Source organism: Melghirimyces algeriensis (genome assembly GCF_900182565.1).
GTDB classification, from domain to species: Bacteria; Bacillota; Bacilli; order Thermoactinomycetales; family DSM-45169; genus Melghirimyces; species Melghirimyces algeriensis.
On record NZ_FXTI01000008.1, the window covers coordinates 115,344 to 163,568 of the forward strand.

The following is a 48,225-nucleotide window of genomic DNA, read 5'->3' on the forward strand; positions in this document are numbered from 1 at the left end:
TTCAATGTCTGTTCCCGTTCGTCGTGTCCACCGCCCAAACCGGCACCCCGCTGACGACCCACCGCGTCAATCTCATCAATGAAGATGATGCAGGGAGCATTTTTCTTGGCTTGCTCAAACAGGTCGCGAACACGGGAAGCCCCGACTCCGACAAACATTTCCACAAAATCGGAGCCACTGATACTGAAAAAGGGTACACCGGCTTCACCAGCCACTGCCCGTGCCAGAAGGGTTTTACCGGTACCGGGTGGTCCAACGAGCAGTACACCTTTGGGAATGCGGGCGCCAACGGTGGAGAATTTCCGGGGGTCTTTCAGGAAATCAACCACTTCAACAAGTTCTTCCTTTTCTTCATCGGCTCCCGCTACATCGTTAAAGTTTACCTTTTTCTTTTCCTCGTTGTACATTTTGGCCTTGCTCTTGCCAAAATTCATGACCCGGTTTCCGCCGCCTTGCGCCTGATTGAGCAAGACGAAAAAGAGGAGAAGGATGATGACAAAGGGTACAATCGATGTCAGCAGGGTAATCCAGAAGGAATCACCCTTCGCTTTCTCGTAGTTTGTCTTTACACCTGCTTTTTCAAGATCCTTAACAAGTGTACTGCCTTCACCATAAGGTCCACTGGTGGTAAAGGTCTTGTCCGTCCCCTTGTACTTTCCTTCGATATAGTACGTATTTCCTTCCGGGCGAACAGTTACTTTTTCAATCTTTCCTTGTTCCATCTTTTGCTGGAACTCGGTATATGAAATCGCTTCCGTCTCCGTTCCGGGATTCATTAATACATTGCCGATCCCGAATGCGACAAGGATGAGTATTATATACAATCCGGCATTCCGGAAGATGCTTTTCATCCTTGACCTCCTCTCAAAAATCCACTTTCATCATTTTACCACAGGCGAATGCAGGTAACAACTTATGGATCTTCTCTGTATATTTCTTCTTTCAAAACACCGATATAAGGCAGGTTGCGATATTTTTCCGCATAGTCCAGTCCGTATCCGACCACAAATTCGTCAGGAACCTCAAAACCACAATAGTCCGGCTTTAAACCTGTGGTGCGCCGTCCAGGCTTATCCAACAGTGTAACCACCCGGACGGACGCTGCATTCCTGCGACGCAAAAGATCCAGAAGGTAGCTAAGGGTTAAACCGCTGTCAATGATGTCTTCGACGACAATCACATGGCGCCCTTCCACACTGGTATCCAGATCCTTGATAATGCGAACCACACCGGAGGATTCCGTCGATGTCCCATAACTGGAAACAGCCATATAGTCCATTTCCACATGGGTTTGGATCGCCCGGACCAGGTCACTCATAAACGGGGCAGCGCCCTTTAACACACAGATACACAAAGGATGCAGATCTTGGTAGTCCTTTGTCAACTGTTCTCCCAGATCTTTCACTTTTCTTTGAATATCAGACTCGGACAGCAACACTTCTCGGATGTCTTCGTGCATGGTACCCTCCTGAAAAAACAGATTATGTATTCTTTGGCGAAGGCTCCCCTGTCACTCTCCCACGCTCTTGCATCTCTTTGTCCCACTTCCATTCCAGATACAAAAACCGACGCGTCTGATCCGTCACCCCGGCAATGTCTGACCGACATACCCCTGGAATCCAGATCACTTGCTCCCCGGATAACACCAGAGGAATTCCTGCACGCAAACGCCGGGGGATTTTGGCATCAATCAGTACATCCTTTACCTTTTTGCTCCCTCCAAGACCCAGGGGAGTGATTCGTTCACCCGGTTTTCTGGAGCGTGCCACAAGGGGCAAATCCAGCCGGTCACAATCAAAGACCGCCCGGTGGTCAGCGGGATCCAGAGACATCCGATCATCCACCCAGACCCGAATCCACCCAACTGGGAAAGAAACGTTTCCGGGAATGGGGAGAATCACCGGAGCGCAGTGTGTGTTTTCCGTTGACTCCATTGTATCAGAGAGCTTCACAATCCGAAGTTTCCAGTACTCCCGCTCCGCCCGGTATCCTCCGAACAGCGGGACCTGAGCCGAAGGGTCCGCTTGTGTCGCCAGGTTCAGGATTCTTTCCACACTATTTAAGGTAATCTCTTCATGATCCTCATCGCAAACAAGATAATTTAATATTAGTTTAATCATTCTTCTTTGTAAAGCGATGTCCCGTTTCAACAGAGAGGAAACATCCAATACCATCTCCCGCTCATTGCGGTGGATAAGGGTTGCTTCCAATTCCTTTTCCACCATTTTCATCCAAAAATGTTCTTCATCTTGGACGATTTGGGACAGTTGAAACAGTCTATGTTGAACACGGGGATTATACGCTTTCAGTTGTGGAATCAAATCCAACCGAATACGGTTGCGGGTGTATCGCCGGTCACGATTGCTCCGGTCTTGTCGAGGGGTCAAACCTTGCATTTTGCAATAATCTTCCACCTCAGTACGCCAGATTTCCCAAAGGGGGCGGATCAGCCGAAGGCCCTTCCATTCCCGGCAGATTGGAATTCCTGCCAATCCGGAGGGACCTGTCCCCCGAATCAGCCGCATCAATACCGTTTCCACTTGGTCATCTGCATGATGCGCAAGAGCCAGATGATTGGCTCCAAACTGGGAGGCAACACGGTGAAACGCCTGATAGCGAAGGGTTCGAGCCAACGCCTGAAGGTTTCCTTTGTCTTCTGAATGCATGGCTTTTACATCCATGGATACCACATGGCAGGGGATCTTCCAATCTTGACAGCATGTTTGAACATACTCCGCATCCGCATCACTTTCTTCTCCCCGCAACTGGTGGTTGACATGAACCGCGGATAAATCCAAGCGATAGGTTGTGGAAAGTGATGTTAACGCATGAAGGAGGGCAATTGAGTCAGGACCGCCGGAAACAGCCACCGTTACTTTCTCTCCCCCCGAAAGCAACTGATGTTTCTCAATGGTTTGTTTCACACGTTCCAGCATCATAGCCCTCCTGTCCACAGTATCCCTCAAGCAGAAAATCCGGGGAAGGCTCTCCCCCGGTGATTCACTCCGTCTCTGGCAAAAACGTGTCTCAGCCATTGATTGCAGTAAATCTTAGAGTCATTGTAGCGATTTTCCACACTGGAATCAATTTGAATCACGCCATAAACCACAACCGTCACAAACCCGCCACATGATTTCGTTCCAGCCGGGAAATTCCAGGAAACCGAATGGTGGACCATTCCGGGACATATTCTTCTACCCTGGCAACCACCACCGTCATATCATCGTTAATTTCCCCATCGTGATGCCGAATCACCCGTTCCAACAAACAATCGGCAAATCCCTGAGGATCTTTGGTAGCAATCTCTCCGATCATCCGTTTCATACACGCTTCCTTGTTGTTGGCATGGCGGGGGGCATCAAATATTCCATCCGTTACCATCACAACCAGATCCCCCGGTTGAAGCTGGAAATCGACCGACTCAATATCAATATCCCGTAAAATTCCGAGAGGGGGATTGCCGGCAGAAATCATCATCACTTCATCTCCACGCTTGACAAACCCCGGTGTTGAGCCGATTTTCATAAACCGGGATTGAGCGGAATTCAAGTCGATAATGGCCAAGTCAATGGTGGCAAACATCTCATCTGTCGAGCGCAGACTGAGGATGGAGTTAACCGTTTCCACCGCTTTTTCCTCATGAATTCCGGATTGAAGCAGTCGTTTCAGCAAATGCAATGCAGCGCTGGATTCCTGCTGGGCTCTGGCTCCGTTTCCCATTCCATCACTGATTGCCACAGCATATTTCCCCGTTCCCACGTTCATATAGCAGTAACTGTCCCCGGACAACCAGTGTCCACCTTTCGCCGCACCCGCTGATCCCGTTTTCACTTCAAAGCGTTGGGCGGAACCGAGTGTCACCATTGCACCATCCAAACGTCCTTGCACCACTTTTCGTTGGACAGTGATCGGTTCTCCTAGGATTTCCGTCAACAGGGGAGCGACCAGTTTGCGGCATTCATCCAACGCGTCACTGTGTGGCATTGATACTTCAATCTCCACTTTCCCCTCCTCCAAATTAATCACTTCCACCTGCTGAATGGACAGACCCAAATCCTCCAATGCCAGATGGATCTGTTCTTCCTGGGCAGCCATCACCTGTGTTTCATTCTTGATCTCTTTCGCAAGTTCCTCCATCACCTGGGAAACTCCATCCAATTGCTCGGAAACCAAGTGACGCGTCTTTTTCAATCGCTCTCTCCAGATCATATCCTGCTCATACGATTTGTATCCTTCCCGGATCATTTGAAACACTTTTTCTGATTTCACACAATGTTGTGACCAAGACCGCGGAACAGAAAGCGGCTTGTCCCCCTCATTCATCTCTACCAGCGCCATCAAATCCGTCATCCCGTTATAGGTGGAAACAACGTTTTTTTCCCAGCATTGCCGATACAGGTGACAGGATCGGCAAGACTGTTCCATCACTCCATCAATGAATCGATTCATGTAATGTTCATCCCGCTGTTGATTTCGAGTAGCATCCTCACGAAAACTGTTTGCCATTTCCGTAAACAGCTCGGTGAATTGTTCCACCTTGGCTGCCGTCACATCCCGCAACCGGCGAATATACTCCTGGTGCGCTGACTCATTCTCCGCTGTACCGGGAATAAACCGGGAAATCACCTTGAATAACCCACCCGGAGTAAGCAAAAATAACAGGATCGCCATCACAGACTCCTGAAGAGAAATCCATATTTCCGTCGCCCCTTGACCGTACAGGGACAGAATGGAACTGCCCAGCACAAACCCAATCGCCACTCCCCATTTTCGGGCTTCTTTAAACAATCCTGCCAACAATCCCGCAAACGCCAACAGACTGGTCTGGATCATCGCCTGGGGCTCAGCCATGCTCAGGACCATTCCGGTTACAACCCCTACCGAAGCGCCTAACATCCCCCCTCCAACAAGGGCCAAAATCAGAATCAAATAGCGGGAGACCACATGTACCAGTGACATTTCTCCGATGGACCATCCGAACGTCCCGGTCACCACCGAACCAGCAAGGATGACCAGGCAGAGAATCTCCTCATGGCGCAGTGTATATCTTTGGCGCCGCACGGTAAACAGCGGGACAGACTGAACGAAAATAAAGGTCAGAATAAAGCTTAATAACACATCCACTCCAGCCATCATCGCAGAATAGGTGGTCCAGCCTTCCAGATAAAGGCGAAACAGGTGGGCCCCGGAGGCGGCAATGAGGACGATAAACGGAGAAAAATTGAGATGACCTTTGCCTCCCAAATGAAAAAGCTTTTGAACCACCAGCAACCATACCAGTAGGCCGGAAATCCATGCAGCATGCGTGATGGTCAGTGTGGAAGCACCCAAAATCAACGCGATCATGGCCAAGGGCCACTGCCTTTTGCAAAGATGAAATACCACCCCCATATAAGCAACCGCAAACGGGGAGATGACATCCAGGATCATAGCCCGTCCAAGCAAAAATCCCATCACCATCACCGGCAGATTCCATGTTGTCAAAAGCCGGTTTTTCCAATGACGCCAATCCCTTTGCCCTTCCGTCCATCTTTGAAATAAACGGGGAAAATAGGTCCCTATATCTGTCAACCAAGTGGATCGCATCGAAAATCACCTCTCTGTAGGTTTCCGGGCTGTGGGCTCGTCCCGGCATCTCAGACATCTCAGAGTTCATTATAGAGGGCTTGGCCAAGAAAGTTTGTCATAATTGCTGAATCCAACAAAAATTTTTCCGACATTTTTTCGTTTGCAAAAAAAGCGAAAACAGTTAGTATGAAAAAAAGAAATTAAGGCGATGAATCGGGGATCATACGTTCTCCTTTCACTGTCGAAACATCGTGCCTTCATCCTGGCTTTTTCTGTCGATTTCCCCCGTTTTCCGGATTCTCTCGACAAAACTGTTAAAAATCAGTCATTGCCTGACGCCGGGATCGGACAAAAAAACCACCGGTATTTTTGTCCGATGGTTTTTCAATGCATATGATTTATTTTTTCCGCGGGGAATCCAAGGGAAACATCCCGGCATCGTGGAGGAACTTCGGGATAAAAGAGCGGTTGGTCTGCATACGGATCATTTTGTGCAATGTCCGGAGGGCATAGACCTGTTGCCGTCGCTTCAGTTGTCCCTTGTCAATCGCTGTGGCAAACTCATCCACATCCAGCAAGTGGTAACTTCCATCTGGATAGACAATCAGGTCCAAAAGGAGATCCACCATCACATAACGAAGGCGACCCACTTGGCGCATTTCCATGACATCACAATAGTAGTAGAGGAATTCCCCGGAGTGATGAAACACTTTGGAGATCGTGTAACCCTTTTTCACAAAGTAATAGGTGAGAAAAATCCGCTTTCCATCAGGGTTGGGATACTGTGTTGCAAAACAATGCCGTCCATGCCAGTCCCGAACTTTCTCCGTATACGACTTATTAATGGTGGTAAACTTAATCTTTTTTATCGTAACGTCCACAATACCACTCCTACACCTGAATCGCGCTCCCGAAGTCCCGGAACTTTCATAGGATTCCCCGGTGTGCCGTCGGTAAGTACCGTGGAGGGGCCACGTTCAATCTCCGGTAAAAAGAAAAAAAGGCGAATTTAATCCCCTGAACGTTCCGATTCAAGGGACTTTACCTCGCCTTCGTCTGGTAGCGGCGGAGGGTCTCGAACCCCCAACCTCACGGGTATGAACCGTACGCTCTAACCAGTTGAGCTACGCCGCCACATCACAAGGGGAGGAATCCGGTCAGTAAACAAGTTCCTCAAGGAACCCAATCCCTCACCCTAACTATTGATTGGTTGCGGGGGCAGGACTTGAACCTGCGACCTTCGGGTTATGAGCCCGACGAGCTGCCGACTGCTCCACCCCGCGTCATTTTGAGGGAAATCCAGATTTTGGGTGCGAATTTCCAAATCCCTCACCCTAACTATTGATTTGGTTGCGGGGGCAGGATTTGAACCTGCGACCTTCGGGTTATGAGCCCGACGAGCTGCCGACTGCTCCACCCCGCGTCAGTCACAAGGATTATTATACACAGGTAACTGTGAATCTGTCAAGGTATTTTTATTTTTTTTTGCGACAGATACTGGAGAACATAATGAATAAGATTATTTGGTGCATAGTATTTCCGATCTACCAACCATGCATTCCGTCGTTTGCATTCAAGCTGAATCCAATACCAAAACGTTTTTTTCTCTCTTTTTTTGTATCTTGAAATCGGCTTTTTTTGTAATAAAATGGACAATGACTATTTGAAAAAAAGGAAGCTCATGTTATGAAACTGAAAAAACTGACACCCGTTCAATTGCTGGTCCTGATTTATTTTGTGGCAGCGATCATCTCCAGTATCCTCCTTTATCTTCCGATCTCCCATCAACCGGGTGTCCATATCACCTATTTGGACGCCCTCTTTACCGCAGTCAGTGCCATCAGTGTAACCGGGCTGACGGTGGTCAACACCGCTGACACATTTAGCCCGATCGGAATTGTTTTTCTGATGGTAATGATCCAGTTTGGGGGAATCGGGTTTATGACCCTGGGGACGTTCCTCTGGATGGCGACGGGACAACGCATTGGAATCCAACGACGGAAAATGATTATGTTAGACCAGAACCGTTCCAATCTGGCGGGACTGGTTCGGCTGATGCGGGATATCCTGCTCCTTTCCTTGCTGATTGAAGCGGTCGGTGCCCTGATGTTGGGGGTTTATTTTTATATTGCCTACCCATATGGGTTGAATGCCTTTGCCTATGGCCTGTTTAGTTCGCTTTCCGCCTTTACCAATGCCGGTTTTGATATTTTTGGAAATTCCCTGATGGACTTTTCAAAGGATTATTACGTCCAGATGGTCAATATGGTATTGATTGTGGCGGGAGGAATTGGATTTCCGGTACTGACTGAATTGAAAGACTGGTACTTCAGCAGCAATCGCAGAAACTTCCGTTTTTCGCTGTTTACCAAAATTACGGTGACCACCTATTTTGTATTATTGGTAGGAGGGGCCGTCATTCTGGGCATCCTGGAAAGCCAGCATTTCTATGCCGACAAAAGTTGGCATCAGGGATTTTTCTATTCCCTGTTCAATTCCATCACGACCCGAAGCGCTGGGTTAGCCACCATGGATATCAATGATTATACCACTCCAACCCAGCTCTTTTTATCGTTCATGATGGTGATTGGTGCCAGTCCATCCAGTGTGGGGGGAGGACTCCGCACCACCACACTCGCCGTGGTGGCCCTTGCCATCTACAGCTATGGGCGGGGATATCGGCATATTCGTGTCTTCCGCCGGGAATTGCTGGAAGAAGATGTGCGCAAAGCTTCCGTGGTCTTTGCCACAGCCGTGATGTTGGTATCGTTTGCCGTCATTCTGCTCTCATTGGAACAGCCCCAGAATAGACTGATGGAAACCATTTTTGAAGCTTCCTCTGCCTTTGGAACCACCGGGCTGTCCATGGGCATCACACCGGATCTGACATCTGCCGGAAAGTTCACCATTATGCTTATGATGTTTATTGGAAGGGTCGGGATTTTGTCATTACTCTTCCTCCTGCGCAAACAATCCCCACCGGATTCCTATCACTTCCCACGAGAGCAAATTATCATCGGTTAATCAAACAAGCCGTCCGCCTTTACAAGGCGAACGGCTTGTACATTATTCCAATTCTTTTAGCTGTAGCATCTCTTCACCCGGCTTTTTGTAGCCCATATTTCTGGCCAGTTCAAACAGCACCTGTTCGTCCCTTAGGCGATTGAGATCTTGTTTCAGCTTTTTCCGCTCTTTTTGCAATTGTACCAGCTGCTTCTTTTTCTCCAGAAGAGCCTCTTCCTTGGTGTGAATGGCCTTCGCTTGGACAAACAGTTGGTTTCCGCTCCAAATCAAAAGAAGCACCATGACAACCAACCAAATCCATCGCCGGCAACGCACGCCGAAAGGAAGGAGGCTGCGGGAAGATCGTTCTTGACCCGATTGGGACGGTTGGGACGGACGAAAGGAGACAATCTTCTTCATTGAACCTCGATTCACCATTCCCATCATCCTTTTTCTCTGGTTTGTATGACGATTTTCAAACGGGACAATTCCTTACGGAAACCAATTCCGGATCCGACGCAGGATGTTGACCACCGGTCGAAACAGGCGACCTCCCACGCGTTTCAACCACCGCCCTGCGGGAGCCAGCATCCACAGGGGCAGACGCAGAATCAAACGCAACAAAGAAAGGATTCGGGACAGAATGTTCATCAGCAGATTCCAGATTGCCAGGATTGGCATCCAGATCATCATCTGAAGGACCCTTAGAAACAATTGAAGCGTCCGTTCAACCATGCCCATTCCCCATTCGATGCCACGGCTGACCTTTGCGCTAAGCCATCGGTGATAAATCGCCCATCCCGCCAAAATCGCCACAAAAATATAAAAACGGAGTTCTCCCCAGTTACTCCACATTAAAAGCGAAAATACAAGGCCCGCTGCAACCGTCCAGTAAAGGAGATCCACCAGGGAAACCACCCAACCCTTAAACCGAAACCGACGGGAGAGTATCCGGTATAGATCCAGGATCATTCCCATCAAGCAACCGGAACTCAGCATCAAACCCATCGTGATCCACTGGGTATAAAATGTCACCGGAACAACCTGCCAAAAAGACCTTTGGCTTTCTCAGTGTGGGATGATCCGTCATCCAGGTAACTCATCTCATCAAATTCACCCTGAATGGCTACTCTTCCCTGTTCCAGGTCTAAGGTTTGGATGTGCAGGTTTGTTCCCCGGACTCCCAGGTAACCGCATTCAGTCTGCAACAGGAATTCCTCGCTATCAAAACTTTCCACTCCAATCACCCCGGTAATATCCAAGGTGTTTCGATCCACCATCACCACCTCATGCTTAGCCGTTCCGGACAGAACCAATTCCTCCGTCATTGTACGTCCCCCCCCTTTGGTACATGTTATGACAGGGGACAAGGTTTAGAACTGTCCGGAAAGACCCTGTTGCAAATCCTGAGTTAAGACCCGGTATCATTGGTTTCATCCGCTTTTGTTTGTTCCAGCACCGTGTACAACTCGCCCGCTTCTGACTTCCGGGTGGTTTCCTTGAGGGACTCCACCCGGACACATAGGGTCCGGTTTCCAAAACGAATGGAAATCGTATCCCCCACAGCTACTGCTGTTCCGGCCTTTGAGGGGCGACCGTTAATCTGAACCCGACCCTGATCACACACTTCTTTGGCCAGTGTGCGACGTTTGACAAGCCGGGAAGCTTTTAAGAATTTATCCAGACGCATCGTTTACTTAACCGCCTCTTTCAACTTGCTTCCCGCTTTAAATGCGGGAACCGTAGATTCCGGAATTTCAATGACTGCACCTGTCTGTGGATTGCGACCACTGCGACTGGAACGCTTGCGGGTTTCAAAGGTGCCAAAACCGATCAGTTGAACCTTATCCCCTGAACTGAGGGCATTGGTCACTTCATCCAGAAATCCATTGATCACTTTCTCCACATCTTTCTTGGACAGATCACTTTTTTGGGCAATATTGTTGATTAGATCCTGTTTATTCATATAAACCCTCCTTCACAAAACCGTTGTTGGATATACTTTCTGGGCGAATTCATAAAATCCTTCTGCTATTCCATGATTTCCCCGCTACTTTTCTGATGGCTCTCCCCGTTTGACGTGGTTCCACCAACGCTCCAACTGTTCCCGCTCAAATGTTTCCAGCGGTTGGCCCAACTTTAGAGCTTCTTTTTCCATCGCCTGAAATCTCCGAAAAAATTTGCGGCAGGTTCCCAAAAGCGCCTGTTCCGGGTCTACATTATAGTAACGGGAGAGAGCAACAGCGGTAAAAAAGAGATCTCCCACTTCCTCTTCTTTTTCTTCTGAAGAAGCGGCGGCAAACAATTCATTCAGCTCCTCCTTCAACTGATGGTGGATCTCTTCTGGATTCCGCCAGCCAAAACCAGCTCTCGCCGCTTTTTTTTGCAGCTTCATTGCGCGCAGAAGCGCGGGGAAGGAATCCGGAATCCCCTCCAACATGGAACGGTTCTTTCCTTCCTCACTGGCTCGTTCCCGTTGTTTGATTTGTTCCCATTTTTCCTTGACTTCACTGGCATCTTCAGCTGAATCGTCAGCAAATACGTGCGGATGACGCCGAACCATCTTATCCGCCAGATTTCGCACCACATCCCGAATGGTAAAATCCCCTGTTTCAGAAGCGATTTGCGCATGAAGCAGAACCTGTAGCAACACATCTCCCAATTCATCCATCATACCTTCTCTGTCCTCTTGGGCAACCGCTTCCAGAAACTCATACGCTTCCTCCAGCAGATAAGGACGCAGGCTTTCATGGGTTTGTTTCCGATCCCAGGGACATCCACCTGGTGCCCGGAGCCTGGAAATAATCCCTTTCAGTGTTCCAAACTGACGGTGGAGTACTTCCGGATGGTTACTGGGAGGAACATAAACGGTACTCAGATTTCCAAACGCATCCTTTCGATCCAACTCAAAAAGCGGAATCTGAATCACCTGTTCCTGTCCGGCCACCCCTGCTGCCGTAACGATCGTAACCGGATAATCGTCCGGATACCACTCCATCAGGGATAATTTCACCTCAGATGCCACCATTCGGTCATACACCTGGGTAATCAACTGATGAACCTGTGGATTGAGCTGATCCTCTTTCAGATCTGTTCCATCAAGAAGCAAAAATCCATCGACCGGGTCTACACTCAAGCAGGCAAACACCGGATCCAAAAAGCTGGAGCCCCCTTGGATATCCACCGTCACTCCCTGGCTGGCTCCCTCTTGAAGCAGGATTTCCACTGTTTTCTCCGCCACCATGGGATGACCGGGAACCGCATATACCGGATGATGTCCTTCCTTTACCCGGTTGAGCAACTGATCTGCAATTTCCCGATATACAGCGGAAAATTGAGAGTGCCTTTCATAGATACCATCAAAAGAACGATAACGGATTCCTTCTTCCGCGATCCAGGAAACAACGGGATGTTCCTCGGTCCGAAACCACAGATCGTCTGACTCTCTTAACAGCCGGTATACTCCGAGGGAAAGGCTGTTCTCGTCACCGTACCCCAATCCGACTACTGTGATTTTTTTCCCCATCACCGGACACACTCCTTTTTGAAAATTCCACCAGTTGGGCGGTTGCCACCCGGCAAGGTCGGTTTCGTCATATCGTTATAGTGGTGAAGGGGAGATTTCCGTTTCCGCATCTCTTTCCTCCAGCAAGGAAGTGGAATGGGTCCGCTTCACCCCCTACGGCCCCAACCAGCGGACAAAATATCCGCTAAACGGTTGGGACCTCCATGGGTTCCGCTGGTCGGTCGGAAAAGGATGCTCCAACAGATATCCCCCTCTTATTCTCTCTCATTTTAATAAACGGAGTCTCTCCAGAATTGGAATCAAACGGGTTCCCACTTTCGGAACCCGCTCCAGCTCCTGACGCTGGATCACTTTCATAAGAAGAAGTGCACTGCTGTATACAATGCCTCCCATCAGAACTCCACTGATGGAAGCAACACTCATGGACAAACGGAGTCCCCAATCCTGCACCAGCCAGAGGACTCCCTGTACGGTCAACCAGACCGCCCCTCCCATCAGGAATACAGCACCGGCAAGAGGAAGTTTGGCGGAACCGAGACGAAAAAGAGAACCCATCCGCCGGCGAAGAGCCATTAAGTTGAGGGCCGCTGCCGCTCCATATCCGACAACAGTAGCGATGGCCGCTCCTTGGATGCCTAACGGAGGCACCAACAACCCGTTCCCAACCAATTTGACGGCAACACCTACCAATAGGTTGAATGCCGGGAGCACCACCTGTCCCAACCCCTGGAGAATCCCGGAAGAGGTTAATGCCAATGTGGAAAAGAGCGTCGTCATCGCCAAAATCGCCAAGGCATCCGACCCAGCCGCATCCCGATACAGCATCACATTCGTAGGTTGCGCAATCAGGAATAGACCAACGGAAGCCGGAAAGCCCATCAACAACGTCAAACGCAACGCCAACACGGAACGTTCCGCCGTTGTCCGTTCATCTCTGCGTACCTGGGCCTCTGCAATAGCCGGCACAATCGACAGAGATAAGGCTGTGGCAAAAAACGAAGCAAATTGGATCAGGGGCTGACCCCGATCATACACGCCTTTTCCTTCCACAGCTGCTTCCTGCGTGTAACCTCCCACTTCCAGGAGATTCGCCACCGTAAAGGAGTCGGCAAGAGAAAAAAGCGGTAAGACCAACGCTCCAAGAGAGATGGGAATCGACAAAACCACTAATTGCCGAACCAATATCCCAAGGGGTTTTGGTTCTGCGGATTGAAGAGGCACACCCGCCTTTTGTACAGATAATTCTTGTTTACGAATGCGTCTCCAATAAAAGAGCAAAACAAAAAGACCTGCCACCGCACCGGTAAAAGCTCCGAACACTGCACCGGCACCTGCATAAATTACCCCAGCACCCGTCGTCATAAACCACCATGCCAATACCAAAATGGTAATGACACGAATTCCCTGCTCCATCACCTGTGAAACGGCTGTAGGAGTCATATTTTGATAACCCTGAAAATAACCGCGAATCGCCGACATCACAGGGACCACCAACAGAGCGAAGGAAACGGAACGGATCGGCAAGGTCAGCAGTTGCCGACTTCCCATCCAGGATGCCAATACAGGAGCACATCCATACAGAATGACAAACAAAAGAATTCCTGCAGCGGACAGAATTCCCGCCGCAATCCGAAACACTCTCCGAGCCCCCAGCTCATTTCCTTGGGCTAACTGTTCTGAAACCAGTTTGGAAACCGCAATGGGAAAGCCGGCAGTAGCAATGGTAAGCAGGGTGCTGTACAAAGGATACACCTGTTGGTAAACGAACATTCCTGTATTACCGGTGATGTTCTGGTAGGGGATTTTATATACCGCTCCCAACAATTTTGTGATAAAAGCGGCCACCCCCAAGATGGCGGCTCCTTTCATAAATGACTGTTTCCCCGGCGAGACCATGTCGATCCCCTTTCCTTTTATAACACATGATAGCCAGCGTCAGACGAGGGAGGGGTGCTTTTTACCCTCTCGCAAGTCTGACAATTTTGGGTAGAATTACTTTAGCTCGTTGAAAACTGAAGATATAGGGTTATTACAGGAAATCGGTCTGTCGTGTAAAATCTTCAACCATCCGGCTCTCCGAAGTTGCAAAACCAAGCTAAAGTAGGAGTGCAAGGTTTTCACCGTGGGGCCCACGGGTTAACTGGTCGTTGGACTGGTGTTCACAGGAATGCGTTTACACATGGGGGAGCGGTCAAAATACATCATCCAGTATACACGTCCCGCAACAAATTGTATATTTGGGACGAAAGAAAGCAGGCATTTTGCCTGCTTTCTTTTCCCATCGGGAAGAATCGCTTTTCTTGAAAATCAATGCTCCATCTGTTTTCCCAGAAAGGCAGCGGCAGTACTGGCCATCTTCATCTCCAGCTCTCCCATTTTCCTGTCTTCCTCCTTGGAAAGGAGAATGACCGCCCCGACAGGGTCACCTCCGGCATTAATCGGAACAATGATATAGGATTCATAGGACTCCGGCATGTCACGAATCAATTCCACCCGTGCAGGAGATATCTCCTGATACGGCTTCCGTTGTTCCATACAGTTTTCTACAATTTCGCCCACCGGTTTATCCTGATATTCTTTTTTTGACGCTCCGGCGACGGAAATGACCGAATCCCGATCACAGATCAGGGTGATATGTTGAAGGCTTTCAAAAATGGCATCTGCATAGTCCTTAGAAAAATCGCTTAACTCCCCGATCGGAGAATATTTTTTCAGTATGACTTCTCCATCACGATCCACAAAAATCTCCAACGGGTCCCCTTCCCGAATGCGAAGCGTGCGTCGAATCTCTTTGGGAATGACAACCCGTCCAAGATCATCAATACGACGTACAATACCGGTTGCTTTCATGGATATGGCAGCCTCACTTTCACGATAATTTTTCCGAATCAGGCCGATTCTCTTTCTCTTCCCTGTGTTTACCATGAGGTACGCTCCTAGTATTCATCCTTTTCCAGTTTATTATTCGATTCCCTGAACCAATAAAAAAATGACAGGATTTTACACCCTGTCAATAAACTGTTTATTTATCTTTTTCTTCCTTCTTATCCTTGTCCAATCCAGGAATATCCAGTTTCTTGACCTTAACCTCTTCCTTGATAAACTCCTGATACAGATTCTGAACCTCTTGACGTTTCATTTGTTCCTTCACCTTGTCAAAAGGTTGCTTTTTGCGTTCATTCACCTTCATCACATGGTATCCAAACTGGGTTTTAACTGGATCACTGATCTTGTTTAAATCCAGCTTCTTGGCCGCTTTTCCAAATTCGGGAGCCCATTGATCCGGTGTTCCCTCCACTTTGCCATCTTTGTCCTTGGAACCGGGATCATCGGAATATTTTTCGGCAACCTTGGAGAACGTTTCTCCATCCTCCAGCTTCTTCTTTACTTTCTCCGCCAATTTTTTCGCTTCTTTATCCGAACGCTTCTTCTTTTTACCTTCCGGATCCTCTTGCGTGGAGATCAATACATGCTGAAGCTTGATGGTGTAAAAGTCATCCGACTTCTTATACTTCTCTCTCAGATCTTTCTCCTTCACTTGCTCTTCAAAGTAAGCCGAAACCTTATTGTTGTCAATCAGGAAACTTCTCAGATGCGCCTTGGTCACTCCATTTTCCTTCAAGACGCTTTCCATATCCTTTTTCTTCTTTTTGTCCTCATTCTGCGCACTCATCTGTTTAATCTGTTTCTCTATCTGTTTCAGGGATTTATCTGCTTCTTTTTCAAATTCTTCTTTATCCTTCACCCGCTTGACGATCATCTTTTCCGCTATATATTGCTTGGCAATCTCCTTTTTGGCTTCCGGGGTATTCACCAGAGCTGCCATTTGCGGTTGGAAAAAGCGGAAAATATTCAGATAAAGGTTAAGTTCCCCTTCGGTTACTTTGCCACCTTTATACTCGGCCACCACTTTCTTACTGTCTGTAGGAAGCGGCTTGGATTGTCCCATGGAGTCCGTCGCATCCTGTTCATTTTTCTCGTCTTCGCCGGAACCGCAACCGGCAATCACCATAGAAACTGCCAGAAGGACACTGAGTGCCATCAGCAGTCGCTTATTCATTGGCCGCATTTTGAACTGCTCCTTTCGTTTTGGGAACCGACTCATATTGTATCAAAAACTCTTCGACCATTTCCAGTCCTTTCCCTGCCGGAACCCCCTTTAACCGAAACGTCACCCCGATCCGTTCCCCTGAGGACAGGCGAATCCGGCCAGGAAAATTTTGTGCGATCCGGAACAATCGCTGACCATCCACCACTTGGTTTTGGTCCGGGTGAAAGCGAAGATGGATCTCAAGACCTTCCTGTTTAATCTCTTCAATTCCGTAGTGAATGGCATAGGCCCGAAAGCGTGCCAGACGAAGCAGATTTCGCACAGGTTGAGGTAGGTCACCAAAGCGATCTTCAATTTCCTCTTCCAAATCCTGCGCTTCTTCCAAGGTTCGAACCGCACGGATTTTTTTATAAATCTCGATTTTCTGTTTCTCATCCTGGATGGTTTCCGCAGGAATATAGGCATCTGTATTCAGCTCGATGACAGGGTCCGGTCGGGCTTCCTCTTTTGTTTCTCCCTGCTGTTCAGCAATCGCTTCTTTCAGCATTTGCGTATACAATTCAAAACCAACCGAAGCGATGTGACCATGTTGTTCTGCTCCAAGGAGATTGCCCGCTCCCCGGATGGCCAAATCCCTCATGGCAATTTTAAAACCGGACCCCAATTCTGTAAACTCTTTAATCGCCTGAAGACGTTTTTCCGCCGCCTCAGATAACACTTTATCCCGTTGGTATGTGAAATAGGCATAAGCGATACGATTGGAACGACCCACCCGCCCCCGAAGCTGATACAATTGTGAAAGACCCATCCTATCTGCGTTATAAATAATCAGGGTGTTCACATTGGGAATATCCACTCCGGTTTCTATAATGGTGGTGCTTACCAGGACATCATACTCTCCATCCAAAAAGTCCAGCATCACTTTCTCCAGCTCTGTCTCCGCCATCTTTCCATGAGCGACAGCAATTCGGGCATCCGGTACCATCATGCGAATTTGCTCAGCCATTTTATCAATATTATAAACCTGGTTGTACAGAAAGTAGACTTGCCCCCCGCGCGCCATCTCCCTTTCAATGGCTTCCCGCACCAGGGCTGCGGAATACTCCAGCACATACGTTTGAACCGGAAAGCGGTTTTCCGGAGGTGTCTCAATGACGGATAGATCCCGGACTCCCATCATGGACATGTGAAGTGTACGGGGAATAGGCGTAGCCGTCAATGTCAGGACATCTACATTGCTTTTCATCTGTTTGATCTTTTCTTTGTGCTTCACACCAAAGCGCTGTTCCTCATCAACAATCAACAAACCGAGGTCTTTAAATTGCACATCCTTGGAAAGCAGGCGATGGGTTCCAATCACAATATCAACGGTTCCTTCCTTGACCCCTTTGATCGCTTCCCGTTGTTCCTTGCGGGTACGGAAACGGGAAAGGACCCGGATTTCCACTGGAAAGTCCGCAAAACGCTCCCGGAACGTTTCATAATGTTGCTGGGCCAAAATGGTAGTAGGGACCAAAACCGCCACTTGCTTCCCATCCATTGTCGCTTTAAAAGCGGCCCGAATGGCCACCTCTGTCTTTCCATAACCGACATCCCCGCACAAGAGACGGTCCATCGGCTGTACTTTTTCCATATCTTTTTTAATTTCTTCAATCGAACGGACTTGGTCGGGTGTCTCTTCATAGGGAAAGAAGGCCTCAAACTCCCGCTGATAAGGAGTATCTTTGGAAAAAGAATATCCTTGGGCCGCCTGACGCTTGGCATACAGATCAATCAAGTCCGAGGCAATATCTTCCACAGAAGAGCGGACTTTGTTTTTGACTTTGCTCCATTCGTTTCCGCCGAGACTGTAAACTTTGGGCTTTTTCTCCTCACTGCCCAAGTATTTTTGAATTTGGTCAATTTGCTCAATTGGAACATAGAGCTTGTCATTTCCGGCATACTGAACCAACAGATAATCCTTATGGGTTCCCCCCACTTCCAATGTCTCCGTGCCGGTATATCTGCCAATTCCATGATTGACATGAACGACATAATCACCGGGCTTCAGTTCCTGATAATCTTTGATCTTTTCGGCATGGTCCATTTTTGCGGTACGCCGAACCCGTCGCCGTTTCTGGGTAAAGACCTCACCTTCTGTTACAACCGCCAAACGGGTGCCGCCCATTTCAAAGCCACCAGCTAAGGAAGAAATCTGAATCACCGGTCTGCCAGGTGGTAAAGGGCTCTCTTTTTTTGCCCGAACCACATCCATTCCATAATCATTCAAGACACGTTCCAGCCGTTCTGCCCGTTCCTCTGTACTGGCCAGAAACAGAACCCGATAGTCGGACTTGGTCCAACGTTCCCATTCCGATTTCATCACATGCATTTGCCCATGGAATTGCTGCATTCCACGGCAGATGAACTGAACAATATTCTGGGGCTGTCCACCAGGCGTTTGTCGCATAAACAAGGATAGATAAATCCTTTGATGATCCAGTCGGGAAAATAATTCATCATAAGAGTAGGACAGCTTCAATTGAGGAAGATACTCCCCCTGACTGAGAAGAGCGGTCTGCCATTCCCCTTCCTCACTTTCCATCTGCCGGGCGGATTCCTGGATTCTCGCCGGTTCGTCCACCACCCAAACCGTGTCGTCCGGCAGGTAATCCAAGATACTTTGGCAATCGGAATACATTCGGGTGATATATTTGTAAATTCCGGTAAAATAGGAACCGGATTTCAATTGGTCCACTTCCCATGAGATTTTTTCCATTAATTTTTTACGCGTATCGGGATCTTTCACCTGGGTCAAACGCTCTTCCAGAAGTTTTGCCACTTCATTTCCCGCTTGAACCATGATTTCCGATTCTGCAAAAAGCTCTCTGGCCGGTGGAATCTCTACCTCTTTCATCTTGTCCTGAGACCTTTGATCCGAGACGGAAAAGGAACGAATGGAGTCCACTTCTTCATCAAACCATTCAATACGGACAGGATTCTGAAAAGTGACAGGATAGATATCCAGAATCCCGCCCCGCAGGCTAAACTCGCCGGGCTTTTCCACCATATCCACCCGCTCATATCCCACCTTGACCAAATGCTGAATCAAGGGTTCCATGGGATACTCTTGTCCAAATTTCAATGTTCGGTGATTTCCCGCGATGACATGGGCTGGAGGCAACAGTTTTCGCAAGCCGGCAAAAGGAACGACAAAAACGCCTTTAAATCCTTTGGAAAGGCGGGAAAGGGCATAAATACGATCGCCCAACGTTTCGTGTCCATCCAGGGCAATTTCTGTCGCCACCAATTCGTTGGCAGGATAGAGCATCACCCGATCTTTGGGCAACAATTCATACAAATCTTCCACTGCCTTTTGTGCCTGGTTAAGATTGTGGGTGACCACCAAAACCGAACGATCTGTCTCCTGATGCAATGATGCCACATATGTCATGCGAGCCGATCCTGTCAATCCAGCAACCAATTGTTCCTTTAAACCACGCTGAAGCGAAGCCACAGTTGACTGAAACTCATTATCCCTGCGAAATAATTGGATCAGGGTTTCCAAACGTCTCATCCTCCCCTCCGCGGAGACCAGATTCACTCCGGCACCCCATTCGGAAACATTATTCTTTGCTTATTCAAATAGTTGGGATGGATTTTTCCCCACCACTTTGTATCAATAACGAAAACGGTGTAGGGCATACAAAAAGAAGCCTCAGCTTGACAGCTAAGGCTGTATCCGTTTATCCCGCCAAACCGTCACTGCCCAAAGACGGGTGTCAAGCTTTTCGCTCCCATCCTAAAATAAGCAGCCTTTCTTATTGAAACGGACGGGACAACAGGGACAGCTCCGGATTTCTGTTCAACATCTCCTGGCACGTTTCACAAACCACTCGAACGGTTGTTTGACCGCTCGGATCATAGGATATTATATCTTTCCGTTCCTTTGGGGTCAACCAATGAAATCCCAATTGCAATTCTGTAACTTCTTCATTATCAATTGTCCCAATCATGGTATCACAATACCGGCAGAGATATTTTACAGCCATTTTATGCCTCCTGCCATGAAGATATTCCCCTATAGTATCTCCATTGGCAGGTTGCTTCCATACATCCCGCTGGGTTATCGATTAAATTGATTCATCACTTCCTCAAAAGGATGCTCCATCCAGGCTTTCACGGCTTCCACAGAACTTTCAAGAGCATCTGCAATCAAAGGTTCTTCTTCGTCCGTAAATCGGGACAGAACATAGTCGGGAACCGTCATCGGCGGAGTCGGCCGCCCAATCCCCAGTTTTATCCGTTTCCATTGATTGGTACCAAGGTGATCAATGATGGATTGAACCCCCCGGTGCCCTCCGGAACTCCCTTTCAACCTGAGACGAACCCGGCCAGGAGGAAGATCCAGATCATCGTAGATCACCAAAAGTTGATCCAGACCGCATTTTAACCAATCCATCGCGGGACGGACGGATTCCCCGGACAGATTCATATAAGTTTCCGGTTTCATTAAAACAACCTTTTCTCCCCGGATGTGCCCTTCTCCTACCTGAGCGTTCCATTTCTCCTTTTGTATAGGAATTCCCCATTCCTCACCCAACTGATCCAGTACCCAGAATCCGATATTATGCCTGGTATGGGCATATTTAAGCCCTGGATTGCCCAGGCCGACGATCACTTTCATTTCAGTCCTCCTCGTAAACACAGGGAAAGCGCAACGGAACCGTTGCGCCCTCCTCCTTTGATCAACCAGGACTTATGATTCAGTCCCATCTATTTCATCGGGGGATTCATCCTGTTTCTCTGCGGGTTCATCCTGACCTTCATTCGCTTCCTCTCCTTCTTCAACAGCGGTTTCTTCCCTTGTTGGCGGAAGCACCGAGGCCACTGTTTCTTCAGGATCGGACAGAAGCTCCATCCGATCAGGAATATTCAGCTGATGAACCATCATGGAATCACCAATATCAAGATGGCTGATATCTCCTTCAATCCGATCCGGAATTTCACCGGGAAGGCAACGGATCTGTACGGTTCGCAGCTGCTCATTTAAAATGCCGCCTTCTTTTACCCCCTTGGGCTCTCCGTTCAGTTCAATCGTAACCTCAGCATCGACGGGTTCATTCATTTGAATTTCTTTAAAATCAATGTGGAGAATTCTGTCCTTGATCCGGTCCTTCTGCAATTCCTTAATCATGACCTTGCGGGATTTTCCATCGGGAAACTGAAGCTCATACACTGCGGATGTGCCTTCCTGATGCAACACCCGTATCATTTCGCTGCTTTCCAAATGAATTAACTCGTTACCCATTTCTTTCCCATAAACGACAGCCGGAACACGACCCTTGCGCCGCAAGCCGGTAAGAATGGAGCGCGGTCGTTTTTCTCGCTTTTCGACTGCTAATTTGGTCATGAACGGTTCCTCCTTCGCATGATAGAAGTACACATAAGACCCAGAAATGGACATTCAATAGTCTATGCATTCCCTATTCACACAAAGGTTAAACATAACCGCTTTTGATCAATCAAACAATTTACTTACAGACCGTTCATTATGGACACGGATAATTGCCTCCCCAATCAGGGAAGCCACCGACAAGACACGGATTTTATCCAGCTTTTTTTCTTCAGAAAGCGGGAGGGTATTGGTAACAATCATCTCCTTGATGCTGGAATCCCGAATTCGGTCAATCGCCGGCCCGGAAAAGACCGGATGGGTACAGCAAGCATATACTTCCTTGGCCCCGTAATCCAACAGAGCATTGGCAGCCAACGTAATGGTGCCCGCCGTATCAATAATATCATCAATGATGATACACCGTTTTCCTTTCACTTTCCCCACGATATTCATCACTTCAGCCACATTGGGTTCCGGGCGACGTTTATCGATAATCGCGATCGGGCTTTCCAAGCGCTCTGCCAGTTTCCGTGACCGAATTACTCCGCCGTGATCCGGGGAAACCACCACCACATCACTCAGTTTCTTTTTTTGGAAATAATCGCCCAAAATAGGTACACCCAGAAGGTGATCGACTGGAATATCAAAGAAGCCCTGGATCTGGGTGGCATGAAGATCCATGGTGATCACCCGGTCTGCTCCTGCTGTCTCAATCAGGTTTGCCACCAGTTTGGCCGTAATCGGATCCCTGGCTCTCGTTTTTCTGTCTTGCCGTGCATACCCATAATAGGGGATGACCACATTGATCGTACGGGCAGAAGCCCGTTTCAATGCATCCACCATCACCAATAGCTCCATCAAATTCTGATTGACGGGATGACAGGTGGACTGAATCACATACACGTCCGAACCCCGAACACTCTCATTGAGCCGGACATGAATCTCACCGTCGCTAAATCTGCCGACAACGGCGTCTCCCAAGGGAACCCCGATATGCTCCGCGATTTCTTGGGCCAATTGTGGATTGGAATTACAACTGAAAACATGCAATCTCCTTTGTGTTTCCGTGGTCATCTTCCCTAAACCCTCCAGATTTTATTAAATGATCTCATTAAAGAAGACAATTCCTCTTGTGTCTGTCACAAGCTCAATCTTTCTTTCGAAGCTTATCGGCATAATCCGGTTTATTGGTCTGCCGTTGGCGGGCGATCGCCAAGGAATTTTCTGGTACATCCTCCGTTACGGTAGAGCCGGCTGCCACATAAGCTCCTTTTCCGATGGTCACTGGTGCCACCATGTTCACATTGCACCCGACAAAAGCTCCATCTTCAATCACCGTCTGATGCTTTTTCTGTCCATCATAGTTTACCGTTACCGCACCACAGCCGATATTGACATTCTGTCCCACTTCGGAATCCCCAATGTAACCCAGATGTGAGACTTTACTCCCTTGTCCCAAAGTAGATTTTTTCACATCGACAAAGCAACCCACCTTGCTGTTTTCTCCAAGGGAAGAACCGGGGCGTACATAGGCGTAGGGACCCACTTTGGCAGTACGGCTCACTGTGCTGCCCTCCAGAACGGAATACCGAATCTCTGCCCCATCTTCTACATGCATATCTGTCAGATCGGCAGATGGCCCGATCATACAATCCGCTCCAATCCGGGTCGTCCCTTTCAATATGGTCCCCGGATAAATGATGGTATCCATTCCGATTTCAACATCGGCTTCAATATAAGTGTGATCCGGATCAATCAAGGTAACCCCATTCATCATGTGCCGATGTAAAATGCGACGGCGCATTTCCCTTTCCGCTTCAGCCAGTTGAACCCGGTTATTGATACCCTGGGCCTCACATGGGTCATCCACAATCTTGGCACCGATTCGATTACCTTCCGACTTCAGAATGGAAAGGACATCTGGCAGGTAATATTCCCCCTGGGCATTATCATTGTTCACCCTTGTAAGCGCCTTCCACAAAAGCCGATTGTCAAAACAAAATGTCCCGGTGTTCACTTCACGGATGGTACGTTCTTCCTCAGAAGCATCCTTATGTTCCACCACCCGATCAACGGTTCCATCTTCATTTCGGATCACCCGTCCGTATCCTGTCGGATCGGAAAGTACAGCCGTCAAAACTGTGGCAGCGGCATCAGACTCTTTGTGAGTTCTGACGAGTTCTTCCAACGTCTCTTTTGTAAAGAGAGGATGGTCCCCGTTCAGTACAAGCGTCACCCCATCCTGGTCAGACAGGATGTCCTGCGCCTGCATCACCGCATGTGCCGTTCCCAGTTGCTCTTCCTGCCGGGCGAAGGTGACCCGTTCACTCAGATGATTTTCTACAGCTTCTGCGTTATGCCCGACAATGACCACTCTTTTTTCTGTCCCCATCTCAATCAAAGGATCGATGATATAATCGATCACCGCTTTTCCGCAGACCGGGTGCAACACTTTGTGCACCTTTGATTTCATGCGCGTTCCTTTTCCCGCAGCCAACACGACGGCATACAATTTTTCCATCTGAGAGAAGCCCCCTCGTCATTCCTTGCAAAACTCCACATCTGACTATATCCCAAAGGATGGATCAATGCAAGATTGGCAAAGTGAAAGACTGAAATTCCATAAAAGGGATGATTTGGAATGAATTCAAGAGAAAAAGGGCCTTTAACGGGCCCTTCTGTTGCATTTCATGTGGGACGTTCTTCGATTGCCATCCGCTTCATTCTGAGGGCTGTTTTTATGATACATTCCCTCCAACCGCTGAATTTATCTCCTCTTCTCCGGATCGATGATACTCCTCCAAAACAGCCATCTCAATCTTTTCCCTGGAGTCAGGAGATATGGGATGGGCAATATCCCGAAACTCCCCATCCGGTCTCCGTTTACTGGGCATGGCAACAAACATCCCATTGTTTCCGTCAATCACACGGATATCATGAACTACAAATTCCCCATCGATCGTAATTGAAGCGATCGCCCGCATTCTGCCTTCACGACAAACCCGGCGCAGTCGAACGTCCGTCACTTCCAAACTTTTCACCACCCATTTCCAGAGATGATGTATTTCAACATATTCCACAAGGATGGTGAATTTCCTTCAAGGTTCCTGCCATAAATTTGGATTTTTTCATGGTTTAACCGATGACTGCCACCGCTTCGATTTCAATCAAAACATCTTTGGGCAGGCGGGATACTTCCACACAGGAACGGGCAGGTTGATACGCATCAAAGAACTCCGCGTAGACTTGGTTTACGGTTTGAAAGTCGTTCATATCTTTGATAAATACCGTTGTTTTAATCACCTGGTCCAATCCGCTTCCTGCTGCTTCCAATACTTCTTTCAAATTATTGAGCACCTGCCGCGCCTGCTCTTCAATCCCGCCTTCAACCAAATAACCATCCGGGTTCAATGGAATCTGACCGGAAGTATAAACAAACGAACCTTGTCGAACAGCTTGGGAATAGGGACCAATCGCTTGAGGCGCTTTATCGGTTTGCACTTTATCCATTTTGGAAACCTCCCCGATCCAATATGTTTCCCGGTACCACTTGGATCTTCCTTTTTTCTGCATCTACCTCGGTCACCGTTGTCAGAGAAATATAATGTTGCACAAGCCGATCTTCAACCAACGCGTCTGCCATCACCCCGACACCAACGACCTCAGCACGAAATTCATGAAGCAGATCCACCATCCCGCGAATGGTTCCTCCGGCTTTCATAAAATCATCGATAATCAGGGCTCTTGCCCCTTCTTTCAGACTGCGACGGGACAGGGAGAGGCTACCCAGACGTTTGCTTGAGCCAGAAACCGTGTTGATGGTCACCACGGAGCCTTCCGTAATCCGACTGTCACGTCTGACAATGGCCACCGGCACTCCAAGATGTGAAGCAGTGGCATAAGCGAGTGGAATTCCCTTGGTTTCCACCGTTACAACAGCATCCACCCCATCGTTGGAAAAAACGGATGCCAGCGTGTGCCCCATCTTTCTGACAATCGTTGTATCTCCCAACAGGTCCGATAAATACAGGTATCCACCTGGCAGAATGCGACCAGGGTCCGCCAATTGCTGACAAAGATGATGGATCAAATGCTGGGTAGCCAAACGGTTCATCCCTGGAATATAGCGAACACCCCCGGCAGCACCGGGGACGGTTTCCAGCTTCCCCCATCCTTCATTTTGAAATACATCATGGATAATGGCGAGATCCTCACTGACAGAGGATTTGGCCGCTTGATACCGCTCTGAAAAAAAACCGAGGGAGAACAAACGATGAGGATGTTGTATAAATTCCCATGTCATCTGAACCAGACGTGAACTGCGTTTCCACTTCTTCATAATACCCTCCGGCAAATCCGAATGTTATTAAAAAAATATAGCATTTTGTACGGATTTAATCAAGAGAAGGCTCTTCCAACCCTCCAAGCATCCGGACGGTATACACCTGACGACAAAAGCCGCGCAGTCCATTCATCACTCTTTTTGCCGTGTTTTCATGTTCCACCAATCCAAAAACGGTCGGACCACTGCCAGACATCAATACACCCGGAGCACCAAACGCTTTCATTCTCTCTTTCAGGTGTCGAACCTTGGGATATTGTTTCAGGGTAACACTTTCCAGGACATTGGAAAGTTCCTGGCAGATTCCCGAAAAGTCCCGCTTCTCCAAGGCTTCCTGCATGTTGTTTAACTGCGGACGGCTTGTCACTTGATCCAATCGAAATGCATTAAATACTTCCGCTGTAGAAATTCCGTGAGGCGGTTTTACCAAAACCACCCAACATGGCGGTGGAGAAGGCAACGGAGTCAGTTTTTCCCCTCTTCCCCGCGCAATCGCCGTCCCCCCATACACACAGAAAGGAACATCTGAACCCAGTTTCAGTCCCAGCTCTGCCAGTTCTTCCACTGTCAGGCCCAAATCCCACATCCGGTTCAGACCCTTCAGCGTCGCAGCAGCATCGCTGCTCCCTCCTGCCAATCCTGCCGCTACAGGAATCTCTTTGTTGATCTTAATATGGACCCCTTTTTTTATATTGAAGCGTTCTTTGATTAAAGCGGCCGCCCGATAAGCAAGGTTTCGGCTGTCAAAGGGAACAAACCCCGACGTACTCTCTAAACCGATTCCTTCTCTCTTCTCCGTTAAATCAATCCGATCAGCCAAGTCAATGGTTGTCATCACCATTTCCAATTCATGATATCCGTCATCCCGTTTATGTAAGACATCCAACGTTAAATTGATCTTCGCCGGAGCTTTTACAGAGATATCCATCTATTTCGCCCCCCTTTCTGTCTCCGATTCAGACTGTATCAAGTCTCAGAAAGAAGCGAAAAGCTGGCTTTTTTATTGTAACACTTGCCACTGTGCCGTGAAAGCAAATAAAACGGACGGGGAAATCTCCCCGCCCATTGTCCCCTGCAGTTGGCTGATATTATCCCATTTCTTCCAATGGAATCACTTCGAAACGTTTCAAAGGGTTATCGGTCTGCCATACGCTCTTCGGCGAGCTGAATCGCCCGCTTCACCATATTCCCTGCATCACGGGCCTTGATTCCGCCCCAACCTTCGCGTTGAACCACGTCATAAAAACCCAGTTCCTTGGCCAACTCGACCTTTAAATCCTCCGACATGACACCCCGTCGTGCCAATTGATCCATCCCCTTTACTCACCAACCACAGGGGTCTTTCTTAGTATGAGCCAAACTGTGGGTTACAGACCAAGCAATGACTTCCTGCTCTCCTCAGAGTTCATCAAAGCCGTTTTCATCGGAGACTTTCGTGTACTGACGGGACTTTCCTTCAAAAAAGTCCTGTTTTCCCCGGTTGACATCCTGATAGGCAATAATCCAGCGCATTGGATTTTTCTTGTACCCTTCAAAAGGCGGTTCTGCTCCAAGTTCACGGGCCCGTTTATTGGCCATAAACCGGATGTAATCCCGAAGCTGCTCCGGCTCAATCCCATCAAAATGATTACCGAGAATATAGTGTCCCCACCGGGTCTCTAACTCTGCTGCTTTGTGAAAAGCATCTGTAACAAACTGCCGGTTTTTTTCCGTATTTAACTCCGGATACTCCATCAGCAACTCCCGGTAGATTTGGACAAAAAGTCGAACATGGAGTTGTTCATCCCGGTTGATGTAGTTAATCATCGTTGAAGTGGCCACCATTTTCTGATTCCGGGCAAGGTTATAGAAAAACGCAAATCCAGAATAGAAGTTGAGACCTTCCAAAATAACATCATAAACTATGGAATGAAGGAATGTTTCAGGGGTGGGATTATCCACAAAGGCTTCGTACCCCTTCACAATAAACTCATTTCGTTCCCGAAGAACGGAATCGTGTTTCCAGTACTCAAAGATCTCATCCTGTTCCCCCTTGGGAACAAGGGAAGACAGAACATAAGAGTAGGACTGGTTGTGTACCACTTCCTGAAAAGCCAGCACAGCCATCAGCGCGGACAGGCTGGAATCTGTAAGATAGTCGGACACTTTGGACGAATAATCCGTTTGAATGGAATCCAGAAACGCCAACAGGCCGATAATTCGCTTAAAAGCAAATTGTTCTTCTTCGGAAAGCTTCGGCCATTGCTTGATATCATCCGCCATATTGATCTCAAAAGGCGTCCAAAAGTTTGCCAGCATATTTTTATACAGGGGATAGGCCCATGGGAAACGGCAGTCATCCCAATTCAGCACATTGGAGGAACGGCCGTTGATAATCCCTGTGCTGGCATTTGGTGCAGTAATATCATACAGTTTCCGTTTATTCATCGTATTCATCGGTTCCCCGTTACGAAAAACTTACAAAACCCTACAAAGAGAGTTCATGTTTTCTTCCTGTTTCATCGTGTCCCGCTTCGGCACTTAACTCCCTACAACGGTTTGTTTAACACTCCACAGGCGTAAATTCCCGTGTAACCCACGGTACATATTAGCGTTGTCTTGTTGATGACGTTACGCTCATGAACGCTTTGCTTGGTTCTCGCACTGGAAACCCCTCACGGTTCTACCCGATGATTACGCCACTTTCGCAACGTATGGGCATGACATCCAGGCATAAAAACTATTCGCTTTCCGTAACGGTTTTCCCCTCCTTTCTATCTTAGACTATCAATAGCAAAGAGACTTTTTTACATACTTTTGTCAACTGTTACTAGCCCTCCTTAACTGGAGCAACTGTCACAATCCACATACTCCGAAGAAGTGGAGCGCATATAATATGTGGTTTTCAACCTGAGTTTCCAGGCAGAAAGATGCAGATCCAAAAGGTCTCTGGCCTTGATATCATGTCGTACGTAGAGGTTTAAGGACTGGGATTGATCCAGATGCGTTTGACGGGCCGCCGCCTGCTTCAGAGTCCATTGTTGGTCAATGTCATAGGCCGATTTATAATACCACACGGTCTCAGGCGACAGATCCGGAGCGGTAACGGGAATTTTATAGTTTTTCTTCTCTTCACTGAATTCCTTGGCAAAAACCGGATCAACTGAAGCGGTACTTCCAGCAATCACGGATGTGCTTCCATTGGGAGCCACCGCCATCAGCCACCCGTTTCTCATCCCATACTTCTGAACTTCCTGGGCGAGTTCCTTCCATTCCTGGCTTTGGTATCCCCGACGTTCAAAATAGGTTCCACTTTGCCATTCACTTTCTTGGAACAGGGGATAGGCTCCTTTTTCCCGCGCCAACTCCATCGATGCCTGAATCGTGAGAAATGCGATCTCGCTGTATAATTCATCCGCATAGCGAACTGCTTCTTCCGACTCCCATTGAATCTTTTGTTTGGCAAGAAGATGATGCCATCCAAACGTCCCCAACCCAATTCCGCGATATTTTTGGTTGGTCATCTGGGCTTGTGGCACTTCTATCGTATTCAGATCAATCACATTATCCAACATCCGCACCTGAACGGGAATCAGCCGATGTAACACACCCTCCGGAACCGCCTTGCCAAGATTGATGGAAGAAAGGTTACATACCACAAAATCACCAGGCTGTTTGGTAATCACAATTTTTCCATCTTCTGTCCGTTCCTCTATCACGGTAGTGGGACTCATATTCTGCATAATCTCCGTGCACAGATTGGAGGAGTAAATCATCCCGGCGTGTTTATTCGGATTCATCCGATTAACCTCATCACGGTAAAACATATAGGGAGTCCCTGTTTCCAGCTGGGAAATCATAATCCGCTTCATGATTTCAATCGCTGGCATACATACTTTGTCAATTTCCGGATGCTGAACACATGCCTCATATTTCTCACGGAAAGAACCGTTTCCTTTTTCTTCATCGTAAAAGTCCTCCAAGGACCATCCCATCACTCGGCGCACCTCGTGAGGATCGAACAAATACCAGTCTTCCCGTTTTTCCACCGCTTCCATAAAGCGATCGGGGATACAGACCCCTGTAAAAATATCGTGCGTTCGGAGCCGTTCATCTCCGTTGTTCAGTTTTGCATCGAGGAAGGACAGAATATCTTTGTGCCAGATATCCAGATAAACCGCGATCGAACCTTTACGTTGACCCAACTGGTCCACACTGACAGCCGTATTGTTCAACTGTTTCATCCAAGGGAGGACACCGGAACTGATGCCTTTGTATCCTTTGATATCACTGCCTCGTGCCCGGATTTTTCCCAGATAGACTCCCAGACCTCCTCCGCCTTTGGACAGGGTCGCCACATCGGTGTTACTGTCGTAAATTCCCCGCAGGCTGTCATCCACCGTGTCAATAAAGCAAGAGGAGAGTTGTCCAATCGCTTTTCCGGCATTGGACAAGGTAGGAGTCGCCACCGTCATATACAGGTTGGAAAGGGCCCAATAAGCTTCTTTTACCCATAGCATCCGATGTTCCCTTTTTTCTTCAGACATCAGCGTCATGGCAATGACTAAAAAGCGCTCCTGGGGAAGCTCAAACAGCTCTCCGTTGTGATTGCGGGCCAGATACCGATCTGCCAACGTCCGCAATCCGGCATATGTAAACAGATGATCACGCTCAGGATCAATCAGATTGCCTAATGATTCAATCTCCTCTTTGCTATAGGCATCCAGCAACAGAGAAGAGTAAACTCCCTGTTCCGTCAATGTTTGAATCAGCTCGTAAAAGGAGCCGTATCTCTGCTCCAGGGGATAAGAACGATGATGGGCCGCTTCTCTGTACAGGAGGCAAAGATAGATCCGGGATGCGACAAAAGTCCAGTCGGGCTCTTCTCCAGAAATATTCTCAAGAGCGTCCAGGATCATCCGATTGGCGATTCGCTCCACGCTTTCCCCTTCTCGAAGCGAACGAAGTTGCTTTTGAATGTACTCTTTTGAATGAATTCGAGGGAATTCTCCCGTCACCTGATATAAGAACTGCTCCAGAGAATCCTTATCACTGGAAATATCCATTTGCCGTTCAAACAAATCCATCGTCATTCTTTTTCGCCGCCTTTTCTTCAAGAATTTCCCTTCCTGATCTTCATTTAAATCAGAAAGGAACAGATCCATCCATAAAAAAACCTCCGTTTCCCAGGGTGGAGAAAAGCTTCAATAGGATCAGAACATCCATCAGCAAACGAATTCATGTGGCGCTCTCATCCCGTCCCCCAGGGACCGGAAACATTATGGATTTGACAGGCAGGTTTGCTGGCTCATGCTTCCTTGACTGGTTTTTCCTCTTTCTAAGCCCAGCCATTTATCACAATACTTCTAGGATGCGTCTGGTCATTTTGTCGGTCCCGCAAAAATGGTTTGCTTCCCTTTTTTCCGACCCAACCAGTATAAGCGAAACTGTGCGAAACGGTCCAACCTTACGTAGACTGCGTCAGATGGTCTGGTTGGTGCTTTAAAAGAGAATCGCTCGGTTACTCTCAAGTGATCAGACATTCTCCAAAAGAGCCCGCTATGCGCAATGGCCATTCGGTGAGGGAATCGCTCCCGTTTTTCACCGGATTAACTTTTTCATTGTAAAGGCACCTGAAATCCTTAAAATACAATATATTGTGTTTGGATAAGCAGTTCACTTCAAGATGTATGTTACTATCATACAAGGCAACCGGTTTTTTTGCAAATAAAAAATCCGATCCACAAGGGGTCGGATCCAAGGCAATCGGGATCACTCCCGTTATTTATTGAACATCTCTTACATATTTGACGGGAACTTGTCCCTCATCTTGGTACACAGTTAATTCAACGGTCTCCGTCAGTATATCAGCATAGCTGTAAGAGACCCGTTCAAAGGAGTGCTGGTCTTCATCCAGTTTGACGATGAATACGGAGGGGTAGGTTTCCTCCAGAACTCCGTTTCGCTCAATGGTTTTGCGACGTCCGCTGTTGGCTTTTAACCGGATTTTCTTTCCGATGTAGCCATCCAAGGTACGTTTTATTTCAGACAACGCATTTCTACCCATTTCACTCGACCACCTCACTCGTTGACTATTGTAACACAGTGAGGTTATTTTGTCAAAAGTGCATTATAGCAAGGGTACAAGCTTTGTGTCAACGGTTTTTAACGAAATGACAATATCGATAAAAAATCGACAGGATTCTCCAAATGTAATATTCCACTTATTTCGTAAACCGATCCGCTACAGCACTCGCTGCATATGCATCCGGTTTAATTTTGGCCGTGTATCCGACCGCAGTCACCCAACCCACCACTTCCTGAATCAGCTTTCGGGTTTCTCCCTGACGTCCCACATCCAAATGTATTTCTACTGGCAGCTCCAAAGAAGCCCCAAGGAAGCCTTTCTCCTTCAGTCGCTCCATCAGGTTCAAGCTGTATTCTGTCTCCTTATAGATCCGATACCGAAGGTCCATAAGCGGGCGACTTCGCTTTTTGGAATAATAAAATAGAGCACCTTTGCCTACCCGATGCAGAATGATTGCCGTGACAAACAGTGTTCCCTTATGACTGGTTTGGGAATCCGTCCCAATCACCATTTTGTATACTGCGTTACGGTCGTTTTCAATATACGCATAAATCTCGGATATCATCCGGTCAAGACTTATGCGCCCTTTTCGTGGATGGTAGAATTGCAACCTCATTCCCCTCCGAGGTTTCCGGACATCCTTCCCGGGTTGTTTTCTATACTATATGAGATCCCGCATCACTTCATCCAAATGGTTGGTCAACTGAGCAAACTCCTCTATGGACAAGGTTTCTCCCCGACGCTTGGGATCGATTCCAGCTTCTCCAATCCAGCGAACAAGGTCTTCTTTTCTCTTTCCTGCGAAGAGCCCGGCTGCCAAAGCATTTGCTAATGTTTTCCTCCTTTGGCCAAAGGCAGCACGAACCACCCTAAAAAACAATCGTTCATTTTGAACGGATACAGCCGGTTGCTGACGAACGTTTAAACGAATCACCGCAGAATCCACCTGGGGACGGGGAACAAAGACGTTGGCCGGTACACGTGATACCCACTCTGCTTCCGTATAATACTGAGTCGTGACGGTGAGAGAACCATATGCTTTTCCCACCGGTTTCGCGGTTAATCGTTCGGCCACTTCTTTCTGGATCATCACCACGATCCGACTGAGGGGGAGTTTGTCTTCCAACAGCCGCATTAAAATTGGAGAAGTGACATAATACGGGAGATTGGCAACAACATTCACAGAAGAACAATCATGAAACTTCTCATGAATCAGTTGGACCAGATCTAGTTCCAAGGCATCCCCATGTATAATATCCACATGAGCGTCATCCGCAAAGAGTTCTTTAAGGACGGGGATCAGTCGGCTGTCCATCTCGATGGCAACCACTTTTTTCGCTTCCTTTGCCAACCTTTCCGTCAGAGCACCGATGCCTGGTCCAATTTCAATCACTCCGACCTCTGGACCCAATTCGGCAGCATGGAGCATCCTGTCCAGTACATGTTGATCTGTCAAAAAATGCTGACCCAGACTTTTTTTCAGCCGGATTCCGTTCTCCGCCAGTAACTGCCGGGTTCTTCCTGTAATCCACCCTTCAGTCATCGGTGTCATCCTTTCTCATTCTTAACAACACTTCTTCAAATTCTTCCTCTGTGATGCGAAGAAGGTGAAGTCTTCGGAAAAATTGCTTGGCATTGGCATATCCAATTCCCAATATGTTTGCCGCTTCTTCCCTTCTGAACCGTGAACCTGGTCCTCCTGCCATCCCTGCGTCCAGATAACGTTCCCAAGTGACCCCGTCTTCAAAAGAGGCTCCTTCTTCCCACCGTGCATTCTGCAACGCTGAAACAATCTCCTTCGGAGAAACATGTTCGACACCTAGTCCTCTTTTCCCCACGGCTTTATCCCTGGGAACAAATGCATGTTTACAACCGGGAACGGCCCGTGAGAGAATTCGTCGAATCCGCTCACCCGCTCCGTCAGGGTCCGTAAGGATAATCACCCCCCGTGACTGCTGGGCCCGCTTCACCTGAGCGATGACCTCCGGACCCACAGCTGATCCTCTTGTTTCTATTGTATCAGCTTGAACCGCTCTGCGGAGTGCTTCCGTATCCTTTTGACCCTCTACCACAACCACTTCTTTCACGCTTTTCTTTTCGATGATGTCCACCCTTTTCCATAACAAAATGGGTGAGGAACAGATCCGGCGGTGCTTGACAAAATACCAATGGAGCATCACACCGACCGCCGGATTCATGAAACCCTCACCGTCCTGTCCTGCCCAAACTGCCTAGGACCATTGATGCGGCAAATTGGAGAAAAAGGGGGGTCTTCGCCATCCTACCCAGCGTATTCTCTACCCCATACATGCCTCATCAAATCCTGCACAAGCTACCTTTTTATTTTATCACAAGGGATATCCCCTTCATGCCATCCCGATCCGGAACAGGCGACAGGCGTTCTCATATGTACGTTGTGCAATTTCTTCCAATGAAACCCCGCGCAGTTCCGCGATGGCTTCTGCCACCAGCCGGACATATCCCGATTCATTGCGTTTTCCCCGATAGGGATGCGGAGCTAAATAGGGGCAATCGGTCTCCACCAATAAGCGGTCCAAAGGAACGCGTTTGGCAATCTCTTTTGGAAGCTGGGCGTTTTTAAAGGTGACCGGTCCACCCAATCCAATCATAAAGTTCATTTTTAAACACTGTTCTGCGGTATCCCAATCCCCACCGAAACAGTGCATCACTCCACCAATTTCTTCCGCCTTTTCTTCCCGAAGAATACGGATCACATCCTGATCCGCTTTTCGGTTATGAATGATAATCGGCATATTTAACTCGCGTGCCAAACGGATTTGCTGGCGAAAGAGATTCTCCTGAATCCTTTTGGGAGATTTGTCCCAATGATAATCTAATCCCATCTCTCCAATGGCAACCACCTTGGGGTGATCTGCCAAAGATTCAATCCAGTCCAAATCCTCAGGCTGACAATCAATCGCATCAACGGGATGCCAACCCACGGCGGCATAGATCCAATCATACGTTTCCGCCAACTCCAATGTGGCTGTAATCGTCTCCCGGTTGAAACCAACATTGAGAATGCGACTGACCCCCATTTCCTCATGGGCGCGTTGAATCACTTCGGCCCGGTCCTTCGCAAATTGTTCATCATTTAAATGAGCATGGCTGTCAAATAACATATTTCCCCTCCTGTATCCTCTGTAAAATAGGTTGTGACCATGTTTGATTCAGGAGACCGGACTCACGCGTTTTATTCAAACAAAATCTTAAATTCGTTCAGGGGAAGAAGATTGACATCCGCCCGGCCCACGACCTCCGAGATCGGTATGGGACCGATCTCCCTGCTGTCTGTACTGTTCCCCCGATTATCTCCCAATACAAACAAGTGTCCTTCTGGCACAACCTTTTCCTGCATGGTTTTCTTCGTCAGAGTCCCTTGGTAGGATTTTTTATTCGTATACGATTCTTTCAGCAGTTTGCCGTTTCGAAACACTTTGCCTTCTTTTAAAGCGATCCGATCCCCTGGCTTTCCGATCACCCGCTTGATAAAATCTCGGTTTTCAGCGGTGTGAAAAACAATAATATCCCCATAATCCGGTTCGGAAATATCATAAATCAACCGATTGACAATTAAAAGCTCTTTGCCTTTAAATGTTGGATACATCGAGCTTCCATGGACTTCATAGGGAGCAAAAAGAAACGTTTTAATGATGAGGATAATGGATGCTGCAACCAGAATGGATACCATCCATTCACTGATAACACGCTTCACTTGTTTCCTCAATCAAACCCCTCCAAACCATCTTTTTTCATGACACATTTCTCCTCCCCAGCGTCCAATCCCTGCCACCTATGAGTTCTGTCCAAAAATAACAAGGCCCCCTGTGATGGGGGCGGATATGGCCATCATTTTACGCGTGTTCCATTGGGAATCTCTCCGGATACAGTGGAAAGAACCAACCGTTTCCCCTCGTTGGCCGCCAGGATCATTCCCTGGGACAACTCTCCACGCAGCTTGATCGGCTTTAGATTGGCAACCAACAATACCTTTTTCCCCAACAGATCCTGAGGGAGATAATGCTTGGCAATCCCGGAGACCACCTGCCGTTTTTCAAATCCGAGATCCAAACGAAGCTTTAAGAGACGGTCCGCTCCTTTCACTTTTTCCGCTTCCAGAATCTCAGCCACTCGAAGATCCACTTTGGAGAAGTCATCGATGGCAATCTCTTCTTCAAGATCCTTTGCCGATTCTTCTTCCTGTGGCTGTTTTTCCTGATCGGCAGATTCCACGGGCGTCCCACCCATCATAGAAACAATCGCTTTCGCCTCCTCTTCCACATCCAGGCGGGGAAACAGCGGCTTCCCTTTTTGGATGGAAGTGCCTGCGGGATAGGAACCGAAATGGTATAAACTGTCCCAGGAAGTGGCTTCTCCCTCAGAAAGGCCCAAACATTTCCACATACGGGCCGGGGTTTCCACCAAAAACGGCTGAATGAGAATGCTGACCATGCGCAGACTTTCCACAACATGATACAGTACGGAACCCAACCGATCTTTTTGATCGGGATTTTTGGCCAACTCCCAAGGCATCGTCTCTTCCAGATAACGATTGGTTCCGCGTACCAGTTCCCAAATGGAACCTAGCGCCACAGAAAATTGCAGCTGATCCATGGCTTTCTCCACCTTTTGCACAGTGGAGTGAGCCAATTGTTTCAATTTCTCATCCGCTTCAATCGTCTGATCCAAGCGCTCTGGCACCACACCTTCGGCATATTTTTTCACCATCGTCAGTGTCCGGTGCAACAGGTTCCCCAGATCATTGGCCAAGTCTGCATTAGCCCGCTCAATAAATCCTTCCGGGGTAAACACTCCATCATAGCCGAAGGGTACTTCTCTCAACAGATAGTAGCGAAGTACATCCAACCCGTAACGCTCAATTAGGGGGACAGGGTCTACCACATTCCCTTTGGATTTGGACATTTTCCCACCTTTCACTTGAAAAAAGCCATGACCAAACACCTTTTTGGGAAGTGGCAAATCCAATGCCATCAATATAATCGGCCAAATCACCGTATGGAAACGGACGATATCTTTTCCCACCAAATGAACATCGGCAGGCCAGTATGTTTGGTATTTGGAGTCATCCTCTGTTCCATAACCGAGAGCGGAAATATAGTTGGTTAAAGCATCGATCCAGACATACATCACATGTTTTGGATTTCCCGGAACCGGAATCCCCCAGTCAAAGGTGGTACGGGATACGGCCAGGTCCTCCAATCCCGGTTTAATGAAGTTCTCGATCATTTCGTTTTTCCGGGACTCCGGCTGGATAAAATCAGGATTTTCTTCATAAACCTTCAACAGACGGTCCGCATATTTCCCCAGACGGAAAAAGTAGGACTCCTCACGTACTTTTTCCACTGAACGGGCGCAATCCGGACAATTCCCCTCGGATAACTGACGCTCCGTCCAAAATGTCTCGCACGGGGTACAATACCACCCTTCATACTCATCCAGATAGATATCCCCTTGATCAAGCAGTCGCTGAAATAGCTTTTGCGCAACTTTTTTATGCCGATCCTGTGTCGTTCGGATAAAATCATCATAGGAAATATCGAGCTTTTTCCATAACTCCTGAATGCCTTGAACGACTCCATCCACAAACGGCTGTGGTTCGGTTCCTTCTTCCTTGGCCCGACGCTCAATCTTTTGCCCATGCTCATCCGTTCCGGTCAAATACATTACATTATATCCCTGCAAACGTTTAAAACGGGCCATTGCGTCTCCCGCTACGGTTGTATAGGCATGGCCAATATGCAATTTGTCATTGGGATAATAAATCGGCGTTGTAATGTAGAAGGAAGGTTTGGTCATGAATCATCGCTCCTCATCTGAAAACTAAAAAAACCTTCACCCAATCATGGGGCGAAAGGTTCTCCTCACGCGGTACCACCCAATTTCAGTGTCTCTTAAAAGACACCCTCTTTCAACATCATACTCGCCCGTTAACGCCGGTATACGCCCTTCCCTACACACCTATGAAGGCTTCAGGACGGGTTCTCGGAGGCCATGTTCACCCTTTGCGCCCATACCGGCTTTCACCTGCCCCGGCTCTCTGTCATGGGCTCGCCAGGTTACTCTTCCCCGTCATCAAATCACGAGGGATTTTCTTTTCATTCATTATAGACAAAACGCTTTGTTTTGATCAAGGAAATGAAAGAAATCCAACCATATCGCTCATCCACCGGAACGGACACGATCATAGCGGGTGGTAAAAGGGGATTCCTCCTTTATGATCTTACCCTCTGCCACCCAACGGTCCAATTCCTGTTTTAAACGGTCCACATCCCAATCCAAGCCACATTCCCGTTTTATACAACCAACCATATCCAAGAGATCGGTATCAAAAAGAGGCAGGCGCTGATCGATGAGCTGAAGAACACGTTCATCTCTTTCTGCCTTAAATCGTTTCAACTCATCAAACGGATTGGAAACATGGGGGCTGTGTGTATAAGAGGCACGAATCCGGACAAGGACGGTTCGCCCGAATATTGCCGAGGAAATAAATGTATCGCCTGAGCGAAGGTAGGGAAGACGTTTTCCCTCTTCCGCAGTTAAATCGGTTTCCTCCCGCAAAGTGGCAATATCCGTTCCACGAACCGTTCGAAAGACACATTTGGTATTTAACTGGGCGGTAATCGTTTCATCCAACAAGGTGGGGCGCTGGGTAGCCAAAATCAGAAAGGAGCCGTATTTTCTTCCTTCCTGAGCGATCTCCTTTAAAATCCGTTTAGGCGGGGACTCCACTCCTTTGGGAGCAAAATTGTGGGCTTCATCCGTCACCGTGATAAAAGGAGGGAAAAATGTCCCTTCTTCCCCATTCATCCGTGCATCCTGATAATCTCTTCGTTTCCGGTATAAAGCTCCTATCACATAAGTGGAAAAAACCTGCAACACCCAGGAGGCTCCCTGAACAACTACCAGACGACCTTGTTCCAATCCCTGTTCAATCGGAACAATGTCCTGTTGAAATAATCCCGCCTTGTCCAAGCGGCTCAGCCTCCATTGAACCCCTTTGACAGAGGCGAGCGGAAGGGTTCCATACTGCTGATGCAGATCCATCAAGTCCTTAATCCGCTGTACATCTGTCGGTGTGAGATCCTCCTCTTTGAGTCGTCGCTTCAGTCCCTGCGCTCCCTCTTCAATCGCCTGAGCCACATTGTTCAATCGGTCGCTGAAAGACGGATAGGAGTCCCGCCGTCGATGCAACGATTGAATGACATTGACCATTGATTCCGAGAGGTTTCCCCCAGCCGCTCCAATCAAGTCGATCACATCCCTTGTGGACAGATCGGAAAAGCGAATTCCCACCTCCTTTCCCACCTGAACGGATAACCATCGATCCTCAAAAGAAATGGCCTCTTGCGCCAACTCCTGATTTTTCTGTCCAAACTGCATCTCAAAATGGGGATCAAACACCAGGGTGGGAATGGAAAGCTTCATCAATTCCTCAAGCATCACGCGTAGACCGAACGATTTTCCCGAACCGGACCCCCCAAAAACCCCAATATGAGGATATTGATGCATGGCCTGAATATCAAAAAGAAAAGGCACACCCCGTTGCGGAAGGATTTCCCCTTCCTCCAACAAATGCAATCGTTCCTTGAGATCCGTATCCACCGACTCCCCCAGGGACTCCGTTCCCCGAATTTCTCCCAGGATCAATCCTTCTTCCGGGGTGGTCTTCACCAACAGATGCCGAACCTCTTCAAACTGTGGACAACGGACTTCGCATCCCGTTCTGACCGGATGCGGAGCTTCGGAAAACAAGCGCATCTTGGCGACATTCACTTCGTCCGATCCAATATCATAACCAATCTGCTCCAACGATCGAATCACTTCCGTATCCACCATCGATTTGTCCAGACCCATGGGGATCAAACGGTTGTATGAAAGGGTCTCCACCACTTCTCCCTTCGGATTTCCAAGAACGGAGTCTTCAATCACTAAAATCTCGTTTATTCGAAATTTCCGATCTTTGGATGCTACATACACTTCCTGTTGTGTGGTCACACCCACTATTTGCATATCAAATCTCCTCCACTCTGGACTGATGTTACAACACCCGGTCGCTTCGTTTGGGAACCAACAGACGATGACGCAGATCCGGGTCAATATGTTGTTCCACCAAAGCCGCCACCATCGAGTCTGTCACTCGAACCTCCCGATCCACAATATCCAACCACAGAGGAATCCCCCTCCCCTGAACGGGAGTTAGGCTGTATATGAGACGAATCAGTTCTTCCTTTGCTTCGGACTGACTCTCCAATCCATCTACACCGACCGGTTGTGGATTCCGGGAAGGACATAGCACCGCCTTCCACAGGCCTGTTCCAACCGGGTCCATCTGTGACGAAAAGTAAACTTCCCCTGGTTTCATCGTTCCAAACAGAATATCTCTGTCCGAGTAGTGATCCCGTTCGGGAAACAGACTCCGTGCCAACCCCTTGGTTCCGATCTCTTCGGAAACCCCTGCTAAAAGGACATTTGACTGTTCTGCTTCCTGAACCAACCGTTCCCAAGCCTGAGCTTGATCAATTCGAAAGTGAAGGAGTGATCCATCCATTAACACCACGCGAGGCTTCCAACGGCGGACCGCTTCCAGAGCCACCTGAATCTCCAACCCAGCGAGGATTCGCCCCCGATTTTTCGCTTCCCGTGCCAACACTCCATCTTCAGAATCCATTTCCCTGTCCAAAAGCGGGGTATAGAGATCCGCAGCCCAATGTTCTTCTCCCTGTGTACTTTTAGCCAAAGCCTGAAAAATGGAAAGAATATGTGGATCTGCACCCGGAGTGGAGTTTACCGATCCATCCACTCCCACCAAGCAACGCCCATTCAGCCATTCCTTCATTTCTTCCCCTTTCCATTTCTGGAGAGGAAGAATCGATCCGATGGATTCCAACCGCTTGCGAATACTGGATGTATGAAACACCTCATTGGAATAAGCATTTCTGAGATCCCGATTCGCTTCTTCCAGCTTTTGTTTTAACTCTTCCGATACGGGAAGCAATGCATCTCCCTCCCTTCTGTCTCAATCAGACAACCATTTCTTTCTAAGTGTACAAGAAAAAAATCCTTCCGGCACCCCGATTCGAAAAGAGAGCCATGATTGGTCTGGAATCCTTGGATTTGTTTTCTCAGACGAAGTGATGTTAAAAAATCTCCTTATGTTTATACAAACAGTGTTATTGACTGTTATGGGAATCGTTGGTATGATGTTTTTAAGCTGTCATTGTCGAAATTTGACGGCTTGGAGACCAAGACTAAAAAACAGATAAAAAAATTGAGAGGGGATATTCGCAATGCTCAAATCTACCGGAATTGTTCGCAAAGTTGATGAATTGGGTCGTGTGGTCATTCCGATTGAACTTCGTCGCACCCTGGGAATTGGAGAAAAGGACGCTCTTGAAATTTATGTCGACGGGGAACGAATTGTGCTGAAAAAGTACGAACCTGCTTGCATCTTCACCGGCGAAGTGGATGAAACTGTACGTTACAAAAGCAAAGTCGTCAGCAAAAAATGCATTGAAGAAATGTATCAACTGTTGAAGGAAGAAGAAGGCGTCAAGGCTTAAGACTTTGGAATGCAGGCAGTTATAAACACATATAAATTGGCCTAACTTTCAAATATTATCTGTATTTATGCCTCAAGGACCTCTTTGACAGAGGTCCTTTTCGTCATGGAAGCTTTTTAAGAGCGGTATATTTTATCACATCTCATTTCGATGATAATCATTGTAAACCTCCCGTTTGGGAAGGTCACGCTCTTCTGCTGTAATCCTAATCGCTTCTTTTTTCGTTTTTCCACGATTTATATGCCAATTCACATGCTCACTCAATGTAAGGGATTCCCACCAGGATTCCACTGACTCGCTTTCCTCTTTTTCATGTAAAGAAGCTCCTTCCACCACCACTGTCAGCTCCCCTTTGAGCGCATCCTTTTCAATCTGTTGAATACACTCAGACACCGTTCCTCTCAGCCATTCTTCATGTTTTTTCGTCATCTCTCTGGCAATCGATATCCTTCGATCCCCCATGACGTGTAAAACATCCTTTAACATGGCACGGATTCGATGAGGTGCCTCATAACAGACCAACGTGGCAGGAGTCTTTTCCCACTGTTTTAACGCTTTGATCCGTTTCTTTTGATTTCGGGGGAGAAAGCCAAGAAACAGAAAAGGCTGCACAGGGAAGCCTGAAACCACCACGGCACTCAGTGCTGCATTGGGTCCAGGTACAGGGATCACGGGAATTTCCATATGGATCGCTTCTTTGATCAGCTCCTCTCCCGGATCAGAAATTCCTGGCATCCCTGCATCACTTACCAAGGCAATGTGTTCTCCCTTTTGCAACCTTTCTATCAAACTGGGGAGGCGGGAAAATCGATTATGCTCATGATAGCTGATCACGGACACCGAGATCTCCAAATGAGAAAGCAACTTTCGCGTATGCCGGGTGTCCTCACAAGCCACCAAATCCACTGATCCCAGTATTTCCTTTGCACGCTCACTGATATCTCCTAAATTTCCAATGGGTGTCCCCACAATGTATAAAACCCCTTCATTGCATTCAAAACTCTTTTGACGTTTCATCCGCCTTTCTCCTTCCGATTAACGCCATTTTTCGTTTTCGATCCATTTGCTTAATTTCCCGTTCCCTGGAAAGTGCCTGGGATTTATTGAGTCCTTCCTCGGTCCATCTCAGGACAAACGGTCCGCGCCCTCTCGTATATTTGGCTCCAGTCCCATCCTGATGTTGCTTCATTCTCCTGGAAAGGTTGTTTGTAATCCCTGTATACAGCGTTCCGTCACTGCATTCCAAAATATATACGGTATAATTGTTGTTTTCCATCTTTCCCATCCAATCCGTCCGCTTAACGGTTTTAAACTGAAAAATAAAGTGCCGGATCTCCGGCACTTTATTTTTCCTCCTGGGATGTTTTACTCAAAAACGAGAGACAAAACAGACAGTCTTCATTGCTGCGCAAATTGCCATAGTGCACATTGCAGATGTGGAAACCTTCATGATAGAGTCGAGCCAGGTTGTCATGTCCTTCTCCAGCTTTATCACCGGGGTCCGGATCATCCGATTGTTCTCTGGAGTTTTGTTGCTCCAGCAGTTGCTCCTTCAGCGCTTCATTTTCCAAAACCAGACGGGTATTCTCTTCCAGCATCTGTACGATTTGCTCTTTCAGTCCACCTAATTCTTTATACAATTCCCCGATTTTATCATCGATCTGGGTCATCCGGGATAAAATGGCCTGTTTGTCCAAGCCCCCCACCTCAAATCACCCGCTGTCTCTTCAGGATCACCCAAGGCTTTCCCGTAGGTTTAGACCTGGGCCTTGACAACTTCCGCCGGATGCTCCACGGTCTGCCCTGATTCGGACAGTTCCACCTGTACCCGACGTTCCAAAAGATTGAGTACCACCACTCGACCATCCCCTTCGGGTGTGATCACTTTGGTACCCACATCCGGCATTTTTTTCTTGGCCTCTACATAGGTGTCATTTTCATATTTTAAACAACACATCAGTCTGCCACAAAGGCCTGAGATCTTCGCCGGATTGAGAGAAAGGTTCTGATCTTTCGCCATTTTGATGGAAACCGGTTCAAAATCACCGAGAAAGGATGAACAACAAAGGACACGACCACAAGGTCCAATGCCTCCCAACATCTTGGCCTCATCCCGAACCCCAATCTGGCGAAGCTCAATCCGGGTTCGAAATACGGAGGCCAGATCACGGACAAGTTCTCGAAAATCCACCCGGCCGTCAGCGGTAAAATAGAAGATGACCTTGTTCCGGTCAAAGGTGTATTCCCCATCCACCAATCTCATTTCCAGTTCATGGGATTTTATTTTTTCCTGACAAGTGGCCAGTGCCTCTTGTGCTAACCGCTGATTTTCCTTCACCTGCTTCACATCTTCAGATGTGGCGATCCGGATCACCTGTTTCAAGGGAAGAACCACTTCATCTTCCGTGACATAACGAATCCCGGTGACAACCGTTCCAAACTCAACTCCCCGAACCGTTTCCACAATAACCGGGTCATTTTTCCTGATTTCGAGGTTCCCGGGATCAAAATAGTATATTTTACCCGCTTGCCTGAAACGGACTCCTACGACTGACATCATGATTGAATCCCCCTTGCATGGCCAGTACCATTTGTTCCAGCACCGCCTGGGGTTGAACGGAACCAGCCAAAGCCTTCCGAGCCTGGATCACTTTATCCATCGCACTCATCAGGTTGGCCAAGGTCCACTGAGACGCCTGGCGCCGGAGGGAATCCTTCCATCCGGAAAAAACGTATTCTTCCTTGGTTGCCAATTTATAATGAAGAAGATCCCTCAGCCACAAAAGAGACAGATCCAATAACTGTTCTATCTCCTCCTGTTTTGACTCTCTTACCATCCATTTGGTTTGGATCTCAACCAAGGGGTCCGATTTTCCGGAAGCGATCTCCCCATTCCATTCTACCATTCGTTCACAAAGCGGGGCAAACTCGTCACATTCAGCCAACTGACGAGCCTCATCCACATTGGTGGCAAGATGGGAAACAATCCGGCTGATGTTTGGGTCCAATCCTTCTTGAATCAAGGTTTCTTCTATCCGGGTGGGATGAAGGGGAGAAAAATGTAAAATCTGACAGCGGGACCGAATGGTCGGCAATAGAGCGTGAGCCGTTTCCGTTAAAAGAATAGCGACCATGCGGGAAACAGGCTCTTCCAAAAATTTCAGCAGACTATTCGCCGCTTGCAGCGTCAGTTTCTCAGCATTTCGCAATATGACAACACGCGTTGTTCCTTCCGATGAAGTATACGAAAACCTTTGTTGCAATTCACGCACTTGCCCGATTTTTATGCTCTGTCCGTCAGGTTTTAAACGAACAATATCTGGATGATTATCATGGGAAATTCTACGGCAGGAACGGCAATCGTCGCAGGCCTCTCCCACATTTGTTTCACAATTGAGCGCTTTGGCCAGCTCAATGGCTGCTGTCTCTTTCCCTGTTCCATTTGGCCCGGTAAAACAGTATGCATGGGCTACCCGACCGATCTCTAATGCATTTTTCAACAGTTGAATGGTTCGTTTCTGCCCCTTTACTCGTTCAAAAGACATCTGCCAAATCCTCCGCGTTCAAAACTGTTCAAACCGATCAATGGGCAAGATAAAAACCGTGGCACCGCCCACTTCCACCTCCACAGGATATGGAACATACGAATCGGCATTTCCTCCCATGGAGGACATAGGAGCCATCATTTGCTTTCGGGATTGACAATTTTCCTTGACCAGCTTCAATACAGAATCCACCTGATCATCTCTGACTCCGATTAAGAATGTGGTATTGCCGGACTTTAAGAATCCCCCTGTACTGGCTAGCTTTGTTGCACGAATATTTTCCTTTACCAAAGCCTCAGACAGTCGATTGCTGTCTTTATCCTGCACAACCGCAATAATCATCTTCATCCCGTATGACCCTCCCCTATCGGAGATTAATAGCAAAACGTCTTTTTAAATCCTGAACCATTTGATTACACACTTGATCTGCAGATAATCTGGCATCAATCAGACAAAACCGGTCCGGTTCCTGATGTGCGAGGTGCAAAAAACCTTCACGAACCTGTCGGTGAAAGGTTTCCCCTTTCATTTCCATCCGATCCATATGGCCCCCCCGTCCTTTTAAACGCCTGTAACCCTCTTCCAGGGGCAGATCCAAAAGATAGGTTCGGTCGGGTATTAAGCCACCTGTAGCCATTTTGTTCACCTGAAGCACTTCGTCCAGATTTCCTGACGCTCCAAATGCCTGATAAACCAGACTGGAGTCTACATATCGGTCACATATTACTGTTATGCCTTTTTCCAGAGCGGGGTGAATCACCTGATTGACCAATTGGGCTCTGGAAGCGGCATATAGCAATATCTCGGTTCGGAGAGTCATTCCGGATATAGCGGGGTCAAGCAACAACTCCCGAATTCGATCCCCGATCATCGTTCCTCCCGGTTCTCTGGTCGTCAACACAGGAATATCACTGGCTTTAAAGCGCTGACTTAACTGTTTAAGCTGAGTAGACTTTCCGGCTCCTTCCGGTCCTTCCAGTGTAATAAACAACCCTTTCACAAAAGCTCCTCCAACATCGATTTGCTTTTTATTGTATCACGGACACCTTGGGGGGGAAACCACAGGTTAATCCGCGAACGCGTCCCCCGTGGTCAAGAACATGGCGAATCTGCGTCACCTTCTCTTGGGTAAACGTTTCTCCCGGTAATACAAGCGGAATTCCCGGTGGATAGGGAGTCACCATTGCAGCAGAAATTCTGTTTACTGCCTGATCCAGAGACACACGTTCATTTTCCTTCATCCTCAGTTGATCCAAAGAAATAGCACATTCACTCCACCAGGGATTTTCAGGAATGGAGATCGGTTGATTTTCTTCCATCGTTACCATCTCCCGATCCAATCGATAAAGAAGATCCGTCAAGCGATCCACATCATCCTGATTGGTTCCCACTGTCATGACAGCCAGTACTTTCTCATGATCCGCCATTTCCATAGAATGTTTCCGATCTTCCAGCCATTGCAACAGACGATAGCCGGAAATGGATTTCCGAGAACGAATACAAATTTTCAGCGGATCGCTTCCGGGAACCCAGTCCTCTGTCAACTGTTCCAAATTCCATATCTTTTTTCTCATTTGGGAAATCATTTCAATAATCCGCTGCAATTGAACTTTTCCCTCTTGGACCAAAAACCTTCGGGCAAGATCCAGTGAAGCCATTAAAGGATAGGAAGGACTGCTCGATTGAATTACTTTTAACCAATAGCTGATTTGTTCCCGATCCAATCGGTCTCCTTGCAAATGAAGCATGGAAGCCATCGTCATGGCCGGTAACATTTTATGTGTGGATTGAACCACTCCATCGGCATTCATCCTGAGCGCGCTTTTTGGCAGGGAAGGGTGAAAGCCAAAATGAGCTCCATGCGCTTCATCTACCATCAATGGCACTCCAAACCGTTGACAAACCATTGACAAATCGGATACAGGCTGTACCCTGCCAAAATAATCCGGACTGGTAATCAACACCCCTTTTGCTTCCGGATAACGGGACAGCATGTTCTCCAAGTCAGTAGCTTGAAGCTGCCCTCCCAACGGTTCATGACCTCTCCCGGATAGGAATACCGGTCGAACCCCTGCCAATATACACCCGTGAAATACGGATTGATGGGAACTACGGTGAACAATGAGCCGATCCCCTGCGCGGCAAGTACCGAGAATCAATGCTAAATTGCCGGCTGTACTCCCACCGACGAGAAAATGAGTCTGGTCTGCTCCAAAAGCCTCGGCAGCCAATGTTTGTGCATCAAGAATAGCACCCGAAGGATCATGTAAATCATCCAATTCTCCTACCTCCGTCAGATCGACAGACAGAATATCCTTAAACCACTTCCTCCCCTGAACATCAAAAGCTTGTCCTTGTTTATGACCTGGAACATGAAAATTCCCTTCCATCTCATTTTTATGATGAAGAAGGGCTTGAAACAAAGGAGCTTCTGTTTGATCTTTCATTTCTTTCTCCTCCCCCAAAAAATGAAGACGAGGACTGTCTACAGTCCCCGCTTCATCGGACTTTGTCCATGCGTCCAGAGATTTCTGAGACGTGTGACAAAGTACGGATATTTCTGATCTTTTACATCGGTTTTGACAATTTCCTGTTCACAGCTTTCACAGATAAACTCATCAAGTACCTCAATTCCGTCTTCTTGCCATTCATTGCATACGATACAGCGGATCCGATCATTTCTCTGCTGCAAGATCGACCCACCTCTTCATTTTTTTAGTCATTGTTCCCGGATTTGCCCTTGTTTATACCCAACAATTTTCACCATTGTCGTTTATGTACCATTTCAGTATACCACGGGAACCATCTGGGAAAAACAAAAAGGCTTCCGAATCAGAGTCTACTTGGACATCAATCAAGTAAGGGAAGGCGGGAATCCGAACCATGGCCAAAAATATAGCGGAATGGCTTTTACTCAGTTACGTTCCTTTTTTGGCACTGGTCAAGGGAATACTTTATTATATTCACTGCATTCGATAATGAAAACAAAAAAATAAATCCCATAAATGTAAATACAAATAAACAGCCACCCGGAATGGGTGGCTGTTGAATTGCCTGGCAACGTCCTACTCTCCCAGGGGCCTGCGCCCCAAGTACCATCGGCGCTGGAGGGCTTAACTTCCGTGTTCGGGATGGGAACGGGTG

Annotated in this window: 48 protein-coding genes, 3 tRNA genes, 1 rRNA gene and 1 other annotated feature (1 of these 53 cut by a window edge); of the genes, 2 read left to right on the top strand and 50 right to left on the bottom strand. The window is 47.9% G+C overall.

Going from position 1 to position 48,225, the window contains the following annotated elements:
• The 9 genes from ftsH to FN782_RS12285 all read right to left on the bottom strand — a co-directional run.
• Window positions 1-851, bottom strand: partial view of an ATP-dependent zinc metalloprotease FtsH gene (gene ftsH / locus FN782_RS12250; RefSeq protein ID WP_246064938.1) — the beginning only. It extends 1,114 nt beyond the left edge of the window; 851 of the gene's 1,965 nt are visible here — the first part of the coding sequence; its start codon is at window positions 849-851; its stop codon lies off the left edge, out of view.
• Window positions 852-913: 62 nt separating this feature from the next.
• On the bottom strand, window positions 914-1,459 hold the full coding sequence (gene hpt / locus FN782_RS12255; protein ID WP_142506096.1) for a hypoxanthine phosphoribosyltransferase: 546 nt from the start codon (window positions 1,457-1,459) through the stop codon (window positions 914-916).
• Window positions 1,460-1,481: 22 nt separating this feature from the next.
• Window positions 1,482-2,936 carry a tRNA lysidine(34) synthetase TilS gene (gene tilS, locus FN782_RS12260; RefSeq protein ID WP_185956267.1) on the bottom strand — a complete coding sequence of 485 codons (1,455 nt, stop codon included), beginning with the start codon at window positions 2,934-2,936 and terminating at the stop codon, window positions 1,482-1,484.
• A 26-nt stretch (window positions 2,937-2,962) separates the two neighbouring features.
• Window positions 2,963-3,118: a hypothetical protein gene (locus tag FN782_RS16905; RefSeq protein WP_185956268.1), complete on the bottom strand. Its 156-nt coding sequence runs from the start codon at window positions 3,116-3,118 to the stop codon at window positions 2,963-2,965.
• On the bottom strand, window positions 3,115-5,586 hold the full coding sequence (gene spoIIE / locus FN782_RS12265; protein ID WP_142506098.1) for a stage II sporulation protein E: 2,472 nt from the start codon (window positions 5,584-5,586) through the stop codon (window positions 3,115-3,117). Before spoIIE ends, FN782_RS16905 begins: the two co-directional genes overlap by 4 nt.
• Window positions 5,587-5,966: 380 nt before the next feature.
• On the bottom strand, window positions 5,967-6,449 hold the full coding sequence (locus FN782_RS12270) for a ribonuclease FAU-1 family protein (protein WP_185956269.1): 483 nt from the start codon (window positions 6,447-6,449) through the stop codon (window positions 5,967-5,969).
• Between the two features lie 176 nt (window positions 6,450-6,625).
• A tRNA-Met gene (locus tag FN782_RS12275) sits at window positions 6,626-6,702 on the bottom strand.
• A gap of 73 nt (window positions 6,703-6,775) precedes the next feature.
• A tRNA-Met gene (locus FN782_RS12280) sits at window positions 6,776-6,851 on the bottom strand.
• Window positions 6,852-6,915: 64 nt separating this feature from the next.
• Window positions 6,916-6,991 (bottom strand) — tRNA-Met (locus FN782_RS12285).
• 263 nt (window positions 6,992-7,254) lie between these two features.
• Between FN782_RS12285 and FN782_RS12290 the strand changes: the two genes are divergently transcribed.
• Window positions 7,255-8,592: a TrkH family potassium uptake protein gene (locus tag FN782_RS12290; RefSeq protein ID WP_142506100.1), complete on the top strand. Its 1,338-nt coding sequence runs from the start codon at window positions 7,255-7,257 to the stop codon at window positions 8,590-8,592.
• 42 nt (window positions 8,593-8,634) lie between these two features.
• Here FN782_RS12290 and FN782_RS12295 read toward each other — a convergent pair whose 3' ends face one another.
• The 31 genes from FN782_RS12295 to FN782_RS12445 form a co-directional block, all read right to left on the bottom strand.
• Window positions 8,635-9,006 carry an FtsB family cell division protein gene (locus FN782_RS12295; RefSeq protein WP_185956270.1) on the bottom strand — a complete coding sequence of 124 codons (372 nt, stop codon included), beginning with the start codon at window positions 9,004-9,006 and terminating at the stop codon, window positions 8,635-8,637.
• Window positions 9,007-9,063: 57 nt separating this feature from the next.
• The gene (gene yabQ / locus FN782_RS12300; protein WP_142506102.1) at window positions 9,064-9,606 is read right to left on the bottom strand and encodes a spore cortex biosynthesis protein YabQ; all 543 of its coding nucleotides are present in this window, start codon (window positions 9,604-9,606) and stop codon (window positions 9,064-9,066) included.
• On the bottom strand, window positions 9,603-9,899 hold the full coding sequence (gene yabP, locus FN782_RS12305) for a sporulation protein YabP (protein ID WP_142506103.1): 297 nt from the start codon (window positions 9,897-9,899) through the stop codon (window positions 9,603-9,605). Before yabP ends, yabQ begins: the two co-directional genes overlap by 4 nt.
• A gap of 83 nt (window positions 9,900-9,982) precedes the next feature.
• Complete coding sequence (locus tag FN782_RS12310; RefSeq protein ID WP_142506104.1) at window positions 9,983-10,261, bottom strand: RNA-binding S4 domain-containing protein; 279 nt, start codon at window positions 10,259-10,261, stop codon at window positions 9,983-9,985.
• A gap of 3 nt (window positions 10,262-10,264) precedes the next feature.
• Window positions 10,265-10,537 (bottom strand): HU family DNA-binding protein, encoded by a 273-nt coding sequence (locus FN782_RS12315; protein ID WP_142506105.1) that lies wholly within the window; start codon window positions 10,535-10,537, stop codon window positions 10,265-10,267.
• Between the two features lie 84 nt (window positions 10,538-10,621).
• On the bottom strand, window positions 10,622-12,097 hold the full coding sequence (gene yabN, locus FN782_RS12320) for a bifunctional methyltransferase/pyrophosphohydrolase YabN (protein ID WP_142506142.1): 1,476 nt from the start codon (window positions 12,095-12,097) through the stop codon (window positions 10,622-10,624).
• A gap of 264 nt (window positions 12,098-12,361) precedes the next feature.
• Window positions 12,362-13,993: a putative polysaccharide biosynthesis protein gene (locus FN782_RS12325; protein WP_142506106.1), complete on the bottom strand. Its 1,632-nt coding sequence runs from the start codon at window positions 13,991-13,993 to the stop codon at window positions 12,362-12,364.
• 411 nt (window positions 13,994-14,404) lie between these two features.
• Complete coding sequence (gene spoVT / locus FN782_RS12330; RefSeq protein WP_142506143.1) at window positions 14,405-14,947, bottom strand: stage V sporulation protein T; 543 nt, start codon at window positions 14,945-14,947, stop codon at window positions 14,405-14,407.
• Window positions 14,948-15,119: 172 nt separating this feature from the next.
• The gene (locus FN782_RS12335; RefSeq protein ID WP_185956271.1) at window positions 15,120-16,166 is read right to left on the bottom strand and encodes a peptidylprolyl isomerase; all 1,047 of its coding nucleotides are present in this window, start codon (window positions 16,164-16,166) and stop codon (window positions 15,120-15,122) included.
• On the bottom strand, window positions 16,150-19,695 hold the full coding sequence (gene mfd / locus FN782_RS12340; protein ID WP_142506144.1) for a transcription-repair coupling factor: 3,546 nt from the start codon (window positions 19,693-19,695) through the stop codon (window positions 16,150-16,152). The genes FN782_RS12335 and mfd overlap by 17 nt, the downstream gene beginning before the upstream one ends.
• Window positions 19,696-19,948: 253 nt before the next feature.
• Window positions 19,949-20,179, bottom strand: coding sequence for an anti-sigma-F factor Fin family protein (locus tag FN782_RS12345; RefSeq protein WP_142506108.1), 231 nt, complete (start codon window positions 20,177-20,179; stop codon window positions 19,949-19,951).
• Between the two features lie 74 nt (window positions 20,180-20,253).
• Complete coding sequence (pth, locus tag FN782_RS12350; RefSeq protein WP_142506109.1) at window positions 20,254-20,814, bottom strand: aminoacyl-tRNA hydrolase; 561 nt, start codon at window positions 20,812-20,814, stop codon at window positions 20,254-20,256.
• Window positions 20,815-20,886: 72 nt separating this feature from the next.
• Window positions 20,887-21,540, bottom strand: a complete 654-nt coding sequence (locus FN782_RS12355) for a 50S ribosomal protein L25/general stress protein Ctc (protein WP_185956272.1) — start codon at window positions 21,538-21,540, stop codon at window positions 20,887-20,889.
• A gap of 108 nt (window positions 21,541-21,648) precedes the next feature.
• On the bottom strand, window positions 21,649-22,599 hold the full coding sequence (locus tag FN782_RS12360) for a ribose-phosphate diphosphokinase (RefSeq protein ID WP_142506111.1): 951 nt from the start codon (window positions 22,597-22,599) through the stop codon (window positions 21,649-21,651).
• 73 nt (window positions 22,600-22,672) lie between these two features.
• Window positions 22,673-24,046 (bottom strand): bifunctional UDP-N-acetylglucosamine diphosphorylase/glucosamine-1-phosphate N-acetyltransferase GlmU, encoded by a 1,374-nt coding sequence (glmU, locus tag FN782_RS12365; protein ID WP_142506112.1) that lies wholly within the window; start codon window positions 24,044-24,046, stop codon window positions 22,673-22,675.
• A gap of 217 nt (window positions 24,047-24,263) precedes the next feature.
• The gene (gene spoVG / locus FN782_RS12370) at window positions 24,264-24,557 is read right to left on the bottom strand and encodes a septation regulator SpoVG (RefSeq protein ID WP_142506145.1); all 294 of its coding nucleotides are present in this window, start codon (window positions 24,555-24,557) and stop codon (window positions 24,264-24,266) included.
• A 103-nt stretch (window positions 24,558-24,660) separates the two neighbouring features.
• Window positions 24,661-25,035 carry a RidA family protein gene (locus FN782_RS12375; RefSeq protein WP_142506113.1) on the bottom strand — a complete coding sequence of 125 codons (375 nt, stop codon included), beginning with the start codon at window positions 25,033-25,035 and terminating at the stop codon, window positions 24,661-24,663.
• The gene (purR, locus tag FN782_RS12380) at window positions 25,028-25,864 is read right to left on the bottom strand and encodes a pur operon repressor (RefSeq protein ID WP_142506114.1); all 837 of its coding nucleotides are present in this window, start codon (window positions 25,862-25,864) and stop codon (window positions 25,028-25,030) included. The genes FN782_RS12375 and purR overlap by 8 nt, the downstream gene beginning before the upstream one ends.
• Before the next feature lie 55 nt (window positions 25,865-25,919).
• Window positions 25,920-26,795 carry a 4-(cytidine 5'-diphospho)-2-C-methyl-D-erythritol kinase gene (ispE, locus tag FN782_RS12385; RefSeq protein ID WP_142506115.1) on the bottom strand — a complete coding sequence of 292 codons (876 nt, stop codon included), beginning with the start codon at window positions 26,793-26,795 and terminating at the stop codon, window positions 25,920-25,922.
• Window positions 26,796-27,001: 206 nt separating this feature from the next.
• The gene (locus tag FN782_RS12390; RefSeq protein WP_142506116.1) at window positions 27,002-27,181 is read right to left on the bottom strand and encodes a small, acid-soluble spore protein, alpha/beta type; all 180 of its coding nucleotides are present in this window, start codon (window positions 27,179-27,181) and stop codon (window positions 27,002-27,004) included.
• 84 nt (window positions 27,182-27,265) lie between these two features.
• Window positions 27,266-28,303, bottom strand: a complete 1,038-nt coding sequence (locus FN782_RS12395) for a ribonucleotide-diphosphate reductase subunit beta (RefSeq protein WP_142506117.1) — start codon at window positions 28,301-28,303, stop codon at window positions 27,266-27,268.
• A 383-nt stretch (window positions 28,304-28,686) separates the two neighbouring features.
• A complete protein-coding gene (locus tag FN782_RS12400; protein ID WP_246064942.1) occupies window positions 28,687-30,912 on the bottom strand; it encodes a ribonucleoside-diphosphate reductase subunit alpha in 2,226 nt (741 codons plus the stop codon).
• A 719-nt stretch (window positions 30,913-31,631) separates the two neighbouring features.
• Window positions 31,632-31,913 carry a biofilm formation stimulator Veg gene (veg, locus tag FN782_RS12405; protein ID WP_142506118.1) on the bottom strand — a complete coding sequence of 94 codons (282 nt, stop codon included), beginning with the start codon at window positions 31,911-31,913 and terminating at the stop codon, window positions 31,632-31,634.
• Between the two features lie 157 nt (window positions 31,914-32,070).
• Entirely contained in the window at window positions 32,071-32,550 is a 480-nt protein-coding gene (locus FN782_RS12410; RefSeq protein ID WP_425462710.1) for a ribonuclease H-like YkuK family protein, read from the bottom strand.
• Between the two features lie 45 nt (window positions 32,551-32,595).
• Window positions 32,596-33,477 carry a 16S rRNA (adenine(1518)-N(6)/adenine(1519)-N(6))-dimethyltransferase RsmA gene (rsmA, locus tag FN782_RS12415; protein ID WP_142506120.1) on the bottom strand — a complete coding sequence of 294 codons (882 nt, stop codon included), beginning with the start codon at window positions 33,475-33,477 and terminating at the stop codon, window positions 32,596-32,598.
• Window positions 33,470-34,132, bottom strand: coding sequence for a ribonuclease M5 (gene rnmV / locus FN782_RS12420; protein WP_425462711.1), 663 nt, complete (start codon window positions 34,130-34,132; stop codon window positions 33,470-33,472). Before rnmV ends, rsmA begins: the two co-directional genes overlap by 8 nt.
• A gap of 168 nt (window positions 34,133-34,300) precedes the next feature.
• The gene (locus FN782_RS12425; RefSeq protein WP_142506121.1) at window positions 34,301-35,077 is read right to left on the bottom strand and encodes a TatD family hydrolase; all 777 of its coding nucleotides are present in this window, start codon (window positions 35,075-35,077) and stop codon (window positions 34,301-34,303) included.
• Window positions 35,078-35,148: 71 nt separating this feature from the next.
• Entirely contained in the window at window positions 35,149-35,682 is a 534-nt protein-coding gene (gene lepB, locus FN782_RS12430) for a signal peptidase I (protein ID WP_246064939.1), read from the bottom strand.
• 122 nt (window positions 35,683-35,804) lie between these two features.
• Complete coding sequence (gene metG, locus FN782_RS12435) at window positions 35,805-37,772, bottom strand: methionine--tRNA ligase (RefSeq protein WP_142506122.1); 1,968 nt, start codon at window positions 37,770-37,772, stop codon at window positions 35,805-35,807.
• Window positions 37,773-37,816: 44 nt separating this feature from the next.
• Window positions 37,817-38,058 (bottom strand) — a binding site (T-box leader).
• Window positions 38,059-38,135: 77 nt separating this feature from the next.
• Window positions 38,136-39,986, bottom strand: a complete 1,851-nt coding sequence (locus FN782_RS12440) for an ATP-binding protein (protein WP_142506123.1) — start codon at window positions 39,984-39,986, stop codon at window positions 38,136-38,138.
• Between the two features lie 28 nt (window positions 39,987-40,014).
• Complete coding sequence (locus tag FN782_RS12445; RefSeq protein WP_142506124.1) at window positions 40,015-40,971, bottom strand: DNA double-strand break repair nuclease NurA; 957 nt, start codon at window positions 40,969-40,971, stop codon at window positions 40,015-40,017.
• Between the two features lie 292 nt (window positions 40,972-41,263).
• Here FN782_RS12445 and FN782_RS12450 point away from each other — a divergent pair, with 292 nt between their 5' ends.
• Window positions 41,264-41,536 carry an AbrB/MazE/SpoVT family DNA-binding domain-containing protein gene (locus FN782_RS12450; RefSeq protein ID WP_142506125.1) on the top strand — a complete coding sequence of 91 codons (273 nt, stop codon included), beginning with the start codon at window positions 41,264-41,266 and terminating at the stop codon, window positions 41,534-41,536.
• Window positions 41,537-41,671: 135 nt separating this feature from the next.
• On the opposite strand, the gene rsmI is transcribed toward FN782_RS12450, so the two are convergent.
• The 10 genes from rsmI to rrf form a co-directional block, all read right to left on the bottom strand.
• Window positions 41,672-42,553 (bottom strand): 16S rRNA (cytidine(1402)-2'-O)-methyltransferase, encoded by an 882-nt coding sequence (gene rsmI / locus FN782_RS12455; protein ID WP_142506126.1) that lies wholly within the window; start codon window positions 42,551-42,553, stop codon window positions 41,672-41,674.
• Window positions 42,531-42,878, bottom strand: a complete 348-nt coding sequence (locus FN782_RS12460) for a GIY-YIG nuclease family protein (RefSeq protein WP_342778393.1) — start codon at window positions 42,876-42,878, stop codon at window positions 42,531-42,533. The genes rsmI and FN782_RS12460 overlap by 23 nt, the downstream gene beginning before the upstream one ends.
• Before the next feature lies 1 nt (window position 42,879).
• Window positions 42,880-43,233 carry a DNA replication initiation control protein YabA gene (gene yabA / locus FN782_RS12465; protein ID WP_142506150.1) on the bottom strand — a complete coding sequence of 118 codons (354 nt, stop codon included), beginning with the start codon at window positions 43,231-43,233 and terminating at the stop codon, window positions 42,880-42,882.
• A gap of 59 nt (window positions 43,234-43,292) precedes the next feature.
• On the bottom strand, window positions 43,293-44,096 hold the full coding sequence (locus tag FN782_RS12470) for a PSP1 domain-containing protein (protein WP_142506127.1): 804 nt from the start codon (window positions 44,094-44,096) through the stop codon (window positions 43,293-43,295).
• Window positions 44,056-45,081, bottom strand: a complete 1,026-nt coding sequence (gene holB / locus FN782_RS12475) for a DNA polymerase III subunit delta' (RefSeq protein WP_142506128.1) — start codon at window positions 45,079-45,081, stop codon at window positions 44,056-44,058. The genes FN782_RS12470 and holB overlap by 41 nt, the downstream gene beginning before the upstream one ends.
• 18 nt (window positions 45,082-45,099) lie before the next feature.
• Entirely contained in the window at window positions 45,100-45,429 is a 330-nt protein-coding gene (locus FN782_RS12480; RefSeq protein WP_142506129.1) for a cyclic-di-AMP receptor, read from the bottom strand.
• A 16-nt stretch (window positions 45,430-45,445) separates the two neighbouring features.
• Window positions 45,446-46,081 carry a dTMP kinase gene (tmk, locus tag FN782_RS12485; RefSeq protein WP_142506130.1) on the bottom strand — a complete coding sequence of 212 codons (636 nt, stop codon included), beginning with the start codon at window positions 46,079-46,081 and terminating at the stop codon, window positions 45,446-45,448.
• Between the two features lie 28 nt (window positions 46,082-46,109).
• The gene (locus tag FN782_RS12490) at window positions 46,110-47,528 is read right to left on the bottom strand and encodes an aminotransferase class I/II-fold pyridoxal phosphate-dependent enzyme (RefSeq protein WP_142506131.1); all 1,419 of its coding nucleotides are present in this window, start codon (window positions 47,526-47,528) and stop codon (window positions 46,110-46,112) included.
• Between the two features lie 38 nt (window positions 47,529-47,566).
• A complete protein-coding gene (locus tag FN782_RS12495) occupies window positions 47,567-47,773 on the bottom strand; it encodes a sigma factor G inhibitor Gin (RefSeq protein WP_185956273.1) in 207 nt (68 codons plus the stop codon).
• 360 nt (window positions 47,774-48,133) lie between these two features.
• Window positions 48,134-48,225 (bottom strand): 5S ribosomal RNA (rrf, locus tag FN782_RS12500); the annotation flags it as partial.

Excerpts from the sequence above, each read along its gene's own strand:
- hpt (WP_142506096.1), bottom strand. The coding sequence starts at position 1,459 with ATGCACGAAGACATCCGAGAAGTGTTGCTGTCCGAGTCTGATATTCAA.
- tilS (WP_185956267.1), bottom strand. The coding sequence starts at position 2,936 with ATGCTGGAACGTGTGAAACAAACCATTGAGAAACATCAGTTGCTTTCG.
- spoIIE (WP_142506098.1), bottom strand. The coding sequence starts at position 5,586 with ATGCGATCCACTTGGTTGACAGATATAGGGACCTATTTTCCCCGTTTA.
- FN782_RS12290 (WP_142506100.1), top strand. The coding sequence starts at position 7,255 with ATGAAACTGAAAAAACTGACACCCGTTCAATTGCTGGTCCTGATTTAT.
- yabP (WP_142506103.1), bottom strand. The coding sequence starts at position 9,899 with ATGACGGAGGAATTGGTTCTGTCCGGAACGGCTAAGCATGAGGTGGTG.
- FN782_RS12310 (WP_142506104.1), bottom strand. The coding sequence starts at position 10,261 with ATGCGTCTGGATAAATTCTTAAAAGCTTCCCGGCTTGTCAAACGTCGC.
- FN782_RS12315 (WP_142506105.1), bottom strand. The coding sequence starts at position 10,537 with ATGAATAAACAGGATCTAATCAACAATATTGCCCAAAAAAGTGATCTG.
- yabN (WP_142506142.1), bottom strand. The coding sequence starts at position 12,097 with ATGGGGAAAAAAATCACAGTAGTCGGATTGGGGTACGGTGACGAGAAC.
- FN782_RS12325 (WP_142506106.1), bottom strand. The coding sequence starts at position 13,993 with ATGGTCTCGCCGGGGAAACAGTCATTTATGAAAGGAGCCGCCATCTTG.
- spoVT (WP_142506143.1), bottom strand. The coding sequence starts at position 14,947 with ATGAAAGCAACCGGTATTGTACGTCGTATTGATGATCTTGGACGGGTT.
- FN782_RS12335 (WP_185956271.1), bottom strand. The coding sequence starts at position 16,166 with ATGCGGCCAATGAATAAGCGACTGCTGATGGCACTCAGTGTCCTTCTG.
- FN782_RS12345 (WP_142506108.1), bottom strand. The coding sequence starts at position 20,179 with ATGGCTGTAAAATATCTCTGCCGGTATTGTGATACCATGATTGGGACA.
- pth (WP_142506109.1), bottom strand. The coding sequence starts at position 20,814 with ATGAAAGTGATCGTCGGCCTGGGCAATCCAGGGCTTAAATATGCCCAT.
- FN782_RS12355 (WP_185956272.1), bottom strand. The coding sequence starts at position 21,540 with ATGACCAAATTAGCAGTCGAAAAGCGAGAAAAACGACCGCGCTCCATT.
- FN782_RS12360 (WP_142506111.1), bottom strand. The coding sequence starts at position 22,599 with ATGACCACGGAAACACAAAGGAGATTGCATGTTTTCAGTTGTAATTCC.
- glmU (WP_142506112.1), bottom strand. The coding sequence starts at position 24,046 with ATGGAAAAATTGTATGCCGTCGTGTTGGCTGCGGGAAAAGGAACGCGC.
- FN782_RS12375 (WP_142506113.1), bottom strand. The coding sequence starts at position 25,035 with ATGGATAAAGTGCAAACCGATAAAGCGCCTCAAGCGATTGGTCCCTAT.
- purR (WP_142506114.1), bottom strand. The coding sequence starts at position 25,864 with ATGAAGAAGTGGAAACGCAGTTCACGTCTGGTTCAGATGACATGGGAA.
- ispE (WP_142506115.1), bottom strand. The coding sequence starts at position 26,795 with ATGGATATCTCTGTAAAAGCTCCGGCGAAGATCAATTTAACGTTGGAT.
- FN782_RS12390 (WP_142506116.1), bottom strand. The coding sequence starts at position 27,181 with ATGGATCAATTGGCACGACGGGGTGTCATGTCGGAGGATTTAAAGGTC.
- FN782_RS12395 (WP_142506117.1), bottom strand. The coding sequence starts at position 28,303 with ATGAATACGATGAATAAACGGAAACTGTATGATATTACTGCACCAAAT.
- FN782_RS12400 (WP_246064942.1), bottom strand. The coding sequence starts at position 30,912 with ATGGATATTTCCAGTGATAAGGATTCTCTGGAGCAGTTCTTATATCAG.
- veg (WP_142506118.1), bottom strand. The coding sequence starts at position 31,913 with ATGGGTAGAAATGCGTTGTCTGAAATAAAACGTACCTTGGATGGCTAC.
- FN782_RS12410 (WP_425462710.1), bottom strand. The coding sequence starts at position 32,550 with ATGAGGTTGCAATTCTACCATCCACGAAAAGGGCGCATAAGTCTTGAC.
- rsmA (WP_142506120.1), bottom strand. The coding sequence starts at position 33,477 with ATGACTGAAGGGTGGATTACAGGAAGAACCCGGCAGTTACTGGCGGAG.
- rnmV (WP_425462711.1), bottom strand. The coding sequence starts at position 34,132 with ATGAATCCGGCGGTCGGTGTGATGCTCCATTGGTATTTTGTCAAGCAC.
- FN782_RS12425 (WP_142506121.1), bottom strand. The coding sequence starts at position 35,077 with ATGTTATTTGACAGCCATGCTCATTTAAATGATGAACAATTTGCGAAG.
- metG (WP_142506122.1), bottom strand. The coding sequence starts at position 37,772 with ATGACCAAACCTTCCTTCTACATTACAACGCCGATTTATTATCCCAAT.
- FN782_RS12440 (WP_142506123.1), bottom strand. The coding sequence starts at position 39,986 with ATGCAAATAGTGGGTGTGACCACACAACAGGAAGTGTATGTAGCATCC.
- FN782_RS12450 (WP_142506125.1), top strand. The coding sequence starts at position 41,264 with ATGCTCAAATCTACCGGAATTGTTCGCAAAGTTGATGAATTGGGTCGT.
- rsmI (WP_142506126.1), bottom strand. The coding sequence starts at position 42,553 with ATGAAACGTCAAAAGAGTTTTGAATGCAATGAAGGGGTTTTATACATT.
- FN782_RS12470 (WP_142506127.1), bottom strand. The coding sequence starts at position 44,096 with ATGATGTCAGTCGTAGGAGTCCGTTTCAGGCAAGCGGGTAAAATATAC.
- holB (WP_142506128.1), bottom strand. The coding sequence starts at position 45,081 with ATGTCTTTTGAACGAGTAAAGGGGCAGAAACGAACCATTCAACTGTTG.
- FN782_RS12480 (WP_142506129.1), bottom strand. The coding sequence starts at position 45,429 with ATGAAGATGATTATTGCGGTTGTGCAGGATAAAGACAGCAATCGACTG.
- FN782_RS12490 (WP_142506131.1), bottom strand. The coding sequence starts at position 47,528 with ATGAAAGATCAAACAGAAGCTCCTTTGTTTCAAGCCCTTCTTCATCAT.